The following is a 55,316-nucleotide window of genomic DNA, read 5'->3' on the forward strand; positions in this document are numbered from 1 at the left end:
CGTACCGTAGCTGAGATCGCGCTTGCCGGCAGTCAGGACAAGCGTACCCAGAAAACCGGGTGTGTCGTCGTCCTGCGCCAGGGCGGGGCTGGCGAGCGACAGGCAAACAAGCGCGGTCGACCCGCGCAAAAGAGAGGTGAACATGAAAAGCCATCCTTCAGATATGAAAAGCCGAAGCTTGCTGAGGCTGGCGCGGCGGGTTTGGGAATTTTCGTCGATGACCTCGATCATCTGGGTTGCAGGCTATTAATTATCAGAGTAAATTAGTCAAGTAATTTACGAAGCCACGTACCGGACCCACGGGCGCAGCCATCGGACCCCTTCAACGCCGAGGACGCCCATGACCGACATGCCCCCCGCTTCTATCCGTGCCTTCCTGGACGACCACCCCAAGATGCGCAGGCGCGACGCCGCCGACCGGCTGGCCCTGCCGGAGGCACAGCTTGCCGCCGCGCTGACCGGCAAGGGGGTGACCCACATCGACGCGCACCCTGATCTGATCATCCCCGCCGCCGAGACGCTGGGCGAGGTCATGGCGTTGACGCGTGTGGCAGCCTGCGTTCACGAAAAGATCGGCACCTACGGCAACTACCATCCCGGCAAACATGCGGCGATGACACTGACCGAAAACATCGACCTGCGCATCTTTCCGGCACACTGGAAACATGCCTTCGCGGTCGAGACGGAGTCCGAGCAGGGCCCGCGCCGGTCATTGCAGATCTTCGATGCGGCAGGCGACGCGGTTCACAAAATCCACCTGCGCGACGGGTCCAACCAGGATGCCTGGGCCGACGTGCTGGCAGCACTCGCCACGCAGGATCAGCCCGAACGCCTGCTTCTCGCCACGCGCCAACCGGTGGAAGCGGCGCGGTCCCGCCTGGACAAGGTCGAGGTGCTGCGCGCGGAATGGCGCCGGCTGACCGACACGCACCAGTTCCTGCGCCTGTGCGCCAAGCTGGGCATGAACCGCCTGGGCGCCTACCGCATCGCCGGTGCCCCCTTCGTGCGGCGGCTGGATCCCCGTGCCTCCGACACCATGCTGCAGACGGTGCGCGACGCGGGCGTCGACGTGATGATCTTTGTCGGCAATCGCGGCTGTATCCAGATCCACACCGGGCCGGTCGTAAACCTGCACCCCACCGGGCCCTGGCAGAACGTCATGGATCCCGGCTTCAACCTGCACCTTCGGCTCGACAAGATCGCCGAGCTATGGGCCGTGGAGAAGCCGACGCAACGCGGCCCGGCGGTATCGGTCGAAGCCTTTGATGCAGAGGGTGGCCTGATCTTCCAGACCTTCGGTGTCGGCAAGGAAGGTCGGGATTCGCGGCCCGACTGGGGCCGCATCGTCTCGGACCTGCCCGGCCTGACAGAGGTGGCGGCATGACCCGCCCGTTCATCCGCCGAACCGTCCTCGCCGCGCTGGCTGCCCTGACCTTCACCGCACCGCCCCTGCGCGCGGAGCAGGCGGATGTGCTGGCCATCGGCGGATCGGTGACAGAGATCGCGGTGGCGCTGGGTCAGGGCCACAGGCTGAAGGCACGCGATTCGACGTCGACCTATCCACCCGCCATCGCCGCCCTGCCCGACGTGGGCTACATGCGCGCCCTGTCGCCCGAGGGTGTGCTGTCGGTCGACCCCGCGCTGATCCTCGCCGAGGAAGGGGCTGGCCCGCCCGAGACATTGGAGGTCATCCGCGCCGCGGGCGTCGATTTCGTGGCGGTGCCGAACACGCCCACCGCAGAAGGAATACTCAACAAGATCAGGGTGATCGGGAACGCACTTGACGTCCCCGACGCAGCCGGGAAACTGGCCGCAGAGGTCAAGGCCGCGCTGGCGCAGGCGATGGCAGAGGCGGCGCGTCCCCGCGGGGACACAAAGCGTGTGCTTTTCGTGCTCTCGACCCAGGGCGGCAGGATCAACGTCGCCGGCACCGACACGGCGGCAGATGCTCTGATCCGCATGGCGGGCGGGCAGAATGCCGTCTCCGGCTTCAGCGGGTATCGCCAGATCAGCGAGGAAGCGGTCGGCCAGGCCGCGCCGGACGTGATCCTGATGATGGACCGGGGCGGCGACCACGGGCCGGGAGACGACGAATTGTTCGCCCTGCCCGCGATCCGCCTCACCCCCGCGGCCCGGGACCGCGCGGCGATCCGGATGGACGGGTTGCTGATGCTGGGATTTGGTCCGCGCACCGCCGACGCGGTCCGCGCGTTGAACGCAGCACTTTACGCGCCGGAAGGCTGAGCCGTGGCCGCGTTGTCAGATGTGATCCCCACCGCCCCGCGCGACCGCCTGTCGCGGGCGCGGGCCCTGCACGGATGGCTTGCTGTCGCACTTGCGCTGGCCTGCCTTGCAAGCCTGCAGGTCGGGGCGACGGATGTGACCCTTTCGACACTGGCGGGCAAACTGGTGCAGGGCCAACCCCTGACCCGGATGGAGCATGTCGTGCTGTTCGATATCCGCCTGCCCCGTCTTGCGATGGGCGTGCTGGTGGGCGCGGCCCTGGCCGTGTCCGGTGCGGTGATGCAGGGCCTGTTCCGCAACCCGCTGGCCGATCCGGGCATCGTCGGTGTCGGCGCGGGGGCCGGTCTGGGCGCGATCCTGGCGATCGTGCTGGGCGCGCTGCTGCCCGGCTGGATCACCGAACTCACCGGCCACCAGCTGACCCCGATCGCGGCCTTTCTGGGCGGCTGGGGGTCGACGCTGCTGCTCTACCGCGTGTCGACCCGGAACGGGCGGACCTGCGTCGCGACCATGCTGCTGGCCGGTATCGCGCTGGGGGCGTTGGCCGGTGCGCTGTCGGGCATCCTGGTTTATATCGCCGACGATCAGCAACTTAGGGACCTGACCTTCTGGGGACTGGGATCTCTGGCCGGTGCAAGCTGGGCCAAGGTGCTGGCGGCGGGGCCGCTGATGCTGCTGTCGCTCGTTGTCGCGCTGAGACTTGGCCGGGCGCTGAACGGCCTGGCCCTGGGCGAAGCCACGGCGGCGCATATCGGGATCGACGTACAGCGGATGAAGTCCGTCGCCATCCTCGCGGTGGCAGGCGCCACCGGCGCGGCCGTCGCCGTATCGGGCGGGATCGGCTTTATCGGGATCGTCGTGCCCCACCTGCTGCGGCTGGCATCGGGGCCGGACCACCGGCCCCTCCTGCCCAACGCGGCGTTGCTGGGCGCGACCTTCCTGATCCTCGCCGACGTCATCGCGCGGGTGATCATCGCGCCGGCGGAGCTGCCCATCGGCATCGTGACCGCCGTGCTGGGCGCGCCGGTGTTCCTGTGGATCCTGCTGCGGCGCAAGGGGCTTGTGGCGACATGAGCCTGCTGGCCGAAGACATCCACGTCTCCTACGGGTCCCGCGCCGCCCTGCGGGGCGTCACGTTGACCGCCCGGGCCGGAGAGCTGACCGCCATCGTTGGTCCGAACGGGTCGGGCAAATCCACCCTGCTGGGTGCCATCACCGCCGCGCTGCCCTGCCGGGGCAGGATCACCCTGGACGGAGAGGACATCACCACCCTGAAACCCTGGCAACTGGCGGCACGGCGGGCGGTGCTGCCGCAGGCCTCCGTGCTGGCGTTTCCCTTCAGTGTGATCGAGGTGGTGCGCCTGGGCCAACAGACCGGCACCGCCGGTGCCCTGGACGAGGTGCCGATGCAGGCATTGGCGCGGGTCGGTCTGGCCCATTACGCCGACCGCAGCTTTCAGGACCTGTCGGGCGGCGAGGCGCAGCGCGTCATGCTGGCCCGCGTGCTGGCGCAGGTCTGGGCACCGGTAGAGGAGGGTCAGCCGCGCTGGCTTTTGCTGGATGAACCTGTCTCAAGCCTCGATATCGCCCATCAACTGCAGGTGATGGAGATCGCCCGGCAGTTTGCCCGCGACGGCGGCGGCGTGATCGCGGTGATGCATGACCTGAACCTGACCGCGCTCTATGCCGACCGGGTGGCGATACTGGCGGAGGGGCGGCGCCTGGCCTTTGGCACGCCTGCCGAGGTGCTGACGGATGACACCCTGTCGCGGGCTTATGGCTGCAGGCTGCGGGTCTGCTGTCCGCCTGCCGCGGGGGTGCCCTATGTCCTGCCTCATGCCGCTTCTGTGGGACCGCGCATACCGCAAAATATGCGCGCAACCTTTCTTGACTAAATAAGTCAGAATAGCTACTCATCAGAGGATACCCGACCATAACGCTAAGATTTTTCACACCGTCCAAGCCACCGCCCAAGGCAGCCCGGATGTTCACGAAAAGGAGACAGACGTGACCACACCCGAGCGTGACACCCCAGAGCATACGCACCCCGATGTCGGGCCAGCCTGGCGCGAGATCGTGCAGTCAGCAGGCGACTGCGCCAGCATCCACGGCCTCGCCCTGGAACAGCTGATCGACATGCAGCGGGGCCGCACCCCTGGTCGGGAGGCCGCACAATGATCCTGATGCCGAACCTGCCGTCCTCCCCCCCCGAGACCCGAACCGACGACACCGCTGTCTATGACGCCCGCGATCTGGTGGTGAATGGCGAAAAGGCGAACATCGTGCTGGACGGCCAAACCTACATTCTGCGCATCACCCGCGCAGGCAAGCTGATTTTGACAAAATGACCGACGCGGTGGATAGCCCCGGCAGCACGGTCGTCGGCCGGCTGACCCATGTCCCGCCCTGGGAGGCGGAGCTGATCCTGTCGATGCGGCTGTGGATGGACAGCCTTGAGGGGCAGGCCAAGGTCGGCACCGGCTTTGCCCGCTGTTTCGGCGCTGCGGGCGGTCAGGCAGAGGTACGCCAGTTCGAAAGACTGCTGACCGCGCTCTGCGCCTATGCGCGCAGGCCACTGGTACGACATAGCCTTGGCTGCGACTGCATCGGCTCGGACGAGGCGGTGCTGCAAACCCTCGTGCGGGAGGCGGCGCGCGGCAACCTGGCCGAAGCGGCGATGGTGGCCAGCCTGCTTGTGCCCGCCTCCCAGGCGGAACATGTGGCGCTGATGGCGGCTCAGGTCGGGCTGGCGATGCAGTGCATCGCCCGCCAGCCCCCACCGCCCCACGACGCCGCCCTGCCCCAAAGGGACCGCACGCTTCACTGATCCAACCCCCTAGCCAGACCGGGCCAGCCCCCTTCAAGCGAGATGACCATGACCAAAGTTCCCAGCCCCTGCATCGACGTCTGCAAATTCAAACGCGAAGGCCATTGCATCGGATGCTCCATGACCAAGGCGCAGAAATCCCTGTTCAAGGGCCTCAAGAAGAATGCCGAGCGGGAAGCCTTTGTCGAACTGCTGGTGGCGCAACAGGCTGTGATGGGCCGCTACAGCCATTGGGACAAGGCCTATGCGACCCGCTGCCACAAGAAAAAGGTCCGCCTGTCGGTGCTGGACGGGGACAAGGCGGCATGAGCGCGATACGGCACAGGATATCACACGACGATCGTTTCGACCCGGCGGACGTGACCGACCGGCCCGCTGCGCTGACGCTTCTGCGCCGCATCGCGCGGGACAGTCGGTGCAAGTCCTACGTCGATCTTTTTGGCGCCTGCGCGGCGCTGTCGGGCAACAGGCAGGTGGCGGCACAGGCAGCCTGTGAGGTGCTGATCCTCGGTCTGCAGCAGGCGCTGGGACGGCGACCTGTGTTCTACCGCGAGGACGAGCACGAGACCTCCTTTGACGAAAACTGGTTACTGGCCCTCGCCCGCAGCCTCAGGACCGACGACACCGCCAGCGTGACGTTCCTTCTGCATTCGCGCGTACACCGCTCTGCACGGCGGAACCTGATTTTTCTGCTGAACAGCGTCTTCGCGAGCACGGAACAAGTTTAGAATAATTCTAAATCGACTTGCCAAACCAGCCGGTGCTCTCTATTTCAGTTGGTGCGAGCCAGCGGGATGCCAGCCAGCACCCATTTTGAATTGCAGGAGGCCAGGATGACCCAAACAGCACAGACCCTTTCCACCGATGCCAGCGCACAGATCATCGAGGCGCTGAACCAATGCGTTGCGGAAACCGCCGTAACCACAATGCTCGCGCAGAACTTCCACTGGAACGTCACCGGCATGGCCTTTGGCCCGCTGCACGCGTTGTTCCAGACCATTTACGAGGATCATTTCGTCGCTCAGGACGACCTGGCCGAGCGGGTCAAGGCGCTTCAGGGCCACGCAGAAGGGACGCTGGCAGGCATGATCAAACGCTCCAAGGTGGCCGAGGTCGAAGGCACGCCCGCCGCCGAAGAGATGATCAGACTGCTGAAGGACGCGCAGGAAACGCTGGCCGAGACATTGGCGGGCGCAGGTGAACTGGCTGCCGGACAGGGCGACACGCTGACCGAGGACCTGTGCATCGCCCGCGGTCAGACGCACGAAAAATTCGCCTGGATGCTGCGCGCCCATCTGTCCTGACCCTGCCCCGGACGTGCCGGGCCAGCCCCGGCGCGCCGATGCGATGGTGGGCGCAGGTGCCGCATTGCCACCGCCTGCGAGGCGGCTATCATTCGCTCATGCCCTACGAATGGACCACAAACCCCGATGAGTCGCCGCAGCGTATGCGCCTTTGGCCGCATCAATCGCTGCCCGCTCGGGGGTTTGCGGCCTTCGTCCTGACCACTTTCACCCTGATCCTGATCCCCACACTCCCGCTGCTGGGCACGATCCTGCTGTGGGGGCTTTTGCCCTTCATGCTGGCTGCGGTCGGGGGCATCTATTTTGCCCTTCAGGCCAACCACCGGTCCCGCCAGATCGAGGAAATCCTGACGTTGGACGCGGATATGGCCCGGCTGACCCACCGCACGCCGAAGGGCGAGGTGAAGGAGTGGGATTGCAACCGCTACTGGACCAGGGTCACGAAGTACGAAAAGGACGGCCCGGTGCCGCACTATATCACCCTGTCCGGACATGGCCGCGAGGTCGAGATCGGCCGCTTCCTGAGCGAGGAAGAGCGCATCGCGCTTTTTGACGACCTCAACAGATCCCTGCGGCGCTGACCCCCTGTTTGGGGGGTGTTGCGGGCATGCCTCACGCGATTAAGTCTGGGCAGGTTGCAAAGAACGCCATGCCCCCCTTTGCCAAAGCCCCGCTTGCCCTGTCCGTGTTGCTGGCCCTCCCGGCCTGGGCCGAGGAACAGATCGCCTGCACCATTCTGGGCTGCCAGAAGGTAGAGATAGAGGTGTCGCCCTTTGCCGACGCTGACAGCTTTTCCGTGCAGGAGGTCTGGTCGGTGGTGAACGACATTCTGGGCGTGTCCGGGCTTGCCCCCAATTTCCAGGTGGTCGAGACGCAGGAAGTCGGCAATGCCGCCGCTGTGATCATTGACGAGCAGCGTTACCTCGCCTTCAATCCGGTCTGGATGCGCACCTATCGGGACCGGCCGGACAGCAAGTGGCAGCTCTATGCCGTCATGGCCCACGAGGTCGGGCACCATCTGCAGGGCCATACGATCACGGCAGGCGGATCGCGCCCGCCCACGGAGCTGGAGGCGGATGAATACGCGGGCTTCACCCTCGCCGCCCTGGGCGCGACGCTGGACGAGACGCAGGCACTGTGGAAAGGCTTTGGCGAACGGGGCTCAGCCACGCATCCGCCGCGACACCAGCGGCTGGCAGCCGTGCAACGCGGATGGGAGCGCCGCCGCGGCGCGACGGGGTCCGCCCCGGCCACGCCGGTCGCACGACAGCCCGCGCCGCCGCCCCCCGCACCGGTCCGCGCGCCCGCCGTGGCCGGGGAATCCTGCCGCCAGCTGACCCTGCCGGTCGGATCTGCGCGGGTCTGCGCCTCCTCCACGCTGGGATCGCAGGGGCGCAACAGCTACGTGCTGACCAACATGTTCGACGGCAACACCGCCACCGCCTGGGTGGAGGGGGTCGGCGGCACCGGCGAGGGGCGGCAGATCACCGTCAGCTTCGATCGGCCCACGACTGTCCGCCGCCTCGGGATCGTGACAGGCTATGCCAAATCGCAGGACATTTTCCTCAAGAACGCAAGGGTGCGCGAGATCTACCTGGAGGCATCCAACCGATCCGAAGGGTCGATCGGCCTGAGCGACGTATCAGCCATGCAGCGGTTCGATACCACCGGGCTGGACAACCTTGATTGGCTGACACTCACGATCCGCGCCACCTATCCCGGAACTCGTTACAACGACACCGCGATCAGCGAGCTGGTTTTCGAGTGAGCACCGCCCGATCCGGGCCTGTCAGCTCAGCCGTTCCTTGACCATCGGGCCGACCTTGCCGAAATCCATCCGACCGGTATAGCGGTCTTTCAGCGTTCCGATCACCTTGCCCATATCGCGGATCGAACTGGCGTTCTGAGTGGCGATTGCCTCGTCCACCGCCTTGGCGACCTCGGCGTCGGTGAGCTGTCGGGGCAGGAACTCCTCGATCACCACGATCTCGGCGTTCTCACGCTCCGCAAGGTCGAGCCGGCCGCCCTCCTCGTAGGCGCGGGCCGATTCCTGGCGCTGCTTGGCCATCTTGCCGAGGATCGCCAGCACCTCGTCGTCGCCGACGCCATCGTCGTTGCCGGTGGCACGCGTTGCGATATCCCTGTCCTTGATCGCGGCATTGATCAGCCGCAGCGTCGACAGACGGTCGGCGTCCTTGTCTCTCATCGCCTGTTTGAGCGATTCCGAAATGCGCGTGCGCAGTGTCATGAGGCCCCCATTTGGTCCTGTCGGTGTCAAAGTGCCTACCTTAGCCTTAGCCTGCGCCACAGGCAATGCAAAGAGCGCAACGTCAACCTATTGATTTCAATACAAATCTGTTTTTCCTCCCAGCCTTGACCCCACCCGCGACCGGCAGTAGTTTGCCACCCGTTTACCCTGCCACATCCCGTTCCGGAGGCTGCCCCGATGTCCGCGCCCACTTCCCCCCGCCCGACCGCCTGTCTCGCCCTGGCGGATGGCTCGCTTTTCTACGGCATGGGGTTCGGCGCCACGGGCCAGACCACGGCGGAACTGTGCTTCAACACCGCCATGACCGGGTACCAGGAAATCATGACGGACCCGTCCTATGCCGGGCAGATCGTGACCTTCACCTTCCCCCACATCGGCAATGTCGGCACCAACCCCGAAGACGACGAGACCGGCGATCCCGTCGCTGCCGGCATGGTTGTCAAATGGATGCCCACCGATCCCAGCAACTGGAGAAACGTGCAGCCGCTGTCGGACTGGCTGGCGGCACGGGGCCGCATTGCCATCGGCGGCGTGGACACCCGGCGCCTGACCCGCGCGATCCGGCACCTGGGCGCGCCGCATGTGGCGCTGGCCCATGACCCCGAAGGCAACTTCGACATCGAGGCGCTGATCGCCGCCGCGCGGTCGTTTGCCGGGCTGGAAGGGGTCGACCTGGCCAAGGACGTGACCTGTGCGCAATCCTACCGCTGGGACGAGATGCGCTGGGCCTGGCCCGACGGCTACCCCACGCAGGAACGCCCCAGGCACAAGGTCGTAGCGGTGGACTACGGCGCCAAGCGCAACATCCTGCGCTGCCTGGCCTCGGCCGGCTGCGAAGTGACGGTGCTGCCCGCCTCCGCCACCTTCGACGACATCATGGCGCATCGACCGGATGGGGTGTTCCTGTCCAACGGCCCCGGCGACCCGGCAGCGACCGGCGCCTATGCCGTGCCGATGATCCGCGAGGTGCTGGACAAGACCGACCTGCCCGTCTTTGGCATCTGCCTTGGCCACCAGATGCTCGCGCTGGCACTGGGCGGCAGGACCGTCAAGATGAGCCACGGACACCACGGCGCCAACCACCCGGTAAAGGACAACGACACCGGCAAGGTCGAAATCACGTCGATGAACCACGGGTTCGCGGTGGACGGCCAGTCGCTGCCCGAAGGGGTCGTTGAAACACATGTGTCGTTGTTCGACGGGTCCAACTGCGGCATCCGCCTGGACGGGCGGCCGGTGTGGTCCGTGCAGCACCACCCCGAAGCCTCGCCCGGTCCGCAGGACAGCTACTATCTGTTCGAGCGGTTCGCCGACGCGATGGCCCAGCGCGGACCTGTCACGGCAGAGGCCTGACACCGATCAGGCCGCGCCCGGCTTTCTGCCGTTAAGACTTTGTTAACCTTGCCTTAATATCGCCTTAACCTGTTTACCCCTAGCCTGACCGGGATCGAAACTGTCGGGCTGGTAACGAATGAGCAACCTTCGCCTGCACTGGCCAGAGGCGACGGTCGCGCATGCGGCTCCGCCCCGCACGTTCTTGGGGCAGTATCTTCTGGAAAACGGCGTCATCTGCGATGACGATCTGCGCCACGCCTTGCGCCTGCAAGAGACCGTCGATGCCCCGCTGGGCGAGATCCTGATCGCGGAAGGGCTGGCAGGACGCGAAGATGTACTTGAGGCGCTCTGTGCACAGCACCGGGCGCACCGCGTCGCCCTGGCGGTCGATCCACCCGATCCCGGTGTTGCGCACGACCTGCCCGCCACGCTGTGTCTGCGTTTCGGCGTCGTCCCCTGGCGTCGGGTCGGCGGTGTCCTTCTCGTCGCTACATGCCACCCCCACGCCTTCGACCGGCTGCGCGCCTGCCTCGGAACGAAGGGGCTCGCGCTGCTGCCGGTGATCTGCGAAAGGAGGGAGATCCACCAGCACATCGGCCGGTTTTACGGGGCCGAACTGGCGGCGAAGGCCGCGCAAAGGGTGCCGATGGCGGAAAGCTGCCGCAATTGGGGCACGGCGGGCCAAGCCCGGTACTATGCCGCAGCGGCCATTTCCGCCCTGCTGGCACTGGCCCTGCTGGCCGCCCCGTTCTGGGTGCTGACCCTGGCCATTCTCTGGGCTTTCGGGACATTGCTGCTGAGCACCTGGATGAAGCTCGCCGCCTTCGCGGCGCAGATGTCCCGGTCGCTGGAAAAACACCCGCCGCCGCACTGCCCGGTCGGACCGTTCCGCCTGCCCCGCGTCTCCATGTTGGTGCCCCTGCTGCGGGAAAAGGAGATCGCAGGCGCCCTGATCACGCGGTTGTCGCGGCTGACCTACCCGAAGTCCTTGTTGAACGTGATCCTCGTGCTGGAGGAGGACGACCACCTGACCCGCGAGACCATAGCCCAGACCTATCTGCCCGACTGGATCACGGTCATTGAAGTGCCGCGCGGCGACGGGCCCACGACCAAGCCGCGGGCACTGAACTATGCGCTGGATTTCTGCGAGGGCAGTATCGTCGGCGTCTGGGACGCGGAGGATGCGCCGGAACCGGACCAGATCGAGAAGGTGGTGACCCGGTTCAGAAATGCCCCGGACAACGTCGCCTGCCTGCAGGGGATACTCGACTACTACAACAGCCGGGCGAACTGGATCGCACGGTGCTTTACCATAGAATATGCAACCTGGTGGCGGATGATCCTGCCCGGCATCTCGCGCCTGGGGCTGGTTATCCCGCTGGGCGGGACCACCCTATTCTTTCGCCGCGACATTCTGGAAAAACTGCACGGCTGGGACGCACACAACGTCACCGAGGATGCAGACCTGGGCATCCGGCTGGCGCGCCACGGTTATGTTACGGAACTCCTGCCCACTGTGACCTTCGAGGAGGCGAATTGCCGGGCCTGGCCCTGGGTTCGGCAACGCTCGCGCTGGCTCAAGGGGTTTCTGATCACCTGGTGCGTCCACATGCGCCGTCCCCGACAATTGCTGCGCGATCTGGGGTGGAAGAAGTTCTGGGGGGTTCAGACCCTGCTTCTGGCGACGATTTCGCAGTTTGTCTGCGCGCCGCTGCTGTGGTCTTTCTGGATCACGTTCTTCGATGTCACGCACCCAGTGTCGCACACCCTGGGTCCCGATGTCACCTGGCTGATGACCGTTACCTTCATCGTCGCCGAGCTTGCCAACCTGACCGTCGCGCTGGTGGCGGTATCGGGACAGGGTCGCCGGCACCTGATGGGCTGGGTGCTGACCATGCCATTCTACTTCACGATGGGCGCGGTCGCCGCCTGCAAGGCGCTTCACGAATTCATCGGCAGCCCCCATTTCTGGGACAAGACGGCGCATGGGCAGTCTTCCGCGCCGCCGGTCAGCCCGGTCAACTGTCCGTCTCCAGCCGCGCGGCCTCCTGCTTGAGCCTCGTGACGAAGGCCAGCGAAATATGCGCGCGCAGCGCCTCGTCCGCGCCCTCCTCGTCTCGCGCCTCGATCCGCGCGACGATCTTGTCGTGTTCGGCCTGTGCAATCTCGCCGCGCCCCTCAGCGGCCAGCGATGTCGTCGCCATCAGCGCCATCGAGCGGTAGACGAGGTCGAGTTGCTGGACCAGATAGCGGTTGTGCGAGGCCAGGTGAATCTGCTTGTGAAACCGGCGGTTGGACCGGGCAAGCGCCGTGGGATCCCCCACCAGCGCATCATCCGCGCTGACCATCTCGCGCAGCACACGGATTTCTTCAGCCGTGGCGTGGCGTGCGGCCAGCCGCGCCGCCAGGCCCTCCAGCTCACCGCGCACGACATAGAGCTCCGCCGTCTGGTTATGGTCCAGCGAAGCGACGATCAGACTGCGCCCGTCGCGCGCCAGCAAGGACTGCGTTTCCAGCCGCTGCAAAGCTTCGCGGATCGGGGTCCTCGACACGCCGAAACGGTCGGCCAGCTCACTCTCCACCAGCCGGTCGCCGGGGCGGTAGATCCCCGAGTCGATGGCATCCAGGATCATCGTATAGGCATCGGTCGAGCCGGGTTTGGGCGGCGGCATGGCAGGTTTCCTCTCTGACGCGCACCTTACCGCCCTTCGACCGCAGCGCAAGGCTTGCGGGACCGCACCGCTGCGCCTAACAGGGGGTCATGACACGAGATGCCTTTTCCCACGTGGACACCTGGGTCTTCGACCTCGACCATACGCTCTACCCGCCCTCGGCGCGGCTATTCGCGCTGATCGAAGTGCGGATGACCGACTGGGTGATGCGTACCCTCGGCGTGGATGCCGCCGAGGCGGACCGCCTTCGGTTGCATTACTGGCAAACCCACGGCACCACCCTGGCCGGGCTGATGCGCGAACACGGGGTCGACCCCGGCCCCTACCTGGAAGACGTGCACGATATCTCGATGGACAGCCTGATCCCTGATCCGGAACTGGCCGCACATATCCGCGACCTGCCCGGGCGGCGCATCGTCTACACCAACGGCTGTGCGCCCTATGCCGAGAGGGTGTTGGCAGCGCGGGGGCTGACCGGGGTGTTCGACGCGGTCTACGGGGTTGAACACGCGGGCTTCCTGCCGAAACCCGACAGGGCCGCCTTCGACACTGTCTTTGCGCTGGACGGCTTGACCCCGACGCGCGCCACGATGTTCGAAGACGATGACCGCAACCTGATCGCGCCACACGCAATGGGAATGCAGACGGTGCATGTCGCCCCGACGCGACGCGATGCCGCGCATATCCACCATCATACCGACGATCTGACCGCTTTCCTTGCCTTGCTGAAGGGTTAGGTTGGGGTCATGACCTATGACTGCGACATCCTGATTTCGGGCGGCGGTATCGCCGGGCTGACCGCCGCCGCGGCGTTCGGCACCGCCGGGTTCGACGTGATCTGCGTGGACCCCACACCGCCCGTCACCACGCGCGACGCCGAGGGCGCCGACATGCGCAGCACCGCCATGCTCCAGCCCGCCCGCCGGGTGCTGGAAGAGGCAGGCGTCTGGGAAACGCTGGCCCCGCACGCGGCCCCCCTGCAGATCATGCGCATCGTCGATGCCGGCGGCGCCGACGCCGAGCCCCGCGTCAGCCGGGAATTCAACGCCGCCGACATCTCGGACGCGCCCTTTGGCTGGAACTTTCCCAACTGGCTCTTGCGCCGCGAACTGGTGGCGCGGCTTAACGCGCTGGACACCGTCGCGTTTCGTCCCGGCACCGGGACCACGTCGCTCTTCACTCGGACGGCCGAAGCGCGCGTGGGTCTGACCGATGGCAGCCGGCTGACCGCGCGGCTTGTCATCGCGGCCGACGGCCGCGACAGTCCGATGCGGATGGCGGCAGGCATCCCCGTCACCACCCGGCGCTACGGCCAAAAGGCACTGGCCTTTGCCGTGACCCATCCGATCCCTCATGACAACGTGTCGACCGAGATCCACCGCACCGGGGGGCCCTTCACCCTGGTGCCCCTGCCCGACCACGAGGGCCTGCCCTGCTCGGCCATCGTGTGGATGGACGACGGCCCCGCGCAGCTGACGCGATCGCAAATGCCGGTCGCCGACTTCGAGCATGAGATGTCCGAACGCTCCTGCCACCTTCTCGGGCCGCTGACCCTGATCACGCCGCGCAATCTGTGGCCGATCATCAGCCAGCATGCCGCCCGGCTGAACGGCGAACGCCTGGCCCTGATCGCCGAAGCGGCCCATGTGCTGCCGCCCATCGGCGCACAGGGTCTGAACATGTCACTGACCGACATCGCGACCCTGCTGGATCTGGCGCAGGCCCGGCCCGACCGGCTGGGAGACGCGGATATGCTGGACGCCTACCACAACGTCCGCCACAACGACATCCAGCTCAGGGTGCGCGGCATCGACCTGCTGAACCGTGCCAGCCAGGCCAACGCGCCCCTGCTCCGCGACGCCCGCGCCGCCGGTCTTGACGCGCTCTACAGCTTTGCGCCGCTGCGGAAGATGTTGATGCAGATGGGCCTGGGTGTCCGGTAGGAACCCTTCGAACCTATCGACGGCGGCCCTGCCAAGATTGAGTATTTAGAGCATAAAGAAGGACTTGGCCCTGCTTCTTTATGCAAAAAATACTTCAATCCGACCATTCGGATCGCGGTACCGTGAGAAAATCACAGAACCCGGTCCACCACCGCCCCCAGCCGCGCCAGGGTGCCTTCCACGTCGTAGAGTTTGTCCAGACCGAACAGCCCCAGCCGGAAGGTGCTGAACCCGTCGGGTTCGCCCACCTGCAAGGGCACGCCTGCGGCGATCTGCATGCCTTGGGCGGCAAAGGCGCGGCCCGACTGGATTTCGGGATCGTCAGTGTAGCTGACCACCACCCCCGGCGCGCCGAACCCCTCGGCGGCGACAGACACGACGCCCTTGTCCCGCAGCATCGCGCGCACACCGTCACCCAGCCGCCACTGCGCCTCTTTCAATCGCGCAAAGCCGTAGTCGCGGGTTTCCACGATGGTATCGCGAAAAGCGCGCAGCGCATCGGTCGGCATGGTCGCATGGTAGGCATGGCCGCCGTCCTCATAGGCCTTCATGATCGCGCGCCACTTTGCCAGGTCGATGGCGAAACTGTCCGACGTCGTCTCGGCCAGCCGCGCCGCGCCGCGCTCCGACATCATCACCAGACCGGCACAGGGCGAGGCGGACCAGCCCTTTTGCGGGGCCGAGATCAGCACATCGACCCCCAGCGCCCGCATGTCGATCCAGGCACAGCCGGAGGCGATACAGTCCAGCACCATCAAGGCTCCGACCTCATGCGCCGCATCGGCCATCGCGGCAATGTAATCATCCGGCAGGATCACCCCCGCGGCGGTTTCCACATGCGGTGCAAAGACCACCTGCGGCCTGTGTTCCGCAATCGCCGCGACCACGTCCTCGATCGGCGCGGGCGCAAAGGGGCTGGCCGGGGCATTGCCTTGCGCACGCGCCTTCATCACCGTGACATTCCCGGTCAGATCGCCGCTTTCGATGATCTGGCTCCAGCGATAGGAAAACCAGCCGTTGCGCACCACCAGCACCTCTGCGCCACGGGCGAACTGGCGCGCCACCGCCTCCATCGCATAGGTGCCGCCGCCGGGCACCAGTGCCACCGCATCGGCCTGATAGACCTCCCGCAGCATCCCCGAAATATCGCGCATGACCTGCTGGAAAGCCGCCGACATGTGGTTCAGCGACCGGTCGGTAAATACCACCGAGAATTCATCGAGCCCCGCAGGGTCCACGGAATCGAGCAATGCCATCGTCAGGTTCCTTCAGTGAAATGATACCTCGGTCTTAGGCGGCGATGACGGGCATTGCAATTCCCACCGCCGCCCCCCTGTCAAAGCGGCCCCGGCAGGCGCTCCTCGCTCAGCAGCACATTCGCCTCCACCTCGCCCGCGCCGGGCAACGTCATGATGCGACGCCGCAGGACGCGCTCGAAATCCGGCAGATCGCGGGCCACGACACGCAGGCGATAGTCGTACATGCCCAGCACATGCTCCACCGTCTGCACCTCTGGAATGGCCACCACCGCGCGCTCAAAATCCTCCAGTGAAACGCGCCCCTTGGTCGCCAGCTTGATGCCCAGAAAAACGGTCACGCCGAACCCCAGCGCCTCGGCGTTCAGGCGAAGATGGCGGTCCCGGATGATGCCCGCATCCTGCAGCCGCCGGATGCGCCGCCAGGTCGCGGGCTGTGACAGGCCAAAGCGTTTGCCAAGGGCGCTGGCCGATTGCCGCGCGTCGCGGGCCAGCGCGCGGATCAGCTTGCGGTCGATATCGTCAAGGTCCGTCACAGGGGCAACGCGGCCTCGCTCTTGATCCGCGCCACATGCATCAGCGCCTCGATGTCCGCGATATGCGGCAGGGTCAGGATGCGGCTGCGGTAGATGTGCTGATAATGCGCCATGTCGCGGGCAATGATCGACAGCCGCGCGTCCACCCGGCCGAGAAATGTCTGCACCTCGATCACCTCGGGCACCTGCCGGGCCTCTGCCAGGAAGCGGTCAAAGGCGTTGCCCTGCGTCTTGTCCAGCGTGACACGCAGCGACACCTCGACAGCGTAGCCCAGCGCCGCCCAGTTGATCACCGCGCCCACCCCGCGCAGCACATCCGCCTCCTCCAGCCGCGCGATGCGACGCGCAGCCTTGCTGGCGGTGATGCCGCAGCGTTCGCCCAGATCGGCGGGGCTCAGCGTCGGCTCTGCCTGCCAATACCGCAACAGGCGCCGGTCCAGGTCGTCGAGCATGATTTTTCCGCAATCTCCGATTTATGCGAATGACATTTTTCATTGTTCCCTAAATACACACAAAACATCAATGGCGGCCAGCGCCAACATCCCTATGGTGCGCATCAGGACACACCAACCAAAGGACAAGCGATATGCGCGTTTACTATGATCGCGACTGCGACGTGAACCTGATCAAGGACAAGAAGGTCGCCATTCTCGGATATGGCTCGCAGGGCCATGCCCATGCCCTGAACCTGCGCGATTCCGGGGCCAAGAACCTCGTCGTCGCCCTGCGCGAAGGCTCCGCCAGCGCGGCCAAGGCGGAAGGCGAAGGCCTGAAGGTGATGGGCATTGCCGAGGCCGCCGCATGGGCCGACCTGATCATGTTCACCATGCCCGACGAACTGCAGGCCGAAACCTACAAGAAGTACGTGCACGACAACATCCGCGAAGGGGCCGCGATTGCCTTTGCCCACGGTCTGAACGTGCATTTCGGCCTGATCGAGCCGAAAGAAGGCATCGACGTGATCATGATGGCGCCCAAGGGCCCCGGCCACACGGTGCGCGGCGAATACACCAAGGGCGGCGGCGTGCCCTGCCTGGTGGCCGTGGACAAGGACGCCTCCGGCAAGGCTCTGGAAATCGGCCTGTCCTATTGCTCCGCCATCGGTGGGGGCCGTTCCGGCATCATCGAAACCAACTTCCGCGAGGAATGCGAAACCGACCTCTTCGGTGAACAGGCGGTGCTTTGTGGCGGCCTGGTCGAGCTGATCCGCATGGGTTTCGAGACCCTGGTCGAAGCGGGCTATGCGCCCGAGATGGCCTATTTCGAATGCCTGCACGAGGTGAAGCTGATCGTGGACCTGATCTACGAAGGCGGCATCGCCAACATGAACTACTCGATCTCGAACACGGCCGAGTACGGCGAATATGTCTCAGGCCCGCGCATCCTGCCTTATGACGAGACCAAGGCGCGGATGAAGGCCGTCCTGAACGACATCCAGTCGGGCGCCTTCGTGCGTGACTTCATGCAGGAAAACGCCGTGGGTCAGCCGTTCTTCAAGGGGACACGCCGGATGAACGACGAACACCAGATCGAACAGGTCGGCGCGAAACTGCGCGAGATGATGCCCTGGATCTCCGCAGGCAAGATGGTGGACAAGTCCAAGAACTGATCGGCCCTGCCGGTCCACTAGACACAGGAAGGCCCGGTCGCAGGACCGGGCCTTTTCGTTGCGCACCGATGCCTCAGACGTCCGCCGGTTTGCCCTTTGACGGGGCAATAGCTGTCCTGGCCGATCATCAATACCGCCCCCGGCAGATTCGGGTTGTGACGGGTTGGGACATAAGCCTATCTGGCGGCATGGACACAGCCCCCCGGATCACCGCGACAAGCTGGCTGATGATTGCCACGCTCGGCATCGTCTGGGGTGGCACGTTCATGGTGACGGAAATTGCCCTGCTTGCCCTGCCGCCGTTCTGGGTCGCTACGGCCCGGATCGGGTTGGCGGCGCTTGTGATGCTGATCATCTGGACCTTGCGGGGACGGCCGCTGTTCCATACCCCACCGAACCGCGCAGAGATCGGCGCGCTGATCACCGTCAGCGCGTTGAGCGGCACATTTCCCTTTGCCCTGCTGGCCTGGGGGCAACAGCATGTCACCTCAGGCTATGCCGGGGTCAGCATGGCCTCTATCGCGTTGATCCTGCTGCCGCTGGCGCATTTCCTGGTGCCCGGAGAACGGTTGACCCTGCGGCGGCTCGCAGGTTTCCTGATCGGCTTTGCCGGTGTCGCGGTGCTGATCGGCGGCCAGGCCTTTGGCCATACCGGCAGCACATTCGAAACGGCAGGCCGCATCGCCTGCCTTGGCGCGGCGACATGCTACGCGCTCAGCTCGATCCTGATGCGCCGCTTGCCGCCGGTCGATCCCATCGGGCTGGCCACTGTACTGACGCTGATCGGGCTGTGCATGGCCCTGCCGATGGCGCTGATCGCAGAGGGTCCTCCACCGGCAATCGACAGCGCCTACATGCTGGGCGTCATTGCGTTTCTCGGGATCGTGCCGACCGCGGCGGCGAATTTCCTGCGGGTTCTGGTCGTGCGCAGCGCGGGGCCGGTCTTCATGTCTCTGGTGAACTACCAGGTGCCCGTCTGGTCGGTGCTTCTGGGCGCCCTGCTGCTGAACGAGCCGCTGCCGCCCAGCCTGCTGCAGGCGATGGCGCTGATCCTCGCCGGTCTCGCGATCAGCCAGTACGGCGCGCTGCGGCGTCTGTTCGTTCGGGGCTAAGGCTGGGGCGCGAGCAGGCTCAGGCCTGAACCGACCGGGAAACCGCGTCGACAACGCTGTCCACCGCGCGGGCCATCAGGTCCGCATCCTCGTGTTCGGCCATGACACGCACCAACGGCTCGGTCCCCGACTTGCGGATCAGAAGCCGCCCGCCCCCCGAAAGCTCCGCCTCCGCCTGCGAGATCGCGGCCCGGACGTCCGGCGCGTCCAGCGGGGTCTGGCCTGCGTCAAAACGCACGTTCTTCAACAGCTGCGGCACCGGGTCGAACTGATGCAGCAGGTCCGAGGCGCGTTTGTCGGAACGCACCATTTCGGCCAGGAACTGCAACCCCGCCATCAGACCGTCGCCGGTGGTGGCGTGGTCCGTCATCACGATATGGCCCGATTGTTCGCCACCGAGGTTGTAGCCGCCCTCGCGCATCCGTTCGACGACATAGCGGTCGCCGACGCTGGTGCGTTCCAGGCGCAGGCCGCGCGCCTGAAGGAATTGTTCCAGCCCCAGGTTGCTCATCACCGTGGCCACCAGCGCATCGCCCGCCAGCCGATCCTCCGCCGCCCATCGGGCCGCCATGAGCGCCATGAACTGGTCCCCGTCGCCGACGGTGCCATTCTCGTCGACCAGGATCACGCGGTCGGCGTCACCGTCCAGGCAGATGCCGACGTCCGCCCCATGGGCCACCACCGCTTCGGCGGCGGCCTCCGGGTGGGTGGATCCGCAGCTTTCGTTGATGTTGTGCCCGTTGGGCGACACGCCCATCGGCACGACCGTCGCACCCAGTTCCCACAGCGCCATCGGGGCCACATGGTGCGCCGCCCCGTTGGCGCAATCGATCACGACCTTCAGATCGTCGAGCCGCATCTGCCGGGGGAAACTGGATTTCACACGTTCGATATAGCGAAAGCGGCTGTCGTCGATCCGCTTGGCGCGGCCGATCTCGCGGGCCGTCACCATCTCGACCCCGTCGGCCACCAGCGCCTCGATCTCGGCCTCGACCTGATCGGACAGCTTGTACCCGTCGGGACCGAAGAATTTGATCCCGTTGTCCTCTGCCGGGTTGTGGCTGGCCGAGATCATCACGCCCAGATCGGCACGCATGGACCGGGTCAGCAGCCCCACCGCCGGAGTGGGCACTGGCCCCAGAAGCAGTACGTTCATGCCGGAACTGGTCAGCCCCGCGGTGAGCGCATTCTCGAACATGTAGCCCGACAGGCGGGTATCCTTGCCGATCACGACCCGGTGGACACCCCTGCCCTCGCGGCGGAAGTATCGGCCAACCGCCGCGCCGATCCGCAGTGCCATATCCGCCGTCATCGGGTGGATATTGGCGGTGCCGCGCACCCCGTCTGTGCCGAATAGCTTAGTCATCTTGTCGTCCCGAGATTGCCGCACGCCAGAGCGTGATCGCCTGCACGGTATCTCTCACGTCATGAACCCGCAACATCTGCACCCCCTGCGTCACCCCGGCAAGAGCCACACCGATGGAGCCGCCTGCGCGGCTTTCCGCCAAAGGCGCGCGTCCGAGTTTCCCGATGAAACCTTTGCGTGATGCCCCCAGCAGGATCGGCACACCCAGACCGTGGAACAGCGACAGCCCCGACAGCAGCGTCAGATTGTGCTCGACCGTCTTGCCAAAGCCGATGCCGGGGTCCGCGACGATGCGCCCGCGCGGAATACCGGAGGCGACGAGCGCCGCAATCCTGTCTTCGAGAAAATCGTAGACGTCCAGCAACACATTGTCGTAGCGCGGGTCGTTCTGCATCGTGGCGGGATCGCCCAGCGCATGCATCACGCAGACCGGCACGCCCGCCTCTGCCGCCACACCGGCGAGCGCCGGATCATAGGTAAAACCCGAGACATCGTTGATCAGCCCTGCCCCGGCATCGAGCGCGGCGCGCGCAACGTCCGCCTTGCGCGTATCGGTCGAGATCAGCGCGCCACAGTCGCGCAACCCCTCGACGACAGGCACGACGCGGTCGGTTTCTTCCTGCGCCGGGACCGTGACCGCACCGGGACGGGTGGATTCGCCCCCCACGTCCAGAATGTCCGCGCCGTCCCCGCACATGCGCTGACCCGCCGCGACGGCGTCCGCCGCAGCCGCGTGTTTGCCGCCGTCGGAAAAACTGTCCGGCGTTGCGTTGAGGATGCCCATCACGCGCGGTCGGTCCATGCCAAGCCCGCCAATCGCAGCGCGGGGGGCCGTCAGCGCCGCCAGAGTCCGGGGCGGCAAGACCTGCGCCGGTACCACGCGCGACGGCACGGACCGCGACAGGATTTCGACCTGGGTAAACCAAGCCCAGCCGCCGGCCAGTGGCACGGCGTCATCGGGCTGGCCCGGGCCAACCTGTGCCAGAGGGCGATAATAGAGCGTCACAGCCGCACCTGATCAACCGCCACTGCGCGCAGCGGAACATCCGCGCCTTCGGGCAGGCCCGCCCCCACCACCAGCATTTCCTGCGCATCCAGGGTGGCGGCGAACCATGCCGCAAGCGCCACCGCATCGCTTGGCTGGACAGAGGGCGTATCGACCGAATCCAGCACGATCTTGGACGGCGCCCAGACACAGGTCTGTCCGTTTCTCATCGCCCAGTCCAATTCGGTCCGGGTGGCGACCACCACGCACCGATCGTCGCGTGCGGCCAGAACCCACGCGTTCTGCTCTATCGCCAGCAGGTCGATGCGCCGTTGCGCCATGCGGTGTGTCAGCCGGGGGGCCGCGACATCCGGCGCCCCCACACAAAGGATCAGAGGCCGCCCCAGTTCTTCCAACTGGTCCAGCCAGCCCGGCAAATGCGGCGAGGCGATGGCATCATTTCCCAGGTAGACCAGTTCGGGATAGGGGGCCTCACCCGGTGCAATCTCTGACATCGCGGCATCGCCCCGCGCGCGCACGATCTCGACGCCAAGCGCACCCGGCCCGCGGTCAAGCTTTTCGATCCGCACGAACGCACGAACTGCCTGCGGCTCGAACAGGATGCGCTCGGCCACGCGTTCCGCGAGCGTCTCAAGCAGGGCCAGCCGTTCGACGGCAAGTTCGGCGGCGATCGCCTCGGTCACGCGGTCGTAGCTCAGGATACGGTCCACGTCATCATCGACCGGCTCGGTCAGCGGCTGAACTTCGACCACCACATTGAAACAGAGGCGTTGTGTGACCCCGCGCTCGGCCTGGAAGGCGCCGATCTCCACCTCGACGATGTGATCGCGCAGCGAGATGCGGTCCAGCGGGTCCGGCCCCGACATGGCCTCCGCCCGCTCGGAGGGGTGGGCAAAGGCTAGGCGGGCTTCATCGGACATGGGACGGGCTTTCGGCAGTGGTCAGGTCGCGGGCAGCCGCGCTGGGGTAGCTCTACCCGCTTGGCGCGCGCTTTACAGCCCGCAATCCGTCGGACCGGCACCCGAAAGCGGCGTCAGTTCGACGCCGAACGCCAGGTGTGACGGTAGAACAGGTGCACGCCGATGCGGGTGGTCCTGGTGTAGACCTGGCTCCAGCGCGGACGCACGGCGGTGGTGTGGTAATGGGTCGCCCCATCGGTCAGCGGCGGCACCTTGCCGTCGAGTGTGTACTGCGCAACCTTGGCCACGCGGGCAAACGCGAGCGGCTCGGCAATGACCTCCTTGTGGCCATCGCAGGTGTAGGTGAACTGGCACTGGTACTTCTTGCCGGTGCCCTGGTTGATCACCCCGCAAAAGGACCCGGGGAAGCGTCCGCTCTTGACGCGGTTCTTGATCACCTCGGCTACGGCGAACTGGCCTTTGACCGTTTCGCCCCGCGCTTCGAAGTACAGCGCCTCCGCCAGGCACCGCCATTCGGACGACCCCGACGCCTTGGGCTGGGAATCGAGCCAGGCCTTGGAGAATTTCACCGCACCCTGCGCCCCCTTGGGCGCGGAAACGAAAGACGTCAGCCGCTTGGCACCGGCGGACTTCAGACCGCTCGTTTCAAGACGTGCGAGTTCTTCCGCCTGGGAGGCGTTGGCATGAGCCGCGACCGGCAGAACGGTCATCAGCGAGAGCAGCAGCAGGCTGGCGGCAGTTGTGAACAAACGCATTTTGCGCACCATTATGTTATTTCGGCTGGGGCGGGCCTAGCCAAGATCGGACCGGGCGTAAACCCGTCTGCCGGTGCGACACGTTGGCGGACCACCTCTAGGTGGCAAAGAGTCGCCTGCTACCCGATCTTGTGGGCGATCGCCAATTGCGCCGCGGCCAGCCGTGCAACCGGTACGCGAAACGGCGAGCAGGAAACGTAATCGAACCCCGCAGCACGGCAAAACGCAATCGATTCGGGGTTGCCGCCGTGTTCACCACAGATCGACAAGGTCACGCCCGGCTGCGCGGCGCGGCCCCGCTCCGCCCCCAGCTTGAGCAGTTCCCCCACCCCTTCGGTGTCGAGCACGTGAAACGGGTCCTCCGGAAAGACGCCCTGCTGCACGTAGTTTGACATGAAGCGCCCCGCGTCGTCGCGTGACAGGCCATAGGTCATCTGCGTCAGGTCATTGGTGCCGAAGCTGAGAAAGGCGCAATGTGGCGCAATTTCGCCCGCGCGCAATGCAGCGCGGGGGGTTTCGACCATGACACCCAGCCGGTAGGTGAACTGCACACCGGTCTCGTTGCGGACGGCGGCGGCGATGGCATCCACCGATGTCTTGATCAGCTCGACCTCGCGCCGGGCGCTGACCAGCGGAATCATCACCTCGGGGACCACGGGTTCGCCGTCGCGGCTGGCGGCGATGGTCGCCTCGAAAATCGCGCGGGCCTGCATTTCGTAGATTTCCGGCACCGTCACGCCCAGGCGCACGCCACGCATCCCCAGCATGGGATTGTATTCGCTCAGCCCTTCGACCCGGCGGACCACATCCGAAAGCGGCAGGTTCAACGCCTCGGCCAGTTCGCGCTGGCCCGCCTTGTCCGAGGGCAGGAATTCGTGAAGGGGCGGATCGAACAGGCGGATGCAGACAGGCTGGCCCTGCATGATGCGGAACAGCTGGGTAAAATCCTCGCGCTGCATGGGCAGCAGACGTTCAAGCACCGCGCGCCGGTCCTCGCCGGTTTCGGCAAAGATCATTTCGCGCATGACGGTCAGGCGGCCGGGGTCGAAGAACATGTGTTCTGTCCGGCAGAGCCCGATCCCGTGCGCGTTGAAATTGCGCGCGGTCTGGGCATCCGCCGGGGTGTCGGCATTGGCACGGATGTCGATGTCGGCCACATCCTCGGCCCAGGACATCAGGCGGTTGAACGTGTCGTCCAGCGCCGCTTCGCGCATCTGGGCGGCGCCGGCCAGCACCTGGCCGTTCGATCCGTCCACCGTGATTTCGTCCCCGGTAGAGAATATCCGCCCGTCCGGCGCCGTGATCTGTCCCTTGCGCAGGTTGAAGCGCATGTTGGACGCCCCAACGACACAGGGCAGACCGATCCCGCGCCCGATCACGGCGGCGTGGCTGGTGATCCCGCCCCGTTCGGTCAGAACAGCGGCGGCGGCATGCATCCCGCGAATATCCTCGGGCGATGTTTCGCGCCGAATCAGGATACAGGGTTCACCCCGCGCCGCACTTGCCTGCGCCTCGGTCGCGGTAAAGACGATCCGGCCCGTCGCGGCGCCGGGGCTGGCGGCGATGCCACGGCCGATCACGTCGCGCTTGGTGCGCGGCTCAACCTGCCGGTGCAGCAGTTCGGTCAAGGTCCGCGGCTGCACCCGCATCAGCGCCTCCTCGCGGGGGATGATCTTGTCATCCGCCAGCGCCACGGCGATGCGGACCGCCGCGCGGGAGGACCGCGCGACCCGCACACCGTCCAGGATATACAGGCGCCCGTTCTCGATCACGAATTCGACCTGCATTTCCTCGCGCAGCTTGCGACGCATGAGCGCCGCGTGCCCGGTGAGATCCGCGAAGGCATCCGGCACCAGTTCCTCAAGCGACTCGCCGCGCGGATCCTTGGTGAGGTACAGCGCCGCCGCGTCCCCTTCGAGCGCGTCGCGCCCCTGCGACTGGCTGAGGTAGCGCCCGGTGATCTGTTGTTCGCCGGTGTCGCTGTTGACCAGTTGCAACACGCCCGAGCCACATTGCCCCGAACCGACGCCAAAGGCCATTTCCTGCACCACCAGCCCCAGACCCGCATCCGCCGGTGCCCCCTTGGCCTGGCGCAGCAACCGCGCGGAGGTGCCGTTCCACGCCCGCGCCATCGACCGCAGCACCGCCGACAGCTGCGTGGTGCGATCCTGGGGAAAGGTCTCTTCGGTTTCCTGTTCGTAGGCCTGAAGCGACTGCATGAGCGCCGCATGACCTTCGCCATCGACGTCGTCGAACATGTCCGGGTCCAACCGGGCGACATTGACCGCATAGGCCTGGACGAAGCGGGTATAAAGGCCCGCCGCCGCCTCTTCGCCCAACGACTGCGACAGGACTTTGTACATGTCGTCGTTTATGCCGATGTTCAGAACCGCGCCCGGCCCGCCCCAATCGGGGTCCTGGCTGGACGGACGCACGCACAGCATGGCGTCCTTGTGAAACTCCGCCACGACCGCATCGACGTTGGGCAGCTGCGCGTCTGCCAGATGGCGCACCGCCTCGAAAGACAAGGCCACGGTGCGCGGCACCGGCAGGTCCAGCCGGACCAGTCGTTGCAGGCATTTCGCGCGCCCACCGTGCGTTTCGTTGGTGATGGGCGCGGTGGCCGTGACAAGCGTGGTATAGGGATTATTCTGCACTGCAGCACCTTGGAGTTTCACGGCAGCATAGGCGGATTGCGTGGTCTGGCAAGCCCTGCGGGTTTCGCCGCCCCGCCCCGCCGCGCCGGGCGGGGCCGCGATCAGCCGTCGATCCGGGTCAGATCGGCGACGGACGTGCAGATGGTGCGGATACGGCTCAGCAGGTTCAGACGGTTGCGCCGGATCGTGCCGTTATCGGAATTCACCTGAACCGCGTCGAAGAAGGCGTCGATGGGGCCGCGCAGTTCGGCCATGGCCGACATGGCAGCGGCAAAGTCCTGCGCCGCCATGGCGGGCTTGATCCGCGCTTCTGCCGTATCGAGCGCCGCGAAGAGCGCGCGTTCCTCATCGGTTTCGGAAAACTTGATATCCGCGCCGAATGAATATTCCACCCCGTCGGCCTCTTCCGCCTGGGTGAGAATGTTGTTGGCGCGCTTGAAGCCCTGGATCAGGTTTTCGCCGTCGTCGGTTTTCAGCACGTCGTTCAGGGCGCGGGCGCGCTTGACCAGCAGCGTCAGGTCGTCGCCCCCTTCCATCGCGATGCAGGCGTCGATCACGTCGTGCCGGATGCCCTGATCGCGCAGGTACACCTTGAGCCGGTCGTGCAGGAACGCCACCAGATCGTCGGTCTTGGTTTCGGCGTCGGCAATCGCCTTTTCCGCCATGTCTATGCTCAGCACCACGGCGTCGCGTTCGATCAGCGTCCGCAACTCGTCCGCCTTGTGCTGGTAGCCCAGCCGCTTGATGCCTTCGATCACAGCCGCGGATTCGACCGTGTTGCCCCCCGACCCCTCGCGGATCAGATGCCCCAGAAGCGGGCTGAACAACTGGAACCGGACAGCCAGGCTCACATCGTTCTCAACCAGAATACGGATCACCCCCAGCGCCGCGCGGCGCAGGGCAAAGGGATCCTTGCTGCCGGTCGGTTTTTCGTCGATGGCCCAGAAGCCGGTCAGCTTGTCGATCTTCTCGGCCAGCGCAACGGCGATGGACACCGGCGCGGTCGGCACCGCATCAGACGGTCCCAGCGGCGCGTAATGTTCCTGCGCGGCGGCGGCGACCTCTGTGGGCAGGCGCGCGGCTTCGGCATAGTAGCGGCCCATCAGGCCCTGCAGTTCGGGAAACTCGAACACCATTTCCGAGTTGAGATCGGCCTTGGCCAGCCGTGCGGCCTGTTCCGCGACATCCGGCGCCGCACCGACCGTCGGCGCCAGATCGCGTGCCAGCAGGGCCATTCGGTCGATCAGTTCGGCCTGGGTGCCAAGCCTGTTGTGGAACGTCACGTTGGACAGGGCGTCGACCCAGGTCTGCATCCCCTTGTCGGAGGTGGCCACGCGCAGGTCGTTCTCCCAAAAGAACTTGGCGTCGGACAGCCGCGCCGACAGCACCTTTTCATTACCGGCAAGGATCGTCGCACCTTCATCCGCCGTGGTGCGGTTGGCAACAGTGATGAATTTCTCGATCCGCCCGGTCTTGGGGTTCTTCACGGAAAAGAACTTCTGATGCTCACGCATGGAGGTCTGAAGAACTTCGGGCGGCAGGTCCAGGAATTCATCGGCGATCGGGCCCATCAGGACCACGGGCCATTCCACCAATCCCGCAACTTCGGCCAGCAGGCCCGCGTCCTCGACCACCGTCATGCCCGAGGCAAAGGCGGCATTGGTCGCGTCGTTCCAGATGGTATCGGCCCGTGCCTGCGGGTTCAGCGTGACGAAGGCGCGCGCCAGCTTTGCCTCGTAATCCTCGAAGCCCGTGACAGTGATCGGGCCCGGCGCCATGAACCTGTGCCCCCGCGTGCTGTCGTCCGCGCGGATGCCATCAAGCTCAAGCGGCACCACGGTGGCGCCGCTGTCGTCGGTGATCAGGCAGATGATGGAATGCAAAGGGCGCACCCATTTCAGCGCACCGTCCCCCCAGCGCATGGATTTCGGCCAGGGAAAGCCGCGGATCGTCCGTTCCAGCACCTCGGCCACGATCTCGGCCGCGGGGCGACCGGGCCTTTCGATCCGGGCAAACAGGATGGTGCCCTTGGGCGTCTCGCGCTCCTCCACCTGATCGCGGGTAACGCCTGCGCCACGCAGGAAACCTTCGACGGCCTTTTCGGGCGCATCAGCCTTGGGGCCCTTGCGCTCCTCCACCGTCCGGGGGCTGGCCCCGAGCATCCCCTCCACCGCCAGGGTCAGGCGGCGCGGCGTGGAAAAGGCGGCGGCATGGGCATAGGTCAGACCGGCCTCGACCAGTCCGTCCGTGACCAGTTTTTGCAGGTCGGCGGCGGCGCGGCTTTGCATCCGGGCGGGGATTTCTTCGGAGAAGAGTTCGATCAGCAGGTCTGGCACGGGTCACACTTCGGTTGGGAACGTGGCGGAGGGATAACGGTCGCATCCCCTGCCGTCCAGACCCTGCCATCAGCCAGTGGCCGCTTTTGCCAGTGTTTCCACGTCCGGGCCTTCGACCTTGGGCACGATGCGAAACACGGCCTCAATCATATTGTAGAGCGCAAAGCCCAGAAGGCCCAGACCGGCAAGACCCAGAAGCACAGGCCCGTAGGGCTGTGCGCGCACGGTGTGCAGCGCCTTGCCCAGACCACCTGCCTGCGACGGATCGGCATTCAATGCCGCGATCCCGATGGACAGGGCCACCAGCGACAAGAGGATGCCGTAGATCACGAGCCCGCCCTTGATCGCCGGATCGAACCGCGTGGTAAAGGTGGACGCCGCGAGATGCTCCTTGTACTTCCCGCTCCAGCCTTTGTAGCAATAGTATACTCCGGCACCGAGCAGCACCAGCGCCCCCACGGCGACGATGTAGCGGCCCATCGGCATGCTCATCAGCCTGGCGGTCCAGTCCTGCGTGCTGTCGCCACCCGATCCTCCGGTGCCCATCGCCAGTGACAGGACGGAAACACCGATACCCGCATGGATCAGCCCGGTCGTCACCTGCCCCGCTCGCGCGACGATACCCTTGGCATCGGTGCCGTGGTCCTCAACATCCGCGATGCCCGCGATGACGCGCCAGACCATGTAGCCAAGCAGCCCGATGCCAATCATCCAGAGTGCTATGATCCCGAAAGGCTGCGCACGCAGAGTCTGCAGGGAATCTTTCGTGCCCGAGGCCTCGACCGAACTGAAAGCGGCGAAGATCGCGAGAATTCCGATCGTCGCATAGATCATCGCCCGCGCGCCATAGCCCGCGCGCATCACCCACTTCAGACCTTCATGTGACTTGTCCGCCATGTGCAGCGCCCCCCATGGGAGACAGAGCGTCTGAAACCGGCAATTGGTTCCCGTACTCAGGCGGAAATCGCCGTCAGTCCGCGGCGGTGTCGGGGCGCGGCGGGCAATCCTCGCCCACGACTGTCCCGTCGTAGGCCTTTTCGCCGCAATCGTTCAGCTCGTGCCAGACATAGCCGCGCCCGTCCTCGGTAACGGCGACGATGCGGTCCACGCCATAGGCCACGTTCTTCTGGCCCATGAACGCCAGGGCGCCACCCTCTTCCAGCGCGGTGCCGATGGCTTCGGCGTCAAAGCACGAAAACCAGCCCGGCGCGTTGCGCGGGGTGGCATCGGGCACCATCTGATAGCTTTCGGTCAGGAAGGCCAGGCTGAGCGGTGTGGTGAAACAGGCCCGGAACCGGATCGGAGAACTGTCCGCGTCGATGGCGGTGATACCGTCGGCGGGAATTTCTTCGGGCTGCTGCGTGGTCGGCGACACCAGTGCCACGCTGTCCTGGCGCACCTCTTCGTAGTAGCCGTAGACCTGCAGGTAATACAGCGCCGCGCCCGCGACCAGTGCAGATACCAAGATGACGACCCCTATGATCTTGCCGCTCACGCCGCGTCCCCGGTCCAGCCGCCCGCGCGGGTCTGCACGAAGGCATCGGCGCACATCTTGGCCAACGCGCGCACGCGCCCGATATAGGCCTGGCGTTCCGTGACCGAGATCACACCGCGCGCGTCCAGCAGATTGAACATGTGACTGGCCTTGATGCATTGGTCATAGGCCGGATGCGCCATGACGATGCGCTTGCCGGTCTTGGGGTCCTCGGCAGGCTGGTCGAGGATGTGCTTGCAATGGGCCTCGGCCTCTTCGAACTGGCGCAGCAGCACATCTGTATTGGCGGTATCGAAATTCCAGCGCGCGTATTCCTCTTCGGTCTGCCTGAAGACATCGGCATATTTGAGCGGGATGGGCGCGTCCGGGTCGTTGAAGGGCATGTCCATCACGTGATCGACGCCCAGCACATACATCGCCAGCCGCTCCAGCCCATAGGTCAGCTCGCCCGAGACGGGGTGGCAGTCGTGCCCGCCGACCTGCTGGAAATAGGTGAACTGGCTCACCTCCATGCCATCGCACCAGACTTCCCAGCCCAGCCCCCAGGCGCCCAGCGTCGGGCTTTCCCAGTCGTCTTCGACAAAGCGGATGTCGTGCAGGTCCATGTTGATCCCGATCGCCTCCAGCGAGCCCAGATAAAGCTCCTGCAAATTCGGCGGGCTGGGTTTGATCAGCACCTGATACTGGTAATAATGCTGCAGCCGGTTCGGGTTTTCCCCGTAGCGCCCGTCGGTGGGCCTGCGCGAGGGCTGAACATAGGCGGCTGTCCAGGGCTGCGTGCCCAGGCTGCGCAGCGTGGTGGCGGGGTGGAATGTGCCCGCCCCCACTTCCATGTCGTAGGGCTGGAGGATGGCGCAGCCCTGCCGTGCCCAATAGGTCTGGAGGGCAAGGATGATCGCCTGAAAGGAACGCGGTGCGTCGGGATTGCGGGACATCGAAAGGACCTCTTGGTATGCGCGCCCTACCTACGGCTGTCGCCGCAGCGCGTCAATTGCGCCATTGTGACTAAATCCGGTCCATAAGCCATAGCATTCGTGGCGGTTTCCTGCTTATCTGCGCCGGATTTTGATTCAGTGAAAGTACGCCCCACGATGATCCGTCTTGTTCTGGCTTTTTGCGCCGCGGCCCTGGTCTTTTCCCCTCCCGTATCCCGCCCCGTGCTGGCCCAGGCCGCGGACGAGATCGTCTGGGTCCAGATCGAGGCTCAGCCAAGCCTGACCGTCGCCACCGACCGCGCGCGCGCCTATGCTTCCACATTGGAAGACGTGAACGGATTTTCCCTTGGCGGGGGCTGGTATGGCATCGCGGTCGGCCCCTACCGGCGCGCGGACGCCGAAGAAGTGCTGCGCAGCTACGTGCGCGACGGTCTGGTGCCGCGCGACAGTTTCATTCAGCTCAGCATCCGCTTCCGCCAGCAGTTCTGGCCGGTGGGCGCGAACGTGCTGAACAACGGCGTGATCGACCCCCCGGCGTCTGTCGCCACCACGCAGGAGGCGCCGACACAGACCACCCCCGCGGAAGAGCCGCTGGCCGAAACGCCCGCCCCGGAACCGGAACCCGCCGACGAGACCCTGCAGGAAGCGCGGCAGTCCGAACGCCTGCTCGACGGGCAGGAACGCCGAGATCTGCAGATCGCATTGCAATGGGCGGGCTTTTACAACGCCGCCATCGACGGCGCTTTCGGGCGGGGCACGCGGAACTCCATGGCGGGCTGGCAGGAGGCCAACGGCTACGAGGCGACCGGCGTCCTGACCACCCTGCAACGCGCCGCCCTGCTGAAACAATACAACGCCGTTCTGGACGGGCTTGGCCTGCAAATCGTCCGCGACGAAAAGGCGGGCATCGAGATCATGATGCCCACCGCCGAAGTGTCGCTTGCCGAGTACGAGCCGCCTTTCGTGCATTACAACAGTGACGGAGATATCGGGGCGCGGGTGCTGCTGATCAGCCAGGCGGGGGATCAGGACACGCTGTTCGGCCTCTACGACATCATGCAGACCTTGGAAATCGTGCCGCTGGACGGGCCGCGCGACCGCAAGAGCAACTCTTTCGAACTGATCGGCGAGAATGGCAGCATCATCAGCCAGACGCAGGTTTCCCTGGAAAACGGGCAGATCAAGGGTTTCACACTGATCTGGCCTGCCGGTGACGAAGAACGCCGCCGCCGTGTGATCGCCGAAATGTCCAAAAGCCTGGTACGGCTTCCCGGCGTGCTCGACCCGGCGGAAGGCGCGGGCGAAGAGCAGGCCATCGACCTCGTGGCAGGTTTGCAGGTGCGGCAACCGCGCATCGCGCGCTCGGGCTTTTTCGTCGACGCCGATGGGGCTGTGGCGACGACCGCCGAAACGGTTCAGGGCTGCGGTCGGCTGACCATCGACGGCGATACCGAGGCTGACGTGATCGCGCAGGACCGCGACAGCGGCGTCGCAATCCTGAAACCGCGCGAGGCCCTGGCCCCGCTGGCGGTGGCCGAATTCGGGCTTCAAGCGCCGCGCTTGCAGTCCGAGGTTTCGGTCGCCGGCTTTTCCTACGAGGGTGTCCTTTCGGCGGCCACGCTGACGTTCGGCACATTGTCGGACGTGCGTGGCCTGCGGGGCGAGGAAACGGTCAAACGGCTTTCTCTTGCCGCGCAGGACGGCGACGCGGGCGGGCCGGTGTTCGACGCCAGCGGAAATGTCATGGGCATGCTGCTGCCCCGCAGCAGCGGTAGCCAGGAACTGCCGGGGGACGTGAATTTCGCCGTCGACGCGGCGGTGATCGCCGATCTGGCCACTGGCGCCGGTCTGACCCTGGATGCCAGTGACCGCACGGGCTCCATCGCGCCTCGGGACCTGCGACTGGCCGCACAGGGCATGACCGTCCTGGTCAGCTGCTGGGAGTGACGCCTGCCCCGGGACGGACCGGAACCAGAAGGAACTCCGTCCCGGTTTCCTGAAACCGAACTCAGGCCGCGAGGTCCGGCGTCAGATAGATCAGCGTAGGCCCCTCGGCATCGAAGGCCCCGCGCACTGCATCCTGCATCTTGGGCAGGCTGGCGGGCTGCACGGCGCGTGCGCCAAATGCCTCGGCCAGCTTGATGAAGTCGGGGTTTCGGGCAATCACGGCATTGGGGGCAATCTGCGCCCCCACCATGCTGGCCTCGATCGCACCCAGCTTGCCGTTGTCCCACAGGATGATCGGCAGGCTCAGGCCCAGCTCCACGGCCACGCCCAGTTCGGCCATCGTGTAATGAAACCCGTAATCCCCCATGATCGCCAGCGTCGGCTGCCCGCGCCGCGCGACAGCCCCGCCGATGGCTGCGGGCAGCGCATAGCCCAGCGTGCCGAAACCGTAGGGATGGTGCCAATGGCCGGGGCGGTCCATGTCCCAGGTCTCGGTCGCGGCATAGGCGAACTGGGTCATGTCCGAGTAGATCATCGTGTCGGTCGGCAGACAGGCACGCAGCGCATCGGCGATCGGCAGGATGCCGGGGTATTCGGTATCCACCTCGCCGCGCCATTTGCCGCGGGCGGCGGCCACGTCCTGTGCGGTCCAGTCGCTCTCGCCGCGCCAGTCCGACGTCGCCTCGGCCAGAGACCGAAGCACCGCATCAGCGTCCTGCCGCAGACGAACATCGGCGTTCTGCGCATCGCTCAGCACCTCCGGGTCGAGATCCACCCGGATCATCAGGCTTTCATGGCCAAGATGCGCGCGCCAAAGGTCGACCTCGGCCAGTTCCGTGCCCATGGCGATCACGAGATCGGCCCGGGCGATTTCGGCCAGGCTGCCGGGCCGCGACAGGTAGGACCCGAAGAACAAGGGATAATCGGGCGCGACGATGCCGCGTCCGGCAAAGGTGGTAAAAGCCGCAGCCCCGCTCTGGCGCAGCACTGTCATCGCATGGGATGCCTCCGTGACGCCACCGCCAAAGACGAAGAGCGGTCGCCGGGCCTTCTTCAGCGCCGCAGATATCACGCCTGCGTCCTCTTCGGCGCCGACCAAGTGGCCCGCATGGTTCCCGCGCGCCTTCGGTGCCGGGGGCGCAGAGGCTTCGAGCGCCGCAATCGGCACGCTGATCGACTTGGGGCCCTTGCGCTGCGGGGCGCGAAACTCCTCGAAGGCGCGATCAATCAGCGTATAGGCCGCCTGCGCCGTGCGCGCCTCCTCTGACCAGTCGCAGACCGTTTCCGCAGCCGCGCGCTGGTCCTTCATCTGATGCAATTGGCCGCGCCGCGCCGCCGTCTCGTCCAGACATGAGGAGATCACCAGCATCGGCACGCTGTCGGAATAGGCCTGCCCCATCGGCGTCATGATGTTGCACAGCCCCGGCCCGGTGATCACGTAGGCCACACCGGGCCGCCGCGTCGCGCGGGCGTAACCGTCGGCCATGAATCCCGCGCCCTGTTCATGGCGGGCCAGCACATGGCTGATCCCCGCCTCCTCGATCCCGCGGTACATTTCCTGGTTATGCACCCCGGGAATGCCGAAGATCACGTCGACGCCCCGGTCCTTGAGCATGTGGGAAATCTGTGCGCCAAGCGGGCGGGTCTCTTGGTCGGCAGCCATCAGGCCCTCCAGAAGCTTATCGTGAACAGGACATAGACGACCATCAGTTCCAGCCGCCCCAGCAGCATGGCGATGATGAGGATCCACTTGGCCGTGTCGTTGAGCGTGCTGAAATTGCCCGCAGGCCCGATGATGTCGCCCAGACCGGGGCCGATGTTGGCCAGCGCCGCCCCTGCCCCGGACACGGAGGTGACGAAATCCAGACCCGTCATGCTGAGCGCGACCGAGATCAGCCCCAGCGTCACCACGAAGAACATGAAGAAGGACATCACCGAAGACAGCACATCCTGCCCGACCGGCCGCCCGTCGTATCGCGGTGTGAAAATGCCGTGCGGCGACCGGATCCGTCCCAGCTGCGCCCGGATCGACGCGAAAAGAAGTTGATAACGGAAGATCTTGATCGAACAGGCGGTCGAGCCCGCGCAGCCCCCGATCAGCCCGATGAAAAAGAACAGCGCGACCGCGAAGGGCCCCCATGTCATGTAATCGACCGAGGCATAGCCGGTGCCCGAGATGATGGAGGTGATGTTGAACAACGCCTCGCGAAAGCTCTGTTCCACATGGTGCGGAAAGACATGCTGCAATGTCAGCACCATCACCAGAACCAGCACCCCGATGGTCAGGACAAAGCCGCGCACCTGCGGGTCGCGGTGTAGCGCCAGCGGGTTGCCGTTGATCAGCTGCACGTAGCGCACAAAAGGCATGGCCGCCAGGACCATGAACAGGCTCGCCACATATTCCGGCGCCCCGGTGAACCGCCCGAACGAGGCGTCGTAATTGGCAAACCCCCCGGTGGAAATCGTGGTAAGCGCGTGAACGGTCGCGTCGAAGGTGTTCATGCCCAGGGCCAGATAGCTGAGCACGCAGGCCACGGTAAGCCAAAGGTAGATCACCGAAATCTGGGTGGCGATCTGCCCCGCACGCGGCAGGATTTTTCCGAAGGTATCAAAAGCTTCGGACTTGAAGATCTGCATCCCCCCGACCTTGAGTTCGGGCAGGAACACCATGGCGACGATGATGATCCCGATGCCGCCCAGCCACTGCAGGATGCCGCGCCACAGCAGCAGCCCCTTGGGCATCGTGTCGAGCCCCGTCAGCACGGTCGATCCGGTGGTGGTCAGGCCCGACATCGCCTCGAACACCGCGTTGGTAAAGCTCGACTGCGTCTCGCCCAGCATGAAGGGCAAGGCCCCGAACAGCGGCAGCAGAACCCAGACGCCGGTGGTCAGAAGAAAGGTCTGCTGGATGGTCAGCCCCTGCTTGACCCCGTTGGCGCAGGCCAGCGCCATCATCCCGCCCGCCGCGGTGGTGATCAGCCCCGCTTCGACGAAAACGATGACATGACCGCGCCCCTCGGCGAGGTCGACCAGCAACGGCACGATCATCGCGAGCCCCAGCACCCCCACAAGGAGGCCGACCACATAACCGACAGGGCGCAAATCCATCATGCGGCAGCGTTGGCGTCTGGCATTGGCGGTGTCAAGCGCACACCCCCGCCGGACATGAAAACGGCCCGGCGTGCGGCTTTTGAGGCGGCACGGCTCCGGGCCGTTGATCTCCGAACCGAAAGGCGTGTCTCAGAACGCGTAGAGGTCCTTGAACACATGGTGCACGATGTCTTCGCGCTTGATGTTGAGTTTCGCCAGTTCGGCATCTGTCTTGGCTTGCAACGCCGTCACACGGTCGAGCCGCTGCTGGCCGGTGGAGCCTGCGATCATGGCTTTTCCGAAGGCATCGAAGAACGCACCGGCACGGGCCAGCACCGTTTGGACGGCAGCACCGAAACCGGTTGTGGTCATGGTGGTTTGGTAGGTCATTTTGAAAGTACCTTGATCTCCGTGGTCTCTTCCCTGACCCGTAGATAGACCCGGTCGGCACCCGGTAGTACCGCCATTAACGCATACCCGAACGTCACGGCTTGCAGGGCTCTGCACTGCAGCATGATCCGGCGCCGGGGCGTGACGCGACCGCGGGATGACAAAAGGCCCGGATCGCGCCCCGGGCCTTTTGAAACAGGTGCGCTGAGGATCTCAGCCGACGTGGAACAGCGTGTTGAACAGCTTGGGATCAATGCTGGCCATTTCGAACGTCGGCCCTTCCGTCAGCACCGAGATCGCGTCATGCGAATGCAGGCTTTCCTGATGGCTGGCCACGATCCGGAAATCGCCGACGCGGGGTTCCTCTTGCAGCTGTTCGCAGAACAACCGCGCGGCATCCTCGACAAAGATCGGATTGGCGGCGTTCAGCTCTGCAAAGGCCTGTTCGTCCTCGCGCTTGACCATCACCTGGGTTTCGGTCGGCACCGCACGGCGGCAGGCGTCGATCAGGTCCTCGAACCACAGGCATTGGCGGTCACAGTCGATCACCGCAGAAATCCGCGCGACGGAGCGTTGCGAATGTGGTGTGGCCAGCTGACCGCGTGTGGCGCGGGCATGTTCGCTGAGTTCCAGCGAACAGGGGCAGGTGCTGGAATAGACATAGTCGAGATGGATCATCTTCTGCCGCACCCCGGCCTTTTCCACCAGTTCCAGCGCGATGTCGTAGTATTGATACCCCGACAGACCCGACCGAAGGCTTTCGATCTTCACCGGAAATGAAAACCGCATCTGAATCCGCGCATCCATGCTGTCGAGATCGGTCTTGTAGTCGTCCAGCGCCCTTTCGATCACCTCGAAACTGAAGGTCTGCTCCGCATGGTTGTAGAAGCTGCGCATGATGCGCGACATGTTGATGCCCTTCTTTTCCGCCTCAAGGCTGACGGAGCCTGTGACCGATGTTTCGAGCGTCAGTTCGCCATTGTCGCGGGTGCGAAAACGGATCGGCAGCCTGAAATTGGAGATGCCCACATGTTGGATTTGCTGACGTGCCCCCCGGATCAGGCTGCTGGGGCCGTTCTGAAGGTCGGGCAGCGTGGATTTATAGACCTCACCGACCGCAAAATCCTCGGGATAGTCGCGCCGGAACACGGGGTAGTCCGGCGTGTCCGACAAAAGGCGCGACAGTGCCGGATCAAGATCCGCCATCTCTTGCGCGGTGGCCGTGCTGGCCCAGGCCCGCAGCGTTTCCAGCGCCGTTTCGGCGTCTTTGCGCTCCGGCGCTTTTTCGACTGACGTAATCGCATTCATGGCTCAGGCTCCCGTTGTCCTCGCACCTGATACTTAGGGTGCCCTGATCGGATTACCAAGACAGATATGTGATAGGACACATTCCGCACCGCCAAACCCGACCGGCCGGCGGCTCAGACCGTCACTTCAGCGCCTGCATCAGATCCGCGATCAGGTCGCGCGGGTCTTCCAGCCCGGCCGACAGCCGCACGAGCCCCGGCGAGATGCCCAGCACGTCTTTCTGCTCCTGCGTCAGGCGCTGATGCGTGGTTGTCGCGGGATGGGTCGCGATGGACTTGGCGTCGGCAAAGTTGTTCGAGATCGTGATGACCTGCAACGCGTTGAGAAAGCTGAAACAGGCCTCCTTGCCGCCTTTCACTTCGAAGGCGATGACCGTACCGCCCACCGGCGCCTGCGCCAGGGCCAGCGCCTGCTGCGGATGGGCCTGATGGGTCGGGTAGCGGACACTTGCAATCTTGTCGTGCCCGGACAGCGCCTCGGCCAGTTCCAGCGCCGTCTGCGCCTGCGCGCGCACCCTCAGGCCCATGGTCTCAAGCGCCTTGAGGTGGGTCCAGGCGGCAAAGGGGTTCATCGCGCCCCCGGTATGCTTCATGTAGGCCTCGATCGGGCCGCGGATCAGATCGCGCGGGCCGCAGATCGCCCCGCCCAGCATCCGCCCCTGCCCGTCCACATGCTTGGTCGTCGAGACGATGGCGATGTCCGCGCCACAGGCCCGGGCATAGGAAAAGACCGGTGTGGCCATGGCGTCATCCGCCAGCACCAGCGCGCCGACCGCATGGGCCGCCTTGACCACATGGCGGATGTCGACCACTTCGAGCGTGGGGTTCGAGATGCTTTCAAAGAACACCAGCCGCGTATCGGGCCGGATCGCGGCGTCCCAGGCGGCATTGTCGGTGCCATCGACCAGCGTGACCTCGACCCCGAAGCGGCCCAGCACGTCCTCCAGCACATAGATGCAGGACCCGAACAGCGCACGCGCCGCCACGACATGGTCCCCCGCCTTGAGCAGCGCGGTCAACGCCCCGCTGACCGCCGCCATGCCCGAGGCGCAGGCGAAACAATCCTCATAGCCCAGCAGGTCGGCGATCCGGTCCTCGAACATGCGCACGGTGGGGTTGCCGTAGCGCGCATAGATGAACTCGTCCTCGCCCAACGCCTCGAACCGGGCTTCGGCCTGTTCGGCACTGTCGTAGACGAAGCCCTGGGTCAGGAACAGCGCCTCGCTCACTTCGCCATATTGGCTGCGGCGGGTACCCGCGTGGATCGCGCGGGTGCTGGGGTGCCAATCTTTGCTCATGTTCGTATCCTTCCGGCCCGGCTTGCGGGCAATAAAAAAACTCCAGACGCGGTCAAGCGAAAGGAGTCTTTCCTCGACCTTTTAGCGGTTTTGAAAGGCTGATGCCCCCCGTGGCCCGCAATCCGGTAACAAATCACCACGCCGTTGTGCTACTGCGCCGGTCCGCGCAGGTCAAGAGCGACACCTTGGCATTCGCCCCAAAACCGGCATGATGACCCGGCGCAGCCAGGAGACACAGCATGACCGCCCCCATCGACCTTTATTACTGGCCCACCCCCAACGGCTGGAAAATCTCCATCGCACTGGAAGAGATGAAGCTGCCCTACACGACGCATCTGGTGAACATCGGCGCTGGCGAACAGTTCGACCCCGATTTCCTGAAGATCGCGCCGAACAACCGGATGCCCGCCATCGTCGATCCGGACGGCCCGGACGGCGCGCCGATCCCGATCTTTGAATCCGGTGCGATCCTGCAATACCTCGCCCGCAAGACCGGCCTGTTCTGCGGCGACACCGAACGCCAGCGGATCGCCGTGGATCAGTGGCTGATGTGGCAGATGGGCGGGCTGGGTCCGATGGCCGGACAGGCGCATCATTTCCTGAAATTCGCGCCGAAAAAGGATCCGCCGCAGGACATCCCCTATGCCAAGGACCGCTACCGGGAAGAAACCGCGCGGCTCTACGGTGTGCTGGACCGGCAGCTTGCGCAGCACGACTATGTCGCCGGCGACTTCGTCTCGATCGCGGATTTCGCGATATGGGGATGGGCGTCGTTGTGGGAAGGTCAGCAGCAAACCCTGGAGGACAAACCGCATATGGCGCGCTGGCTTGACGCGATGGCGGCGCGCCCCGGTGTGCAGGCGGGCCGGGCCCTGCACGCCGACAAGCGCAAGTAGCCACGGGTATCGCTTGGGTCAAGGAAAACGGGCCGACCTTTCAAACAGGCTCGGGCCTCAGCCCTCGTCCTTGTCCACCCCGTACTGCTGAAACAGCTTGCCCTGCAGCATGAAGAACCCGAACATCGCCACGGGCAGGCCGAAGGTCTTGAAATACACCCAGGTCTCGGTCGCGAAACTGCGCCAGATCAGTTCGTTCGCGACAGCAAGGCCAAAGAAAAACAGCATCAGCCGCCGGGTCAGCAGCATCCAGCCTCCGTCCTGCAGGGGCATCATCTCTTCCATCACGTATTTCAGGTAGGATTGCCCGCGCAGCAGCCCCACGGCCAGGATGCCGCCAAACAGCAGGTAGATCATCGTCGGCTTCATCTTGAAGAAACGGTCATCGTTCAGCCAGACCGACAGCCCCCCGAACACCACCACCAGAATGACGGTGGCCACCTGCATCCGGTTCAGCTTGCCCGTCAGTGCCCACATCGCCCCGGTCGCCGCGACCAGCAGCGGAATAAAGGCCGCGGTCACGACGATGAAGCCGTCGTATTCCGTACCCGCGATGGTAAAGCTGCGGTCCTTCAGCCGCAGGTAGGCGATGAAAAACAACAGAATCGGGCCGTATTCGAGGGCCGATTTCAGAAACGGGTTCACTTCCCTGTGCGTCGCCATGTCGTCGTGCTCCTTCATCCGCCCAGTTCCACTATCACAGCACCCGCCGCAATCAATGCCATCAGTGCCACCCGGCGCGGTCCCACCGTCTCCTTGAGGAAGACGACGCCGATCAGCGCGGCAAATACCGTCGATGTCTCGCGCAGGACGGCGGCCTCGCCCACCTTGTCCAGCCGGGTCGCCATCATGATCGAGCCAAAGCTGGCAAAGGCCACCAGCCCGCCGAACAACCCGCGCATCATCAGCGGCCCCGGATCGGGCGGGTCGGCCATTCTGCGCCAGCGCAGGACCGCGATGATCGGCATCAAGACTCCGTCGATCATGAAAAACCATGCCAGAAAGGTGAAGGGATTCTCGGTCGCCCGGATGCCGTAGGCATCGAAGGTGGTGTAAAGCGCGACGAAAAGGCCCGTCAGCACCGCCAGCCCCAGTGCCGCGTTCAGCGTGTCACGCTGCGCCTCAAGTTTGCGCAGGTTGTAGACAGCAAGGCCGAAGATGCCCGACAACAGTACCGCCACCCCGAGCCATTGCACCCCGGTAAAGCGTTCAGAAAAAATAAGGTAGGCCCCGATCACCGCGAACAGCGGCCCGGTGCCCCGGACGACCGGATAGACCACGGTATAGGCCCCCTTGGTATAGGCCCAGGCCTGCAACAGCTTGTAGCCGACGTGGATCGCCCAGGCGCCGGCAAAGATGACCCACATGTGCGGCTCCGGCCAGGGCACGACGAAGAGCGCAAAGGGCGCGGCCATGGCGCAATAGCAGAAATCAATCGCGCCGCGCGTCAACCAGGGATCATAGCGCCCCTTTTGAAGCGCGCCGAAGACCGCGTGCAACAGCGCGGCCGACAGTGCGAGCACAAGGGCCAGTTGGTGGCCCGCAGCCGTGCCTTCGATGGCAAGCAACCATTCGGTCATGTTTCGCCCCACGGAACCGACGCCCGCCAAGGGCTGTTGAGGTCATGAACGTTCAAGCAGAAGGCGCCCCGATGTTCGAGACCATGCTGGCAGATCTGACCAACACTTTCTCTGAAATTCCGATGTCTGTTGCCGCGCTGCGCATGGGAACGGCGCTTGTGTTTGGCGCAGCCCTCGGGGTGGAGCGAGAGCTGCGCACCAAGCCTGCCGGGCTGCGGACGCATATGCTGATCTCGCTTGCCGCCTGCATCTTCATCCTCGTCGCCTTCGAAATCAGCGCGCTGGACTTCGGCGAAGACGACACCCGCAGGGTCGATCCGTTGCGCCTGATCGAGGCGGTGACAGCCGGTGTCGCCTTTCTTGCCGCGGGGGCCATCTTTACCTCCGGCGGGAACGTCAAGAACCTTACGACCGGGGCCAGCATGTGGCTGGCGGGCGCGATCGGGCTGTGTTGCGGTGCAGGACGCATCCCGCTCGCCGCACTGGCGACGGTACTGGCGCTTCTCGTGCTCACGTTGGTGACCTGGGTCGAAGACCGTGCCCCGCTGGACGAGGACGGCGCGGACTGACCTTCATCTGTCAAAGCCCACCAGCGCATCCGCGAATTCCTGCGGGTCGAAAGGCGACAGGTCGTCGATCTGTTCACCCACCCCGATGGCATGGATCGGCAGACCGAACTTGTCGGCCAGCGCAACCAGAACCCCGCCTTTCGCCGTGCCGTCCAGTTTTGTCATTACCAGCCCGGACACATCGGAAATGTCCTGGAAAACCTTGACCTGGTTCAGCGCGTTCTGGCCGGTGGTGGCGTCCAGCACCAGCAGGGTGTTGTGGGGCGCGGTTTCGTCCTTCTTGCGGATGACGCGCACGATCTTTGCCAATTCCTCCATCAGGTCGCCGCGATTCTGAAGCCGCCCCGCGGTGTCGATCAGCAGCAGGTCCGCCCCTTCGGCTTGCGCCTTGCTCATCGCGTCATAGGCGAGGCTGGCCGGGTCGGAGCCTTGCGCGGCCGTCAGCACCGGCACCCCCGCGCGGTCGCCCCAGACCTGCAATTGCTCCACGGCGGCGGCGCGAAATGTGTCGCCGGCGGCGATCACGACCTTCTTGCCCGCCGCGCGGAACTGGCTGGCCAGCTTGCCGATGGTGGTGGTCTTGCCCGACCCGTTCACACCCACCACCAGCACCACCTGGGGCGTCTTGGGATAGATGGGCAAGGGCCGTGCCACCGGGTCCATGATGCGGCTGACCTCATCGGCCATCAGCTGCTTGATCTCCACGACCGACAATTTGCGGCCAAACCGCCCCTCGGCCATGTTCGCGGTGACGCGCAGGGCGGTATCCACCCCCATGTCCGCAGCGATCAGCAGTTCCTCCAGTTGTTCGAGCATTTCGTCGTCCAGCACACGGCGCACCACGTTCGTCTGCGCCGCCCCGCGTCCCATCAGACGGCCCAGAAGCCCGCCTTTGCGCACCGGTTCCCCCACCGCATCGGCCAGTTCGGGTGCAACTGCGGTCATCGTGGTGCGCAGCGGCGCGGGTGCGGAGGCTGGCGGCACCGGATCGGCGGGCGGCGTCACCTGGGGCGGCGGATCGTGCTGCGGCACTTCCTGCGGCGGGCTGGTCGGCGTGGGCAGCTCTTGCGGTGTCGGGTCCTGTGGCTGCGGGGCCTCGGGCGGCGGGGTCGGATTGGGCTGCGGCGGCGGCGTCGGTTCAGGCTGCGGCGCCGGGGTCGGTTCGGGCTGCGGCGCAGGCTCGGGGTCTTCCTGCGGCGCAGGCTCCGGTTCCTCCTGCGGCTGCGGGTCGGGCACGGTTTCCGGCTCGGGGTCGGGGACGGTTTCCGGCTCGGGATCGGGGACCGGCGTCGGCTCGGGGGTGGGTTTCGGATCCGGAGAGGCCGCCCTCACCTCAGCCTCATCGGCGGGCAGCGGGGCCGGTTCGCTGTCCACCGCCTCCGACAGCTCGGCGGTGGCGGCGGCCGGGGCCTGCTCCATCACCTCATCGACGGATGCGGCTTCTTCCTCGCCGCCGTCGCTGACGATCGCCTCAAGTCCTTCGTCGATCTTCGACGAGGACTTGAACAGGCGGTCTTTCAACTTCTTGAAAAAGGCCAAGATCTATCTCCATTCCGGTTTCCCTTGAAATATAGGCTCATCGGGCGGGATGGAAGGGTCAGCGGCGGAATTGACATGGCCGCGCGCGCGTTTCACCAAGAAGATATGAAACCCTGGCTGATCCTGATCCTTGCCCTACTTGCGCCGCCCGCCCTTGCCGACGGGCCCGGACGCATGTGCTCTTCGGGCAAATGGGGGCATGTGGAATGCATCCGCGCGGACCATTTCGTCTACGACACCTGCAATGCCATCCGCACTTTCGCCGACCGCAGCGGGTTGAACCGCGACTTCTTTGCACGGCTGATCTGGCAGGAAAGCCGGTTCGATCCCAACGCATTGTCCCACGCAGACGCGCGCGGCATCGCGCAGTTCATCCCATCGACCGCCGCCCTGCGGGGGCTGAAAGACCCCTACAACCCCGCCGAGGCGCTGGAACATTCGGCACACTACCTGGCCGAGATGGTCGCACGCTACGGCAACGAAGGGCTGGCAGCGATCGGCTACAACGGCGGCGAAAGGCGGGCCGAGGGTTTCCTGCAGGGCGGCGGGCTCGCCTCTGAGACGGTGCAATACGTGCCCATCGTCACCGGGCTGACCGCCGAGACCTGGCGCGACGATCCGCCAGACGCGCATGACATGCGCCTGTCGAAAACCTCGGCCTTCCTGCCAGCCTGTTACCAGATGGCGCGGAACCGCCGGATCACCGCTCTCGCCCGTCCGAAACCACGCGTGAAACCCTGGGGCGTGCAGGTCGCCTTTGCCACCACCGAAAAACTGGCCCGCGCCCGCGTGACCGAACGCATGGCCAGTTGTCGTGGCGCGGTGAAGGGCGAAAAGACCGACCTCATCTACAAGAAAAACCGGGTTTCGGGGAAAAAGGGCTACTACTTTGCCCAGTTCGGGCGGAACAGTCGCCAGGATGCGCAGAAGCTCTGCGACGCCATGCGCCGTCAAAGCTGCATCTGCCTCGTGGTGCAGAACTGAACCCGGGCGACACTTTGCGAAAAGGTCCGTGCGCCGTTCTACTTGCGCCGCAGGTAGGCGTAGGACGCATAGCCCCCGACGCCACGGGAGTCCGCCAGCGTCACAGCGCACCACCGGGTCGCGCCGGTGGATTCACACCGGCCCACGTCCACTTCGGTCCCGTTTGGCATGCCCAGAAGCTCGACAAAGCCAGTGCCCGGCCCCGCGCGCAGCTTGAGCATGTCGCCCTCTTCAACGCCGAACACTTCATAGCGGCCCGGCGATATGCCCGCCGAGGGTTGCGCGCAGCCACTGATAATGGCGCTGCTCATCAGCACGGCTCCGATCCATCCTCGCATCGCATTCTCCTTTGGCGGCTTCGCCCCCTTTTGGCAGCGCCCTGCCGCGAAGAAAACCGGGATCATACAGCCAGCGGCGGATTTTCACCGCTGACCGGTAAACCGGGCCGGAATTTTCGAAAATTCCGCCCCGATCTTTTCGAAAGGCGATTGTATATTTGACAAACCCGACTAACAAGGTGCGACGGGCTGCTTGCCGTAGTATGGAGAGGGCTAGCAAATTGCCGAAAGGCTCATCCCCTTCCGTACCGTCGCACGCTCTACATACGGGGTCTTAGCTAGTTCCGCCATCCTTGTCTTTATCGTCCGGCTTCTGCTTCACCAGCTTGCGCAGACGCTCGTTGAACCGTTCCTCGTCGTCGTCCGTCTCTAGCTGGCGGGCGGCTTCCTTGAAGCGTTCTAGTTGGGACTTTTCAGAATGGCTCATCATCTTCTCCAGTCCAGTCTGTTGCATCTGGATCCGACCACTCAACCCATAGGAGTTCGACTTCTCGCGTTTCGCTAATTACTCTAAACCATATTGAGTAAGCCGGAACAATTTCAGGCCCCCGCCAGTGCAGTTCGGTCTTTGCTAGATAAATGCCTGCTCTGTGGGTCGGCTGGAAACCTTCAGGGTTTCGGCTGATCCCCAGCTTTACTGCGGCAATATCTTCTTCAATTACCTGATGCCCGCCGCAATTTCCTACGCCACGGGCGAAGCTGTCAGCTTCACTTATCTGCCATCCATTACCAGCCAAATTCAGCAGCCAGTTCGTCCGTTCTTTTTCGGTCTTTTTCGGTCGGCTTCTCGTCAGAAAGAAATGCCAGTTCATACGGCATTGCATCGCCTAGGTTCATTACTCTCCAACGAACATCATGGGATACGTCACTGACCTGTGAACCAGTTTGGGGCCATAGCTCACGTATAACTTCGTCAACCAAGGATATCTCATCATCCGAGAAGTGGCTCAAGACCGGATCCCGCAAGGCAACTGTTCTGTCCTGCGTATATCCGCCTGGAACATCAACCTTGTCCACACGAAGTGCGCCCTCATCGACCAAGGCGCGCCGCACGTGTAACAACGATTTGGGCGCAGGCCCAAGTCTCAGCTTCTGGTACCGAACACCCGTAAGAGGCATGCCGAAGCGTCGGAACGCACGAAAATCTGAATAATAAAGTATTTTGTTGAGCTTGATCGCACCGAAGTAGGCATCGTCGGCGCACTTCGATGAGATATAGACGATCAGCTCGCGGAAGCGTTGTATCCCGCGAGGTACGTCGAACGTCTCATGTAGTGGCCGATGCTTTGTCACAACCTGCATGTCCTCTTTGATTACAAGCTATCTACCATATATAGTCTTCGTTACCAATTTCTATCTGACAGCAGAGATCGACATTCTTGCGGCGTTACTCATCTGCAATCGCCGCAGCTGTAAGTCAGCCGCTTGCCAACTGTAGCACGCAGCGCGATCTCGCCACGCTCCAAGTCTTCCACACCGTTCGCAACGCGGTTATTGTAACGAAAATCAAACTCTGCAGCGTAGCGGTGCAGGTGCTGCTTGCCGCAGTGCTGATACACGCCCTTCATGCCGCGCTTGAAGATGCTGTAGAAGCCTTCAACCGTGTTGGTATGAACCTCTGGGTTTGCGCGGCTCACATACTCATCCTTGCCATGCTCAACGACGCCGTGCGCTGCAAATTGGCGACCAATGGTGATGTAGTGGCGGGCTTCATCCCTATGCAGAACCGCCTCGCGGGACATGTTTTCATTCAAGATTTCGGTGATGGTTTTCACCTTGATGTCGTCCACAACAATGGACTTGGCTTGCTTTGTGTCGCGGTCCACCAGCGTGACCATTTTCATCTTGTGCGCCCAACCGCGCGCACCCTTCTTCTTTGGGTGGTCCGGGTCTTGGCCGTAAAAGGTCTCGTCAACCTCGACAGCGCCGCCATTACTGCCGAAGGGGGCCATTGCGCCGGAACGCATACACTCGCGGATGCGATGGGCCAGGAACCAAGCGGACTTGTAGGTGACGCCCAGAACGCGGTGAAGCTGGTGGCTGCTGATGCCCTTCTTGCTTGATACCATCAGGTGGATTGCCTGGAGCCACAGGTGCAGCGGCAGGTGGCTTTCCTCGAAGATCGTGCCCTTGCGGACAGTGAACTGCTTGCGGCACTCCCGGCACTTCCAAAGACCGTGACGCTCTTTGCCTTCGGGGTTCTTGGCGCTCGGCTTGGTGCGAACGCCCGTCAGGGGATAGGCGCTGTCCACGACACCACAGTGGGGGCAGACCGGACCATCAGCCCAAAGCATCGCTTCGACATGGGCGAAAGCTGCTGCTTCGTCGTGGATGTATTTGGCGGACAGAACGGATATGGCGAAAACCTCTAACTTGTTGTGTTAGAAGTAGGCTTTCACCTTGGGTTTGTCAAATATACAATCGCCTTTCGAAAAGATCGGTTTCCCGCCTCAGACCTCGTCGGGGAAGTGCTTGATCACCATCCGGATCGGGTTCGGCGCCGCCTGCCCCAGCCCGCAGATCGAGGCATCGACCATTGCGGTGCTCAGCTCTTCCAGCAGGCCGGTGTCCCAGCGGTCCGCCTGCATCAGCTTGACCGCCTTTTCGCAGCCGACCCGGCAGGGCGTGCACTGGCCACAGCTTTCGTCCTCGAAGAACCGCAGCATGTTCAACGCCGCCGCCCGGGCGCTGTCGGCTTCGGACAGGACCACCACGGCGGCTGACCCGATGAACGATCCATGCGGTTGCAGCGTGTCGAAATCCAGCGGGATATCGTCCATCGACGCGGGCAACAGGCCGGACGACGGCCCGCCCGGCTGATAGGCCTTGAACACATGCCCCTCGGCCATGCCGCCCGACGCTTCAATAACGTCTTTTATGGTCGAGCCTGCGGGCAGCAGATACATCCCCGGCTTGGCCACACGGCCTGACACCGAATAGCTGCGCAGCCCCTTGCGGCCGTTCAATTCGGTGCCCGACAAGACCTCCGGCCCCTCGCGGCACACCCGCGCGACCCAATGCAGCGTCTCGACGTTGTGGACCAATGTTGGCCGGTCAAAGATGCCCACCTGCGCCACATAGGGCGGACGGTGGCGCGGGATGCCGCGTTTGCCTTCGATGCTTTCGATCATCGCGGATTCCTCGCCGCAGATATAGGCCCCGGCCCCGCGCCGCAGGTCGATGTATCCCGGCGCCACCAGACCGGCGGTCTCCAGCGCCGCGATCTCGCGGGCGAGAATCTCCAGCACCGCCGGATATTCGTCGCGCATGTAGAGAAAGACCTTGTCGGCCTCCACCGCCCAGGCGGCAATCAGCATGCCCTCAAGAAACAGATGCGGCGTGCGTTCGAGATACCAGCGGTCCTTGAAGGTGCCCGGCTCGCCCTCGTCCCCGTTGACAGCCAGAAAGCGCGGCCCCGCGTTGCCGCGCACGAAACCCCATTTCTTGCCCGAGGGGAATCCGGCGCCGCCAAGGCCGCGCAGCCCGCTGTCCAGCACCTTTTGCTGGACCGCCTCCCAGTCGCCCTTGGCGCGCAGGTCTTTGAGGGTTTCATAGCCCCCCTCGGCGGCATAGGCGGCATAATCTTCATAGGCGGGCACATGGACATGGGTGTCATCCGCCGCGATGGCCGCCTGCACTTTTTCCGGCGTGGCATGGTCGATGTGGTTATGGCCGATCTCCAGCACCGGGGCTGTGTCGCAGCGGCCCATACAGGGCGCCCGCAGCACCCGCACCTGCGCGGGATCAAGCCCATCTTCCAGCGCGGCCTTGAGCGCCTGTGCCCCGGCCAGTTCGCACGACAGGCTGTCGCAGACACGGATGGTCAGCGCGGGCGGCGGTGTCTCGCCTTCTTTCACCACGTCGAAATGGGCATAGAAGGTCGCGACTTCATAGACTTCGGCCATCGACAGGCGCATTTCCTCGGCCAGCGCGCGCAGATGCGCGGCGGAGAGATGGCCGTATTCATCCTGGATCAGGTGCAGGAATTCGATCAGCAGGTCGCGGTTGCGCGGCCGGTCCCCCAGCAGCGCCCGCACCTCGTCCCATGGGCCGTCCTGCAACTGCCGCCCTTTGGTGTGGCGTCGGCCTTTGCCTTTGCCGGATTTCCAGACGCCCTTCTGCGGCCCCTCGTCCCTGGTCTGCCCGTGATCGTCCAGCGCCATGTCGTATTCCCTTCTGCCGTGCCCCGCGGGGCTGCGCCGACCCTATCAAACGCGCCGGGTCCGCAACGATCAAAAAACGACGATTTCGCCACGGTTTGCGCGTCGAATTCTCCAATCGGCGTCTTTGCGCAGCCGCATTTCGCCTATAAGAAACCCCGGACCCCGACCGGAGCCGCCAAACGATGCTGTGGTACGCCTTTGCCAGCCTGCTGCCTGCGGGCCTACTGGCCCTCGCCTGCACCCTAGGCGGGGTCTGGCCGGTGCTGGCCGTGCTGTCGATCACCGTCTTCGTCTTTTTCATGGACAAGCTGCCCCGCACCGCCGGGATCAGCGAAACGACGGGCCGCGCGCTGAGCCTTGCGCTCGCGGCGGTCCATTTCCCGCTGTTGGCACTCGGGGTCCGGGCACTGGGTGCCGGTGCGCATCTGGACCTGGCCGACAAGTTCCTGATCTTTGCCGGGATGGGACTGTTCTTTGGCCAGATCTCGAACTCCAACGCGCACGAGCTGATCCATGCGCGCAGCCGCCTGCCCCGGCGGATCGGCACGGCGATATACGTGTCGCTTCTGCATGGGCATCACGTCTCGGCGCACCTCAGGGTGCATCATGTGCATGCCGCCACCGATGCGGACCCCAACTCAGCCCCGCTGGGCATGGGGTTCTGGCGCTATTGCGGTCATGTCTTGCGTGGTGAATTCATGGCCGGGTGGCGGGCAGATAATCGGCATCGCGCCCGTGCGGCGACACCGCCTCCGAGATGGAGCCACCCCTACCTCGGCTATCTGGCCGGTGCGGCGGCGACGCTGCTCTGTGCCTATCTGCTGGCCGGGATCAACGGGCTTGCCGTCCATATCGGCATCGCGCTTTATGCCCAGTGGCAATTGCTGCTGTCGGATTACGTGCAACACTACGGTCTGCGCCGCCGCCTGCTGGCGTCGGGCAAACCTGAACCCGTTGGCCCGCAGCACAGCTGGAACGCGCCAAAATGGTATTCCAGCGCGATGATGCTGAACGCGCCGCGCCATTCCGATCATCACATGCGCCCCGATCGCGCCTTTCCGGCGCTTGAGGTCACGCCCGAAACCATGCCCGTCCTGCCCCACAGCCTGCCGGTGATGGCGGTGGTGGCACTGGTGCCGCCGGTCTGGCGCCGGGTGATGGACCGGCGGGCGGCGCGGTGGCAGGATGTCGCATGAGAACCGATGCCCACTGGCACCGCGGGCGGCTTTCTGGCACTCTGACCCGATGAGATATGCCGCCCTGTTCTTTGCCGCCCTGTCTGCCCTGCCCGCCGCCGCGCAGGACCTGATGACAGCCGAGGAATTCGATGCCTACACCCGTGGAAAGACCTTATTCTACGGGCGCGACGGCAGCGCCTATGGCGCTGAAATCTATCACGAAAACCGCCGCGTCGAATGGTCCTTTCTTGACGGTGAATGCCGCGAGGGTGAGTGGTATCAGGATGGCGAGCTGATCTGCTTTGTCTACGAAGACAACCCCGACCCCCAGTGCTGGAGCTTTTCGCGCGGCAACGGCGGGCTGATCGCCCGGTTCGAGAACGACCCCCGCACCACCGAGCTTTACGAGGCACGGGACGCGGACGAGGAGATGATCTGCCTTGGCCCGAAGGTCGGCGTGTGAAACCGCTGCTCGTGGCATTGCTGCTTGGCGCGGGCGCCGCGACGGCAGAGCCGCTGGATACGGCGCAAGCGTTTCAGGACTACGTGGGCGGCAGGACGGTCTACTTCGACCGGGGCGACGGGCGCGGCGTGAGCGCGGCGGAAAGCTATCTTGAAGACCGGCAGGTCCGCTGGTCCGAACGGGACGGCACCTGCATCGAGGGCGAATGGTTCGCCCGCGACGGGCTGATCTGCTTTACCTACGAGAACAATCCGGACCCGCAGTGCTGGGCGGTAGAGCGGACCGCAACCGGGCTGGTCGCGGTGCTGCGCAACGGCGGCTTTCCCACCCGGATCGTCGAACGCGACCCCGGTGGCGAGAGCTTTCAATGCCTTGGTCCCAAGGTCGGCGTCTGAGCCTGCAGGTCAGAACAGCGAGCCCTGCTCGGGCGGCTTGCCCGCCTTGCGCGGCGCGGCCCTCCCCCCGCCACCGGCGCCACCGACCGTCACCCGGCCATCTGCAAACTCGATTTCCAGCATCGCCGCCTTTTTCGCCGCCGCGGTCCCGGTGATCACCTCGCCGTCGCCGCGCACGACGGCATAGCCGCGGGCCAGCGTCGCCTTGTAGCTCAGGGTTTCGCGCAACCGGTCCAGCGCGTCGATCCGCTGCCGCCAGCCGCGTGTCTGGCGCTGTCCGGCTTCCGACAACCGACCGACCAGCGCGGCAAAGGCGTCGGCCTTGCGGGCCCGGTCCCGCTCCAGCGCGGCGGGGCGGAAACCGCGCGCACGGGTTTCAAAGCGGTCCCTCCGCGCCGCGATGAGCCGGTCCAGCGCAGGAGCCAGCCGCGCGGCGATCTCGTTCAGCCTGCGACGATCCTGCCCCACACGCTGGCGCAGGGTCGAAGGCCGCAGGGAGCCTGACACATCCGCCAGCCTGACCCGCCGGCGCTGCACCCCGGCGATCAACGCCGGTTCCAGTTTCTCAGCCGCGCGGTCGAGCCGCTGGCGTGGCCCGTCGAGCAACGTATCGGCGCGCGGCAACGCCCGCGCCATGTCACGCAACCGCTGGTCACGACGGCTCAGCCCCTGGCTCAGCAGCACCCGCATCCGGGCCTCCTGGCTGTCCAGCCAGGCCGACAATTCATGCCGGACCGGTACGGCCAGTTCAGCCGCCGCCGTGGGCGTGGGCGCCCGGCGGTCCGACACGTAGTCGATCAGTGTCGTGTCCGTCTCGTGCCCCACCGCCGAAATCAGCGGGATCTGCGAAGCCGCCGCCGCCCGGGCGACGATTTCTTCGTTGAACCCCCACAGATCTTCGACCGAGCCGCCGCCGCGTGCGACGATCAGCAGGTCCGGGCGCGGCAGGGCACCGCCGGGGGTCAGCGCGTTGAAGCCTTCGATGGCGCGGGCCACTTCGGGTGCGCATTTCGCGCCCTGCACCGCCACGGGCCAGATCAGCACCTTGCGCGGGAAACGGTCGCGCAGCCGGTGCAGGATGTCGCGGATCACCGCCCCCGAGGGCGACGTCACCACGCCGATCACATCCGGCAGGTAGGGCAAGGGCCGCTTGCGCGACTGGTCGAACAGACCCTCCGCCGCCAGCGCCTTCTTGCGCTTTTCCAGCAGTGCCATCAGCGCGCCCATGCCTGCCGGTTTAATGTCCTCGATCACGATCTGGTACTTCGACTGGCCGCCGAAGGTGGTGACACGCCCCGTCGCGACCACTTCCATCCCCTCTTCCGGCTGGGTTTCAAGCCGCGCGGTGACGCCTTTCCAGATCACGCCCGAGATCACCGATTTGTCGTCCTTGAGGTCCAGGTAGACATGCCCCGACCTGGGCCTGCTGACGCGGCCCACTTCGCCACGGATGCGCACATGGCCGAATTCGCCTTCGATCACCCGCTTGATCGCCCCCGAAATTTCGGTAACGGAGAATTCCGGGCTGTTGAGCCCCGCGCTGGGATCGTCGATCAGGTCCATGTCCTGTCCTTGTGTCTTGGGCAGGTGCAGAATAGAACGCCGACAGACAAAGGCCAAGGGAGAGCAGCCCCATGAACATCCTCATTCTGGGCAGCGGCGGACGCGAACACAGCCTCGCCTGGGCTACCCTGCAGAACCCCAAGTGCGACAAACTGATCGTGGCACCGGGCAACGCGGGCATCGCCAAGATCGCGGATTGCGCCGATCTGGACATCATGGACGGCGGCGCGGTCACGGTGTTTTGCGAGGCGAACAACATTGATTTCGTCATCATCGGCCCGGAGGCCCCGCTGGCCGCAGGTGTCGGGGACGATCTGCGGCAGGCGGGCTATCCCGTTTTTGGTCCTTCGGCAGCGGCAGCCCGGCTCGAAGCGTCCAAGGCGTTTACCAAGGAAATCTGCGATGCCGCCGGCGCCCCCACGGCGGACTACGGCCATTTCACCGACGCCGAGTCAGCCCGCGCGCATGTGCGCGAACACGGCGCACCCATCGTGGTCAAGGCCGACGGGCTGGCAGCGGGCAAAGGCGTCATCATCGCAATGACCGATCAGGAGGCCATGGAGGCCATCGACACGATGTTCGACGGCACCTTTGGCGACGCGGGCACCGAAGTCGTGATCGAGGAGTTCATGGAGGGCGAGGAAGCCTCCTTCTTCGTGCTCTGCGACGGTGAAACCGTGCTGCCCATCGGCACCGCCCAGGACCACAAGCGTGTGGGCGAAGGCGATACCGGGCCGAATACCGGCGGCATGGGGGCCTATTCGCCCGCGCCCGTGCTGACGGACGAGATCGCGCAGCGTGCCCTGGACGAGATCATCCGCCCCTGCATGGCGGAGATGGTCCGCCGTGGCACGCCCTATCAGGGGGTGCTTTATGCCGGGTTGATGATCAAGGACGGCGCGCCGCGTCTGGTGGAATACAATGTGCGCTTTGGCGATCCGGAGTGCCAGGTGCTGATGATGCGGCTGGGCGCGCAGGCCTTCGACCTGATGCACGCCGCCGCCGACGGCCGCCTGTCGGAGGCCCGGGTCAACTGGGCCGAGGATCACGCGATTACCGTGGTGATGGCCGCGCAGGGCTATCCCGGCAGCTATGAAAAAGGCACCGTGATCCGCGGCATCGACACCCTGCCCGAGGACAGCGGCAACATGGTCTTTCACGCCGGGACCACCCGCAAGGACGGGCAGTTCCTGGCCGCGGGCGGCCGCGTGCTGAACGTCACCGCCCGCGGTGCGTCGCTGGCCGAGGCACAGGCGCGGGCCTACGCGATGGTTGATCAGATCAACTGGCCCGAGGGGTTCTGCCGCCGGGACATCGGCTGGCGCGCGCTGTAGCGCAGAGGCGGTTCAGACCCTTGCGGGGTCAGGACATGGGCTTGTCCTGACAAAGAACCGGCAGATCGGTGATCCGGGTTACGTGCTGTATCGCGCCGTCTGGCGAACGGACCATGAGCGTGCCCGCGTTGTCATAGGGGACCCAGCAGTGTAACTCGCCCCAATTGTCTTCGTACTGGAAACAGATCGTTTCCCCGTCCACTGTAACCTGACCATAGGTGCAGCTGCCGTCTTCGCGGGCCCATTTTGTCTGGTGCCGCGACAGAAATTCCTCGATCCCGACGACCCTGCCCGTGCCAGCACTTTTGAATGTCAGGGTGCGGCCCTCGGCCCTGTCCAGGAAAGCGTCCGGCGTCAGTTGCTCTTGCGCATGGGCAGCGCCCGAGACCGTCACGCAGAAAAGGAGGGCGCGGATCAGCATGCCAATGCGTTCGCAAAGCTCTGGCGACCAAGATGCGGGCCGATGTCGCGCCGGTTCAGCGCGCCGCCCGTCAGCGTCACCGCAATCAGCCGTTCCCAGTTTGCATCTGCCACGATCATCTCAGGCGCGCCGCCACAGTGGCGGATGCCGCCCGCGATGTCGCGTTCCCCGATGCGGTGGTTGGTCAGCCCGTCCAGCTCAGCAACCTGTTCCAGCCTGCCTTCGCGATACCGCCAGACGCGCAGGGTCCTGGCCAGATGTGGCCGGTCGATATAGGCGATTTCGACCGCGCCATCGCCATCCAAATCCGCCGCCCCGACAACCGCCAGCCAGCGGTGCCGACGCCCGATCGGTGGCGTTTCGGCCACCAGCGCAACGGTCGTACCCTTCGGGTCGTCTGCCGCTGCAATCTCGTCATAGATGCGGACTGCGGCCCCCCGATCGAAGTAGGATACCACGGCGATCACCTCTGCACTGCCATCACCGTCCAGATCGACGAGGCGGGGTGTCGTATCCTCGAACACGGCTTCATGAAGTCCCACGCCGATCTCGCGCCCGTCAGACAGCCGGACGCCCAGTGCGGCATATTCGCCGCCGGGCAGGACGCCGTGCCCGTAGACCGGGGTGGGGATATCGTAATAGGCGCCTTCGATATCGGCGGTCGCGGATTGTCCGACAAGAAGTGTACCGACCAGCCAGGCAGCGCGACAGACGCGTTGCGCCCTGGACATCCGCGAGGCCGGTCGGCGCCGCAATGCTCAGATCTGCTTTTCAGGCATCTGCACGCGCAGCCCGTCCAGCGCATCCGACACTTTCAACTGGCAGGTCAGGCGCGAGCGTTCCGCGTCGGGCTCGTAGGCAAAGTCGAGCATGTCTTCTTCCATGTCGTCCTTTGCCGGCAGCTTCTCTACCCAGGCCGGGTCCACGTAGACATGGCAGGTCGAACAGGCGCAGGCCCCGCCGCAATCGGCTTCGATGCCCGGAATGTTGTTGTCACGCGCGCCTTCCATCACGGTCATCCCGTTGGCGACCTCGACGACATGTTCCTTGCCACCATGCTCCACGTAGGTAATCTTGGCCATTCTTGGTCCCTTCCCTCATCTGTGCTGCTGCATGTTCTAGCGGCACGGCCAAGCCACTGCCACCCCCATTTCGCCGCCGCGGCACGCTAGGCAAGGTCGCGAAAACCCTCTAGGGTCGCGGCAAAACACCAGACCCACAGGTATGGGGCCATGTCACAGGCGATTGTCCGTTCGGCGCGCGTATTGCGCCCCAGTCTCTACG

60 protein-coding genes (2 of these 60 cut by a window edge) are annotated in these 55,316 nt (G+C 64.9%); 27 read left to right on the forward strand and 33 right to left on the reverse strand.

What is annotated here, in order from left to right; genetic code table 11:
• Window positions 1-144, reverse strand: partial view of a TonB-dependent receptor plug domain-containing protein gene (locus FIU94_RS16125; protein ID WP_152466762.1) — the 5' portion only. 1,899 nt of this gene lie to the left of the window's left edge; 144 of the gene's 2,043 nt are visible here — the first part of the coding sequence; its start codon is at window positions 142-144; its stop codon lies off the left edge, out of view.
• A 196-nt stretch (window positions 145-340) separates the two neighbouring features.
• On the opposite strand from FIU94_RS16125, the gene FIU94_RS16130 reads away from it, so the two are divergent.
• From FIU94_RS16130 to FIU94_RS16180, 12 genes are all read left to right on the forward strand, one after another.
• A complete protein-coding gene (locus tag FIU94_RS16130; protein WP_152466763.1) occupies window positions 341-1,384 on the forward strand; it encodes a hemin-degrading factor in 1,044 nt (347 codons plus the stop codon).
• Complete coding sequence (locus FIU94_RS16135) at window positions 1,381-2,244, forward strand: hemin ABC transporter substrate-binding protein (protein WP_152466765.1); 864 nt, start codon at window positions 1,381-1,383, stop codon at window positions 2,242-2,244. Before FIU94_RS16130 ends, FIU94_RS16135 begins: the two co-directional genes overlap by 4 nt.
• A gap of 3 nt (window positions 2,245-2,247) precedes the next feature.
• Window positions 2,248-3,318, forward strand: a complete 1,071-nt coding sequence (locus FIU94_RS16140) for an iron ABC transporter permease (protein ID WP_152466767.1) — start codon at window positions 2,248-2,250, stop codon at window positions 3,316-3,318.
• Entirely contained in the window at window positions 3,315-4,139 is an 825-nt protein-coding gene (locus tag FIU94_RS16145) for a heme ABC transporter ATP-binding protein (RefSeq protein WP_152466769.1), read from the forward strand. Before FIU94_RS16140 ends, FIU94_RS16145 begins: the two co-directional genes overlap by 4 nt.
• 112 nt (window positions 4,140-4,251) lie before the next feature.
• The gene (locus FIU94_RS20935; protein ID WP_172975928.1) at window positions 4,252-4,422 is read left to right on the forward strand and encodes a hypothetical protein; all 171 of its coding nucleotides are present in this window, start codon (window positions 4,252-4,254) and stop codon (window positions 4,420-4,422) included.
• A gap of 5 nt (window positions 4,423-4,427) precedes the next feature.
• Window positions 4,428-4,592, forward strand: coding sequence for a hemin uptake protein HemP (locus FIU94_RS16150; protein WP_152467103.1), 165 nt, complete (start codon window positions 4,428-4,430; stop codon window positions 4,590-4,592).
• Entirely contained in the window at window positions 4,589-5,071 is a 483-nt protein-coding gene (locus tag FIU94_RS16155; RefSeq protein WP_152466770.1) for a hypothetical protein, read from the forward strand. The genes FIU94_RS16150 and FIU94_RS16155 overlap by 4 nt, the downstream gene beginning before the upstream one ends.
• A gap of 48 nt (window positions 5,072-5,119) precedes the next feature.
• Window positions 5,120-5,380 (forward strand): DUF1289 domain-containing protein, encoded by a 261-nt coding sequence (locus FIU94_RS16160; protein ID WP_152466772.1) that lies wholly within the window; start codon window positions 5,120-5,122, stop codon window positions 5,378-5,380.
• Window positions 5,377-5,799 carry a hypothetical protein gene (locus FIU94_RS16165; RefSeq protein ID WP_152466773.1) on the forward strand — a complete coding sequence of 141 codons (423 nt, stop codon included), beginning with the start codon at window positions 5,377-5,379 and terminating at the stop codon, window positions 5,797-5,799. Before FIU94_RS16160 ends, FIU94_RS16165 begins: the two co-directional genes overlap by 4 nt.
• A 105-nt stretch (window positions 5,800-5,904) precedes the next feature.
• Window positions 5,905-6,375 carry a Dps family protein gene (locus tag FIU94_RS16170; RefSeq protein ID WP_152466774.1) on the forward strand — a complete coding sequence of 157 codons (471 nt, stop codon included), beginning with the start codon at window positions 5,905-5,907 and terminating at the stop codon, window positions 6,373-6,375.
• A gap of 98 nt (window positions 6,376-6,473) precedes the next feature.
• Window positions 6,474-6,956, forward strand: coding sequence for a DUF2244 domain-containing protein (locus FIU94_RS16175; RefSeq protein ID WP_152467104.1), 483 nt, complete (start codon window positions 6,474-6,476; stop codon window positions 6,954-6,956).
• A gap of 68 nt (window positions 6,957-7,024) precedes the next feature.
• Window positions 7,025-8,143 (forward strand): hypothetical protein, encoded by a 1,119-nt coding sequence (locus FIU94_RS16180; protein ID WP_152466775.1) that lies wholly within the window; start codon window positions 7,025-7,027, stop codon window positions 8,141-8,143.
• A 21-nt stretch (window positions 8,144-8,164) separates the two neighbouring features.
• On the opposite strand, the gene FIU94_RS16185 is transcribed toward FIU94_RS16180, so the two are convergent.
• Entirely contained in the window at window positions 8,165-8,623 is a 459-nt protein-coding gene (locus tag FIU94_RS16185) for a GatB/YqeY domain-containing protein (RefSeq protein WP_152466776.1), read from the reverse strand.
• A gap of 198 nt (window positions 8,624-8,821) precedes the next feature.
• On the opposite strand from FIU94_RS16185, the gene carA reads away from it, so the two are divergent.
• On the forward strand, window positions 8,822-9,997 hold the full coding sequence (gene carA / locus FIU94_RS16190) for a glutamine-hydrolyzing carbamoyl-phosphate synthase small subunit (protein WP_152466777.1): 1,176 nt from the start codon (window positions 8,822-8,824) through the stop codon (window positions 9,995-9,997).
• Between the two features lie 118 nt (window positions 9,998-10,115).
• The gene (locus tag FIU94_RS16195) at window positions 10,116-12,035 is read left to right on the forward strand and encodes a glycosyltransferase (RefSeq protein ID WP_152466778.1); all 1,920 of its coding nucleotides are present in this window, start codon (window positions 10,116-10,118) and stop codon (window positions 12,033-12,035) included.
• On the opposite strand, the gene FIU94_RS16200 is transcribed toward FIU94_RS16195, so the two are convergent.
• A complete protein-coding gene (locus FIU94_RS16200) occupies window positions 11,998-12,651 on the reverse strand; it encodes a GntR family transcriptional regulator (RefSeq protein ID WP_152466779.1) in 654 nt (217 codons plus the stop codon). The two genes, FIU94_RS16195 and FIU94_RS16200, sit on opposite strands and share 38 nt — an antisense overlap.
• An 89-nt stretch (window positions 12,652-12,740) precedes the next feature.
• Between FIU94_RS16200 and FIU94_RS16205 the strand changes: the two genes are divergently transcribed.
• Window positions 12,741-13,388, forward strand: a complete 648-nt coding sequence (locus tag FIU94_RS16205; protein WP_152466780.1) for a pyrimidine 5'-nucleotidase — start codon at window positions 12,741-12,743, stop codon at window positions 13,386-13,388.
• Window positions 13,389-13,397: 9 nt separating this feature from the next.
• Entirely contained in the window at window positions 13,398-14,594 is a 1,197-nt protein-coding gene (locus tag FIU94_RS16210) for a UbiH/UbiF family hydroxylase (RefSeq protein ID WP_152466781.1), read from the forward strand.
• A gap of 131 nt (window positions 14,595-14,725) precedes the next feature.
• Here FIU94_RS16210 and FIU94_RS16215 read toward each other — a convergent pair whose 3' ends face one another.
• From FIU94_RS16215 to FIU94_RS16225, 3 genes are all read right to left on the reverse strand, one after another.
• Window positions 14,726-15,850 carry an aminotransferase class V-fold PLP-dependent enzyme gene (locus tag FIU94_RS16215; protein WP_152466782.1) on the reverse strand — a complete coding sequence of 375 codons (1,125 nt, stop codon included), beginning with the start codon at window positions 15,848-15,850 and terminating at the stop codon, window positions 14,726-14,728.
• Between the two features lie 80 nt (window positions 15,851-15,930).
• Window positions 15,931-16,386, reverse strand: coding sequence for an Lrp/AsnC family transcriptional regulator (locus FIU94_RS16220; RefSeq protein ID WP_152466783.1), 456 nt, complete (start codon window positions 16,384-16,386; stop codon window positions 15,931-15,933).
• On the reverse strand, window positions 16,383-16,838 hold the full coding sequence (locus tag FIU94_RS16225) for an Lrp/AsnC family transcriptional regulator (RefSeq protein WP_152466784.1): 456 nt from the start codon (window positions 16,836-16,838) through the stop codon (window positions 16,383-16,385). Before FIU94_RS16225 ends, FIU94_RS16220 begins: the two co-directional genes overlap by 4 nt.
• A gap of 134 nt (window positions 16,839-16,972) precedes the next feature.
• On the opposite strand from FIU94_RS16225, the gene ilvC reads away from it, so the two are divergent.
• Both ilvC and FIU94_RS16235 read left to right on the forward strand, forming a co-directional pair.
• Complete coding sequence (gene ilvC, locus FIU94_RS16230; RefSeq protein WP_152466785.1) at window positions 16,973-17,995, forward strand: ketol-acid reductoisomerase; 1,023 nt, start codon at window positions 16,973-16,975, stop codon at window positions 17,993-17,995.
• Window positions 17,996-18,183: 188 nt separating this feature from the next.
• Window positions 18,184-19,107, forward strand: a complete 924-nt coding sequence (locus FIU94_RS16235) for a DMT family transporter (protein WP_152466786.1) — start codon at window positions 18,184-18,186, stop codon at window positions 19,105-19,107.
• Between the two features lie 19 nt (window positions 19,108-19,126).
• Here FIU94_RS16235 and glmM read toward each other — a convergent pair whose 3' ends face one another.
• The 9 genes from glmM to FIU94_RS16280 all read right to left on the reverse strand — a co-directional run bounded on the left by glmM (window position 19,127) and on the right by FIU94_RS16280 (window position 30,577).
• Window positions 19,127-20,473 (reverse strand): phosphoglucosamine mutase, encoded by a 1,347-nt coding sequence (gene glmM, locus FIU94_RS16240; protein WP_152466787.1) that lies wholly within the window; start codon window positions 20,471-20,473, stop codon window positions 19,127-19,129.
• Window positions 20,466-21,479 (reverse strand): dihydropteroate synthase, encoded by a 1,014-nt coding sequence (folP, locus tag FIU94_RS16245; RefSeq protein WP_152466788.1) that lies wholly within the window; start codon window positions 21,477-21,479, stop codon window positions 20,466-20,468. Before folP ends, glmM begins: the two co-directional genes overlap by 8 nt.
• Window positions 21,476-22,399: a dihydroneopterin aldolase gene (locus FIU94_RS16250; protein ID WP_152466789.1), complete on the reverse strand. Its 924-nt coding sequence runs from the start codon at window positions 22,397-22,399 to the stop codon at window positions 21,476-21,478. The genes folP and FIU94_RS16250 overlap by 4 nt, the downstream gene beginning before the upstream one ends.
• A 113-nt stretch (window positions 22,400-22,512) precedes the next feature.
• Window positions 22,513-23,154 carry a cell wall hydrolase gene (locus tag FIU94_RS16255; RefSeq protein ID WP_152466790.1) on the reverse strand — a complete coding sequence of 214 codons (642 nt, stop codon included), beginning with the start codon at window positions 23,152-23,154 and terminating at the stop codon, window positions 22,513-22,515.
• A gap of 119 nt (window positions 23,155-23,273) precedes the next feature.
• Window positions 23,274-25,811, reverse strand: coding sequence for a putative PEP-binding protein (locus tag FIU94_RS16260; protein ID WP_172975930.1), 2,538 nt, complete (start codon window positions 25,809-25,811; stop codon window positions 23,274-23,276).
• Between the two features lie 101 nt (window positions 25,812-25,912).
• Entirely contained in the window at window positions 25,913-28,147 is a 2,235-nt protein-coding gene (gene glyS / locus FIU94_RS16265) for a glycine--tRNA ligase subunit beta (RefSeq protein WP_152466792.1), read from the reverse strand.
• A 69-nt stretch (window positions 28,148-28,216) separates the two neighbouring features.
• Window positions 28,217-29,044 (reverse strand): DUF1206 domain-containing protein, encoded by an 828-nt coding sequence (locus tag FIU94_RS16270; protein WP_254702565.1) that lies wholly within the window; start codon window positions 29,042-29,044, stop codon window positions 28,217-28,219.
• A gap of 73 nt (window positions 29,045-29,117) precedes the next feature.
• The gene (locus FIU94_RS16275; protein ID WP_152466793.1) at window positions 29,118-29,642 is read right to left on the reverse strand and encodes a DUF6446 family protein; all 525 of its coding nucleotides are present in this window, start codon (window positions 29,640-29,642) and stop codon (window positions 29,118-29,120) included.
• Complete coding sequence (locus tag FIU94_RS16280) at window positions 29,639-30,577, reverse strand: glycine--tRNA ligase subunit alpha (protein WP_152466794.1); 939 nt, start codon at window positions 30,575-30,577, stop codon at window positions 29,639-29,641. The genes FIU94_RS16275 and FIU94_RS16280 overlap by 4 nt, the downstream gene beginning before the upstream one ends.
• Before the next feature lie 156 nt (window positions 30,578-30,733).
• On the opposite strand from FIU94_RS16280, the gene FIU94_RS16285 reads away from it, so the two are divergent.
• The gene (locus FIU94_RS16285) at window positions 30,734-32,524 is read left to right on the forward strand and encodes a serine protease (RefSeq protein ID WP_152467106.1); all 1,791 of its coding nucleotides are present in this window, start codon (window positions 30,734-30,736) and stop codon (window positions 32,522-32,524) included.
• 61 nt (window positions 32,525-32,585) lie between these two features.
• Here the strand turns inward: FIU94_RS16285 and FIU94_RS16290 are convergent, their stop codons facing one another.
• From FIU94_RS16290 to FIU94_RS16310, 5 genes are all read right to left on the reverse strand, one after another.
• Entirely contained in the window at window positions 32,586-34,187 is a 1,602-nt protein-coding gene (locus FIU94_RS16290) for a thiamine pyrophosphate-binding protein (RefSeq protein WP_152466795.1), read from the reverse strand.
• A complete protein-coding gene (locus FIU94_RS16295; RefSeq protein WP_152466796.1) occupies window positions 34,187-35,635 on the reverse strand; it encodes a TrkH family potassium uptake protein in 1,449 nt (482 codons plus the stop codon). The genes FIU94_RS16290 and FIU94_RS16295 overlap by 1 nt, the downstream gene beginning before the upstream one ends.
• 129 nt (window positions 35,636-35,764) lie before the next feature.
• Complete coding sequence (locus FIU94_RS16300) at window positions 35,765-36,004, reverse strand: hypothetical protein (RefSeq protein ID WP_152466797.1); 240 nt, start codon at window positions 36,002-36,004, stop codon at window positions 35,765-35,767.
• Window positions 36,005-36,217: 213 nt separating this feature from the next.
• Window positions 36,218-37,312, reverse strand: coding sequence for a GTP cyclohydrolase FolE2 (gene folE2, locus FIU94_RS16305; protein ID WP_152466798.1), 1,095 nt, complete (start codon window positions 37,310-37,312; stop codon window positions 36,218-36,220).
• Window positions 37,313-37,433: 121 nt separating this feature from the next.
• Complete coding sequence (locus tag FIU94_RS16310) at window positions 37,434-38,609, reverse strand: aminotransferase class V-fold PLP-dependent enzyme (RefSeq protein WP_152466799.1); 1,176 nt, start codon at window positions 38,607-38,609, stop codon at window positions 37,434-37,436.
• A gap of 239 nt (window positions 38,610-38,848) precedes the next feature.
• On the opposite strand from FIU94_RS16310, the gene FIU94_RS16315 reads away from it, so the two are divergent.
• Window positions 38,849-39,505, forward strand: a complete 657-nt coding sequence (locus FIU94_RS16315; RefSeq protein WP_152466800.1) for a glutathione binding-like protein — start codon at window positions 38,849-38,851, stop codon at window positions 39,503-39,505.
• 57 nt (window positions 39,506-39,562) lie between these two features.
• Here FIU94_RS16315 and FIU94_RS16320 read toward each other — a convergent pair whose 3' ends face one another.
• Both FIU94_RS16320 and FIU94_RS16325 read right to left on the reverse strand, forming a co-directional pair.
• On the reverse strand, window positions 39,563-40,168 hold the full coding sequence (locus FIU94_RS16320; protein ID WP_152466801.1) for an inner membrane-spanning protein YciB: 606 nt from the start codon (window positions 40,166-40,168) through the stop codon (window positions 39,563-39,565).
• Window positions 40,169-40,182: 14 nt separating this feature from the next.
• A complete protein-coding gene (locus FIU94_RS16325) occupies window positions 40,183-41,085 on the reverse strand; it encodes a DMT family transporter (protein WP_152466802.1) in 903 nt (300 codons plus the stop codon).
• Window positions 41,086-41,129: 44 nt separating this feature from the next.
• Here FIU94_RS16325 and FIU94_RS16330 point away from each other — a divergent pair, with 44 nt between their 5' ends.
• Entirely contained in the window at window positions 41,130-41,654 is a 525-nt protein-coding gene (locus FIU94_RS16330) for an MgtC/SapB family protein (RefSeq protein WP_368407136.1), read from the forward strand.
• Between the two features lie 3 nt (window positions 41,655-41,657).
• Here the strand turns inward: FIU94_RS16330 and ftsY are convergent, their stop codons facing one another.
• The gene (ftsY, locus tag FIU94_RS16335; protein ID WP_152466803.1) at window positions 41,658-43,193 is read right to left on the reverse strand and encodes a signal recognition particle-docking protein FtsY; all 1,536 of its coding nucleotides are present in this window, start codon (window positions 43,191-43,193) and stop codon (window positions 41,658-41,660) included.
• Window positions 43,194-43,298: 105 nt separating this feature from the next.
• Here ftsY and FIU94_RS16340 point away from each other — a divergent pair, with 105 nt between their 5' ends.
• Window positions 43,299-44,177: a lytic transglycosylase domain-containing protein gene (locus FIU94_RS16340; protein ID WP_152466804.1), complete on the forward strand. Its 879-nt coding sequence runs from the start codon at window positions 43,299-43,301 to the stop codon at window positions 44,175-44,177.
• Window positions 44,178-44,215: 38 nt separating this feature from the next.
• Here the strand turns inward: FIU94_RS16340 and FIU94_RS16345 are convergent, their stop codons facing one another.
• The 6 genes from FIU94_RS16345 to FIU94_RS16365 form a co-directional block, all read right to left on the reverse strand.
• Entirely contained in the window at window positions 44,216-44,515 is a 300-nt protein-coding gene (locus tag FIU94_RS16345; protein WP_152466805.1) for an SH3 domain-containing protein, read from the reverse strand.
• 274 nt (window positions 44,516-44,789) lie between these two features.
• The gene (locus tag FIU94_RS20940; protein ID WP_172975931.1) at window positions 44,790-44,942 is read right to left on the reverse strand and encodes a hypothetical protein; all 153 of its coding nucleotides are present in this window, start codon (window positions 44,940-44,942) and stop codon (window positions 44,790-44,792) included.
• Window positions 44,929-45,252: a hypothetical protein gene (locus tag FIU94_RS16350; RefSeq protein ID WP_172975932.1), complete on the reverse strand. Its 324-nt coding sequence runs from the start codon at window positions 45,250-45,252 to the stop codon at window positions 44,929-44,931. The genes FIU94_RS20940 and FIU94_RS16350 overlap by 14 nt, the downstream gene beginning before the upstream one ends.
• Entirely contained in the window at window positions 45,242-45,817 is a 576-nt protein-coding gene (locus FIU94_RS16355) for a Panacea domain-containing protein (protein WP_152466807.1), read from the reverse strand. The genes FIU94_RS16350 and FIU94_RS16355 overlap by 11 nt, the downstream gene beginning before the upstream one ends.
• Window positions 45,818-45,906: 89 nt before the next feature.
• Complete coding sequence (locus FIU94_RS16360) at window positions 45,907-46,872, reverse strand: IS1595 family transposase (RefSeq protein WP_152466808.1); 966 nt, start codon at window positions 46,870-46,872, stop codon at window positions 45,907-45,909.
• Between the two features lie 93 nt (window positions 46,873-46,965).
• Window positions 46,966-48,678, reverse strand: a complete 1,713-nt coding sequence (locus FIU94_RS16365) for an NAD(P)H-dependent oxidoreductase subunit E (RefSeq protein ID WP_152466809.1) — start codon at window positions 48,676-48,678, stop codon at window positions 46,966-46,968.
• A gap of 182 nt (window positions 48,679-48,860) precedes the next feature.
• Between FIU94_RS16365 and FIU94_RS16370 the strand changes: the two genes are divergently transcribed.
• From FIU94_RS16370 to FIU94_RS16380, 3 genes are read left to right on the forward strand one after another with little or no spacing between them, the layout of a single operon-like run.
• Window positions 48,861-49,874 (forward strand): alkane 1-monooxygenase, encoded by a 1,014-nt coding sequence (locus FIU94_RS16370; protein WP_152466810.1) that lies wholly within the window; start codon window positions 48,861-48,863, stop codon window positions 49,872-49,874.
• Between the two features lie 49 nt (window positions 49,875-49,923).
• Entirely contained in the window at window positions 49,924-50,319 is a 396-nt protein-coding gene (locus FIU94_RS16375; RefSeq protein ID WP_152466811.1) for a hypothetical protein, read from the forward strand.
• Window positions 50,316-50,714: a hypothetical protein gene (locus FIU94_RS16380; RefSeq protein ID WP_152466812.1), complete on the forward strand. Its 399-nt coding sequence runs from the start codon at window positions 50,316-50,318 to the stop codon at window positions 50,712-50,714. The genes FIU94_RS16375 and FIU94_RS16380 overlap by 4 nt, the downstream gene beginning before the upstream one ends.
• Window positions 50,715-50,723: 9 nt before the next feature.
• Here the strand turns inward: FIU94_RS16380 and xseA are convergent, their stop codons facing one another.
• Window positions 50,724-52,277 (reverse strand): exodeoxyribonuclease VII large subunit, encoded by a 1,554-nt coding sequence (gene xseA / locus FIU94_RS16385; RefSeq protein WP_152466813.1) that lies wholly within the window; start codon window positions 52,275-52,277, stop codon window positions 50,724-50,726.
• A gap of 71 nt (window positions 52,278-52,348) precedes the next feature.
• Between xseA and purD the strand changes: the two genes are divergently transcribed.
• The gene (purD, locus tag FIU94_RS16390; RefSeq protein ID WP_152466814.1) at window positions 52,349-53,611 is read left to right on the forward strand and encodes a phosphoribosylamine--glycine ligase; all 1,263 of its coding nucleotides are present in this window, start codon (window positions 52,349-52,351) and stop codon (window positions 53,609-53,611) included.
• A 28-nt stretch (window positions 53,612-53,639) separates the two neighbouring features.
• Here the strand turns inward: purD and FIU94_RS16395 are convergent, their stop codons facing one another.
• Genes FIU94_RS16395 through FIU94_RS16405 form a run of 3 tightly spaced genes read right to left on the reverse strand, consistent with a single transcriptional unit; the run spans window position 53,640 to window position 55,114 of the window.
• The gene (locus tag FIU94_RS16395; RefSeq protein ID WP_152466815.1) at window positions 53,640-54,032 is read right to left on the reverse strand and encodes a hypothetical protein; all 393 of its coding nucleotides are present in this window, start codon (window positions 54,030-54,032) and stop codon (window positions 53,640-53,642) included.
• On the reverse strand, window positions 54,026-54,763 hold the full coding sequence (locus FIU94_RS16400) for a VCBS repeat-containing protein (protein ID WP_152466816.1): 738 nt from the start codon (window positions 54,761-54,763) through the stop codon (window positions 54,026-54,028). The genes FIU94_RS16395 and FIU94_RS16400 overlap by 7 nt, the downstream gene beginning before the upstream one ends.
• 27 nt (window positions 54,764-54,790) lie before the next feature.
• The gene (locus FIU94_RS16405) at window positions 54,791-55,114 is read right to left on the reverse strand and encodes a 2Fe-2S iron-sulfur cluster-binding protein (protein ID WP_152466817.1); all 324 of its coding nucleotides are present in this window, start codon (window positions 55,112-55,114) and stop codon (window positions 54,791-54,793) included.
• 150 nt (window positions 55,115-55,264) lie between these two features.
• Between FIU94_RS16405 and FIU94_RS16410 the strand changes: the two genes are divergently transcribed.
• Window positions 55,265-55,316, forward strand: the 5' end (the start) of a protein-coding gene (locus tag FIU94_RS16410) for a peptidoglycan-binding domain-containing protein (RefSeq protein WP_152466818.1). 506 nt of this gene lie beyond the right edge of the window; 52 of the gene's 558 nt are visible here — the first part of the coding sequence; the start codon lies at window positions 55,265-55,267; its stop codon lies off the right edge, out of view.

Origin of the sequence: Sulfitobacter sp. THAF37, from assembly GCF_009363555.1 — a bacterium.
Lineage (GTDB): Bacteria > Pseudomonadota > Alphaproteobacteria > Rhodobacterales > Rhodobacteraceae > Sulfitobacter.

Excerpts from the sequence above, each read along its gene's own strand:
- FIU94_RS16130 (WP_152466763.1), top strand. The coding sequence starts at position 341 with ATGACCGACATGCCCCCCGCTTCTATCCGTGCCTTCCTGGACGACCAC.
- FIU94_RS16135 (WP_152466765.1), top strand. The coding sequence starts at position 1,381 with ATGACCCGCCCGTTCATCCGCCGAACCGTCCTCGCCGCGCTGGCTGCC.
- FIU94_RS16145 (WP_152466769.1), top strand. The coding sequence starts at position 3,315 with ATGAGCCTGCTGGCCGAAGACATCCACGTCTCCTACGGGTCCCGCGCC.
- FIU94_RS16150 (WP_152467103.1), top strand. The coding sequence starts at position 4,428 with ATGCCGAACCTGCCGTCCTCCCCCCCCGAGACCCGAACCGACGACACC.
- FIU94_RS16155 (WP_152466770.1), top strand. The coding sequence starts at position 4,589 with ATGACCGACGCGGTGGATAGCCCCGGCAGCACGGTCGTCGGCCGGCTG.
- FIU94_RS16160 (WP_152466772.1), top strand. The coding sequence starts at position 5,120 with ATGACCAAAGTTCCCAGCCCCTGCATCGACGTCTGCAAATTCAAACGC.
- FIU94_RS16165 (WP_152466773.1), top strand. The coding sequence starts at position 5,377 with ATGAGCGCGATACGGCACAGGATATCACACGACGATCGTTTCGACCCG.
- FIU94_RS16170 (WP_152466774.1), top strand. The coding sequence starts at position 5,905 with ATGACCCAAACAGCACAGACCCTTTCCACCGATGCCAGCGCACAGATC.
- FIU94_RS16175 (WP_152467104.1), top strand. The coding sequence starts at position 6,474 with ATGCCCTACGAATGGACCACAAACCCCGATGAGTCGCCGCAGCGTATG.
- FIU94_RS16180 (WP_152466775.1), top strand. The coding sequence starts at position 7,025 with ATGCCCCCCTTTGCCAAAGCCCCGCTTGCCCTGTCCGTGTTGCTGGCC.
- FIU94_RS16185 (WP_152466776.1), bottom strand. The coding sequence starts at position 8,623 with ATGACACTGCGCACGCGCATTTCGGAATCGCTCAAACAGGCGATGAGA.
- carA (WP_152466777.1), top strand. The coding sequence starts at position 8,822 with ATGTCCGCGCCCACTTCCCCCCGCCCGACCGCCTGTCTCGCCCTGGCG.
- FIU94_RS16195 (WP_152466778.1), top strand. The coding sequence starts at position 10,116 with ATGAGCAACCTTCGCCTGCACTGGCCAGAGGCGACGGTCGCGCATGCG.
- FIU94_RS16200 (WP_152466779.1), bottom strand. The coding sequence starts at position 12,651 with ATGCCGCCGCCCAAACCCGGCTCGACCGATGCCTATACGATGATCCTG.
- FIU94_RS16205 (WP_152466780.1), top strand. The coding sequence starts at position 12,741 with ATGACACGAGATGCCTTTTCCCACGTGGACACCTGGGTCTTCGACCTC.
- FIU94_RS16210 (WP_152466781.1), top strand. The coding sequence starts at position 13,398 with ATGACCTATGACTGCGACATCCTGATTTCGGGCGGCGGTATCGCCGGG.
- FIU94_RS16215 (WP_152466782.1), bottom strand. The coding sequence starts at position 15,850 with ATGGCATTGCTCGATTCCGTGGACCCTGCGGGGCTCGATGAATTCTCG.
- FIU94_RS16225 (WP_152466784.1), bottom strand. The coding sequence starts at position 16,838 with ATGCTCGACGACCTGGACCGGCGCCTGTTGCGGTATTGGCAGGCAGAG.
- ilvC (WP_152466785.1), top strand. The coding sequence starts at position 16,973 with ATGCGCGTTTACTATGATCGCGACTGCGACGTGAACCTGATCAAGGAC.
- FIU94_RS16235 (WP_152466786.1), top strand. The coding sequence starts at position 18,184 with ATGGACACAGCCCCCCGGATCACCGCGACAAGCTGGCTGATGATTGCC.
- glmM (WP_152466787.1), bottom strand. The coding sequence starts at position 20,473 with ATGACTAAGCTATTCGGCACAGACGGGGTGCGCGGCACCGCCAATATC.
- FIU94_RS16250 (WP_152466789.1), bottom strand. The coding sequence starts at position 22,399 with ATGTCCGATGAAGCCCGCCTAGCCTTTGCCCACCCCTCCGAGCGGGCG.
- FIU94_RS16255 (WP_152466790.1), bottom strand. The coding sequence starts at position 23,154 with ATGCGTTTGTTCACAACTGCCGCCAGCCTGCTGCTGCTCTCGCTGATG.
- FIU94_RS16270 (WP_254702565.1), bottom strand. The coding sequence starts at position 29,044 with ATGGCGGACAAGTCACATGAAGGTCTGAAGTGGGTGATGCGCGCGGGC.
- FIU94_RS16280 (WP_152466794.1), bottom strand. The coding sequence starts at position 30,577 with ATGTCCCGCAATCCCGACGCACCGCGTTCCTTTCAGGCGATCATCCTT.
- FIU94_RS16285 (WP_152467106.1), top strand. The coding sequence starts at position 30,734 with ATGATCCGTCTTGTTCTGGCTTTTTGCGCCGCGGCCCTGGTCTTTTCC.
- FIU94_RS16290 (WP_152466795.1), bottom strand. The coding sequence starts at position 34,187 with ATGGCTGCCGACCAAGAGACCCGCCCGCTTGGCGCACAGATTTCCCAC.
- FIU94_RS16295 (WP_152466796.1), bottom strand. The coding sequence starts at position 35,635 with ATGATGGATTTGCGCCCTGTCGGTTATGTGGTCGGCCTCCTTGTGGGG.
- FIU94_RS16300 (WP_152466797.1), bottom strand. The coding sequence starts at position 36,004 with ATGACCTACCAAACCACCATGACCACAACCGGTTTCGGTGCTGCCGTC.
- folE2 (WP_152466798.1), bottom strand. The coding sequence starts at position 37,312 with ATGAATGCGATTACGTCAGTCGAAAAAGCGCCGGAGCGCAAAGACGCC.
- FIU94_RS16310 (WP_152466799.1), bottom strand. The coding sequence starts at position 38,609 with ATGAGCAAAGATTGGCACCCCAGCACCCGCGCGATCCACGCGGGTACC.
- FIU94_RS16315 (WP_152466800.1), top strand. The coding sequence starts at position 38,849 with ATGACCGCCCCCATCGACCTTTATTACTGGCCCACCCCCAACGGCTGG.
- FIU94_RS16320 (WP_152466801.1), bottom strand. The coding sequence starts at position 40,168 with ATGGCGACGCACAGGGAAGTGAACCCGTTTCTGAAATCGGCCCTCGAA.
- FIU94_RS16325 (WP_152466802.1), bottom strand. The coding sequence starts at position 41,085 with ATGACCGAATGGTTGCTTGCCATCGAAGGCACGGCTGCGGGCCACCAA.
- FIU94_RS16330 (WP_368407136.1), top strand. The coding sequence starts at position 41,130 with ATGAACGTTCAAGCAGAAGGCGCCCCGATGTTCGAGACCATGCTGGCA.
- FIU94_RS16340 (WP_152466804.1), top strand. The coding sequence starts at position 43,299 with ATGAAACCCTGGCTGATCCTGATCCTTGCCCTACTTGCGCCGCCCGCC.
- FIU94_RS16345 (WP_152466805.1), bottom strand. The coding sequence starts at position 44,515 with ATGCGAGGATGGATCGGAGCCGTGCTGATGAGCAGCGCCATTATCAGT.
- FIU94_RS20940 (WP_172975931.1), bottom strand. The coding sequence starts at position 44,942 with ATGAGCCATTCTGAAAAGTCCCAACTAGAACGCTTCAAGGAAGCCGCC.
- FIU94_RS16355 (WP_152466807.1), bottom strand. The coding sequence starts at position 45,817 with ATGCAGGTTGTGACAAAGCATCGGCCACTACATGAGACGTTCGACGTA.
- FIU94_RS16365 (WP_152466809.1), bottom strand. The coding sequence starts at position 48,678 with ATGGCGCTGGACGATCACGGGCAGACCAGGGACGAGGGGCCGCAGAAG.
- FIU94_RS16370 (WP_152466810.1), top strand. The coding sequence starts at position 48,861 with ATGCTGTGGTACGCCTTTGCCAGCCTGCTGCCTGCGGGCCTACTGGCC.
- FIU94_RS16375 (WP_152466811.1), top strand. The coding sequence starts at position 49,924 with ATGAGATATGCCGCCCTGTTCTTTGCCGCCCTGTCTGCCCTGCCCGCC.
- xseA (WP_152466813.1), bottom strand. The coding sequence starts at position 52,277 with ATGGACCTGATCGACGATCCCAGCGCGGGGCTCAACAGCCCGGAATTC.
- purD (WP_152466814.1), top strand. The coding sequence starts at position 52,349 with ATGAACATCCTCATTCTGGGCAGCGGCGGACGCGAACACAGCCTCGCC.
- FIU94_RS16395 (WP_152466815.1), bottom strand. The coding sequence starts at position 54,032 with ATGCTGATCCGCGCCCTCCTTTTCTGCGTGACGGTCTCGGGCGCTGCC.
- FIU94_RS16400 (WP_152466816.1), bottom strand. The coding sequence starts at position 54,763 with ATGTCCAGGGCGCAACGCGTCTGTCGCGCTGCCTGGCTGGTCGGTACA.
- FIU94_RS16405 (WP_152466817.1), bottom strand. The coding sequence starts at position 55,114 with ATGGCCAAGATTACCTACGTGGAGCATGGTGGCAAGGAACATGTCGTC.